Here is a 57671-nt window from a genome sequence, read left to right as displayed (position 1 = left end):
GCGTCAGCGCCGCATCCCGCTTGTGCTCCGATGAGGTGAACGCAACGACTTGCGCCCCCATCGCATGCGCGAGCTTGATCCCCATGTGCCCGAGACCGCCGATTCCGACGACACCGACTTTCATCCCCGGTCCGACCCGCCAATGCCGCAGCGGTGAATACGTCGTGATCCCGGCACAGAGCAAGGGAGCGACCGCGGCAAGCTGTGCGCGCGGGTGACGGATGCTCAGCACGAAGTCCTGATCGACGACGATGCGCTGGGAATAACCGCCGAGGGTGTGTCCGGGCGCATCTTTGCAGGGACTGTTATACGTGGCGACGAATCCGCGCTCGCAGTACTGTTCGAGCCCCTGCGCACAGGATGCGCAGACCCTGCAGCTATCGACCATGCAGCCGACACCGACGACATCGCCGATCTTGAAGCGTTCGACCTCGGAACCGACGGCGCTCACCTGTCCCACGATCTCGTGGCCGGGCACGCAGGGATAACGCGTACCCGGCCACTCCGAACGCACGGTATGCAGGTCGGAATGACAGACGCCGCAATACGCGATCTCGATCTGGACATCCCGCACACCCGGCACGCGGCGCTCGATGTGCATCGGTTGAAGCGGCCGGTCGGCGGCGTAGGCACCATAGGCGGCAACGCGCATCGTCACTCCTTGTCTCTGTGATGTGGATGTCGGTGCGGCAACGCGCAACTACGCGCAGCCATCAGCCACTAGCGGATACGGCCGATACAGCCAACGCATCGTAACGCAGTCACGTCACGGCAGAGAGTCATCAGTGCCGCTTGCGGGTCGCGCAGACTCACAGAGAAAGCTTCCAGAGAAAGCCTCAGGGTTCATCGTGCGGCGGCTGCTCGCGGCGGCGCGTAAACGGATAGGCGCCGCGCGGCTTTGCATCGGGCTGTCCAGGAATCACCAGTGACAACAGCATCGTCACGCCCAGAATCGCCGCCGTCACCGACAGCGACCACTGCACCGGAATCTTGTAAACATCGATCAAGAGCATCTTCGCACCGATGAACACCAGCACGACGGCCAGGCCATACGGCAGCAGATGGAAGCGCTCGTGCATACCGGCGAGCAGGAAATACATCGCACGCAAGCCCAGGATCGCAAACACGTTGGACGTCAGCACGATGAATGGATCGGTCGTGATCGCAAAAATGGCCGGAATCGAATCCACGGCGAACACCACATCGACGATGCCGATCAGCAGCAGCACCACCAGCAGCGGCGTCGCCACGCGCACGCCATCGATGACCGTGAACAGGCGCTCACCGTCATAGTGGGGTGCGATACGGAAATGACGACGTATCCACTTCAGCGCAGGATTGGATTCGAGGTCCGGCTCCTGGCCCGCCGCCCACCACATCTTCACGCCGGTGAAGACAAGAAAAGCCCCGAACAGATACAAAATCCAGTGGAAGGTCGCAATCAGCCAGGCGCCGAGAAGAATCAACACGGCGCGCAGCACCAGGGCGCCGAGAATACCGATCATGAGCGCACGCTTTTGGTATTCCGGTGGCGTCGCGAAATAGGTGAACACCATCAGAAAGACGAAAATGTTGTCGACCGCGAGCGCTTTTTCGACGAGATAGCCGGTGATGAACTCCAGCGCCTTGTCGTGGGCAAGCCGGCGGGCATCCGGATCGTCGCCGAGTCCCCCCAGCTCCCACCACAGAAACGCGACGAAGACAAAGCTCACGAGAATCCAGATCACCGTCCAGATCCCCGCCTCGCGCATTGACACGCGATGCGCACCCTGACGGTTGAGCACGAAAAAATCGACCGCCAGCGCGACGACGACGAAAACCGCGAACAGCGACCACAACAGCGGCGTACCGATGGAGATCATGGACAAAACCTCGGATGAAGAACGAACGCAGTCAAAACCCGCCCGGTCTTGCCACCCGCGTGTTGGGCGCGGTCCGCGATGCCGGGGCTAGCAGCAGCCCGTGCTGACGGCATGGCGGAAGCGTGAAAGCCGCTTCGGCTACTCCCCGTGAGAGTCGCGCGATTAAAGCAGCGGGCACGGTGACCGTCAACGGCGGCCAACGCGCGAAACATTAGAGCCCTTCGGGCAGCAGCAGCTCGTACGTGATGCCGAGCCCAGGACCGTAACCACCGCCGGGTAACGGACCACCGCGATCGCTGGTGAAATACATGCGCCGGCCATCGGGCGAGAACGCAATGCCGGCGACCTCCGACTGATCCTGTCCGGTGATCTGCAGCAGCGGCTTGAGCGTGCCGTCCGGCAGAATCACGACCACCTGCATGTCGCCTCCATCCTCGGCGACGAGCACGTCCCCCTGCGGAGTCACCGTGATGTTGTCGACACCCGAGAGGATCGGATTGTCGCTGGTTGCAAAGTCGTAGACGACCTCGATCGTCTCCCGATGCGTGTCGTAAACCCAGATGCGGTTATCGCCCTTGGTCGAGAAATACACGTACCCGTTGAAGTTCCAGAGTCCCTCGCCACCGTCGAACGGTGTGCTCTCTGGATCACGGTTACGATCCTGCGGTTGGTCCGGGGCGAGCGCATCGATCCAGGCCACCGGCTGCGGTTCGTGCAGTGCGCCCTCGACACCATCCCCGAGTATCTTGAGCACCTGCAGCCTGCCGTCTTGCAGCGCCGGCCGTGCGGCACCCCGCGGCCAGTCGGACTCGGAAGCCACCCAGCGGAAGAAACGGCCATCGGGCCAGTCTTCGGTCATGTAAATGGTGCGGCGCTCGACATCGATCGCCGTGGCCTCGTGCGAGAAAAAGCCCAGCGTCGGGCGCGCAACGGCCGGCGTGCGCCCGGTCGGATCGCATTCCCACACCTGCCCCTCGGGCACTTCCTCACAAGACAGCCAGGTGTTCCACGGCGTCACGCAGCCCGCGCAATTGAAAGTCGTGCCGGAGAGAATCCGGTAGGCATCGATCACCGTCCCGTCGGCCGCGAACTCGAGCACACTCGCGCCACCGAGCCCCGGCGCGAAACGATCGAGTACATCGCCAAAGGGTGCGAGTTGCGGATACAGGGTGCCGAGATTGCCAAAGCCTGGAATCTCGCTGTTGGAGATGTAATACCAGCCGCCATCGGCCTTGGGCATCACACCGCCACCATCCGGAAAGATATGCCAGAGATAGCTGCCGCCAGGGACCGGGGGCTGATTGGCGATGGCGACGATACGCGTCGAAAATCCCGGCGGCACGCGAATGCCGAGGGCATCCGGCTCGCCCAGCGGGCCGATGTCGGCAAACCGTCCGCGGGGCACAGCGATCCGCGGACGACGGCTATCCCCGCAGGCGCTGAGCAAAGGCCCGGATGCACCAATGGCGCCCGCGCTCCAGAACAGCATGCGCAAAAACTCGCGGCGGGAAGAATTGCTACGTCCGCGTGGCAACAAGAGCTGCATGGTCGTTCCTCGAAATCACCGGCCGCAGCGGCTGCTGCATCTGCGGAAAAGATTATGTACGGACCGTGACCGCTGCGTGAACCGCGCCGGCAAGGTCATGCCGTCGAAGGCACGCGCCTTGATCAGTCGAGGATGTCGAAGCGCAAGCCAGCGTGCGCGGTCAGGCGCTCGACCAGGCGATCACCCATCGCGGTCGCCGGTGTCCAGAAGCCGCCGGCCAGCGCGGATTTGGGCACATCCAGCGCCAGGCAGACGGCTGCCTCACCGAGCATCTTCGCAGTGGATCCATACCCTGGATCGCGGTCGCCGGTGAGCTTGAGTCGCAGCTTGCGGCCGTCCGCAGTCGTGCCGAACAGGCGGATGTCATAAAACCCGCGTGCCTGTTCCTCCGGACTCGGCCCCTCGCCTGGCTTGGGCACGACGAATCGCGACAGCAACCAACGCGTCGGTGGCAGGGCCACTGCGGTGATGAATCCCCCCAGCGCAAGGCCAATGCCGGCAGCCGCGGCAGCACCAAGCGGGCCAGGTCCGGTCATCATCGCCTCGTCATAGACGAAATCGCGGCCATAGGCATCACCGGAGAGCGCGTTGGTGCGATGCACGATCCGGGTATTGATCGCGGCCATGATGAATGGCCCGATCCAGCTCCCGGCGTCGGCGTCGTACTCGGCAAACTTCACGTCCGGCTGGCGCGGCCGTCCGGCGCCGAGATCCGGGCACAGCGCGTAGGGATTACCCATCAGCTTGCGCACCGCCGGATCAGCGGCTGCCTCGCGCACGGCGTTCATGAGACTCGCCACCGTCCCGCCGGAGAATCCCCCGCGCGCCGCCTTGATGCGCAGCTTCACCCGTGCGCACGGTGCGCCGTAACGACGCCGCGCCTCGCGCTGGAGAACATGCACACCGAGATCGGATGGCACGGAATCGAATCCGCAGCAGTGCACGATGCGGGCACCGCTGCGCCGGGCCTCATCCTGGTGGGCTGCGATCATGCGCGCGATCCATTGCACCTCGCCGGTCAGATCACAGTAATCGGTGCCGGTCTCGGCGCAGACCTTCACCAGCGGTGAGCCGTACAAGGCATACGGCCCGACCGTCGAAACCACGGCGCGGGTCTGGGCACACAACACCCGCAGGGCTGTTTCATCGGCGGCGTCGGCAACGATCAGAGGCAGGGTTTCGGCACCACTGCCGAGTGTGCGGCGCACGGATTCGAGTTTGTCGCGCGAACGGCCGGCGAGTGCCCAGCGCAATGTCCCACCCGCACCATGCCGTTCGAGTAAGTAGCGAACGAGGATTTGCCCGACGAAACTCGTCGCTCCGAAAACGACAAGGTGGTAGTGCGGTTCGTTCATGACACGGCTCCCATTGCGTTTGCTTGGGGTACGATTGTGGACCAAGGTGGTATCTGTCTGCGCGCAGCAGCGCCGTCGAAAATCACGGGTTCCGATCGACTCGGCGAGGGCCGCCGGTGGCTGCCACCCACCGATGCTGCGCCCTACCCCAACGCGCGCTCAAGCACCGGTGATGTCGTCGAAAAAGCGTTTTGCCCTGCGCAGCCAGGAACTCGTCTCGGGATGATGGCTGCTGCCCTCTTCATCGAGGGTCGATCCAAACTGACGCAACAGCTCTTTCTGGGTCTTGGTGAGTTTCACCGGGGTCTCCACCATCACGGTGCAATACAAATCACCGGCGTGGGCCGTGCGCAGCGAGCGCACACCGCGACCGCGCAACCGGAATTGCCGCCCGCTCTGCGTCCCCTCTGGAATGTCGATCTCGACAGGGCCTTCGAGGGTCGGCACCTTCAGCGTGCCGCCGAGCGCCGCCGTGACGATGGAAATCGGCACGGTGCAATACAGGTCGTTGCCATCCCGGTCGAACACCTCGTGCGGTTTGACGTTGATCTGCACATAAAGATCGCCGTTGGGCCCACCCAGCTCGCCGGGCTCGCCCTCGCCGGTCAAGCGGATGCGATCCCCGGTATCGACGCCGGGCGGGATTTTCACTTCCAGGGTCTTTTCACGGCGCACCTTGCCGGCGCCGCGGCAGGTTCTGCATGCATCGGTGACGGCACTACCGCGCCCCCGGCAATGCGGACAGGTCTGTTGCAGCACGAAGAATCCCTGCTGCATGCGCACCTGGCCGGTACCACGGCAGGTCGGGCAGACGGGCGGCTTTTTGCCGTCGGCGGTGCCGTGACCGTGACAGTCGGCGCATGTCTCCCAGCTCGGGATGCGGATCAACTCCGTGGTGCCGAACACCGCCTGTTCCAGGGTCAGCTCCATCAGGTAACGAAGATCGGCTCCGCGCCGCGGCCCGCCGCGGCGGCCACCGCCAAAAATGTCCGCGAACACGTCGCCGAAAATGTCGGCAAAACCACCTGGTCCGCCGAAATCGGCCCCACCTGCGCCACGCTGCAGGCCCTCGTGACCGTATTTGTCGTAGATCGCACGGCGCTGCGGATCGGTGAGCACCTCGTAGGCCTCGTTGGCCTCCTTGAATTTCTCTTCCGCCGCTTTGTCACCCGGATTGCGGTCCGGGTGGAATTTCATCGCCAGGCGGCGGTAAGCCTTTTTCAGCTCTTCTTCTCCCGCGTCTCTGGAGACACCGAGAACTTCGTAGTAATCGCGCTTCATGGGTGTGAGGTGCGCATGGCAAACCGTGGGGCACCGACCAGAATCATGACCGCTCCCTGATTCCGCTCGTCTTGATGATTCGAGAAAAACCAAAGGGTGAGGCGCGGCCTCAGGCCCTGCGCCTCACCCTGATCGCGTACGGCCTTATTTTTTGTCTTTGACTTCCGTGAATTCGGCATCGACGACATCGTCGCCCTTGGCCGCACCGGTGCCACCGGCATTGCCGCCGGGCTGGGCCGCTCCCTCGGCACCTTTCTTGGCATAGACCCGCTCCATCAGCTTGGCGGAAAGCTGCGCCAGCGCCTCGGTCTTGGCCTCGATGGTCGCCTTGTCGTTACCCTTGAGCACCTCGCGCGCCGCAGCGAGCGCATCTTCGATGCTCTTTCTTTCGTCCGCCTGAACCTCGTCGCCGAGATCCTTGAGCGACTTTTCGACCGCGTGGATCATCTGGTCGGCCTGATTGCGTGCGGCAACCAGCTCGTTGAACCTGCGGTCTTCCTCGGCGTGCATCTCCGCGTCCTTGATCATTCTCTGGATCTCCTCTTCCGAGAGACCCGAGTTGGCGGTGATGCGGATCGATTGCTCCTTGCCGGTGGCCTTGTCCTTGGCAGTCACGTGCAGGATGCCGTTGGCGTCGATATCGAACGTGACCTCGATCTGCGGCACGCCGCGCGGTGCCGGCGCGATGCCGGTCAGATCGAAGCGGCCGAGCAGCTTGTTGGCTGAAGCAATCTCGCGTTCGCCCTGATAGACCTGGATCGTCACTGCCGTCTGGTTGTCCTCGGCGGTCGTGAAAATCTCGGATTTCTTGGTCGGGATCGTGGTGTTCTTCTCGATCAGCTTGGTCATCTTGCCGCCGAGCGTCTCGATCCCCAGTGACAGCGGCGTCACGTCGAGCAGCAGCACGTCCTTGCGCTCACCGGAGAGCACGGCACCCTGGATCGCGGCACCGACGGCGACCGCTTCGTCCGGGTTGACGTCTTTGCGCGGTTCCTTGCCAAAGAACTTCTTGACCGCCTCCTGTACCTTGGGCATGCGCGTCTGACCGCCGACGAGAATCACCTCGTCGATGTCGGAAGGCTTGAGGCCAGCATCCTTGAGCGCGATGCGGCAAGGCTCCATCGATTTCTCGATGAGATCCTCGACCAAGGATTCGAGCTTGGCCCGGGTCAGCTTCATGTTCAGATGCTTGGGCCCGGACGCATCGGCAGTGATGTACGGCAGGTTGATATCGGTCTGCGTCGTGCTCGACAGCTCGATCTTGGCTTTCTCGGCCGCTTCCTTCAGGCGCTGGAGAGCAAGCGGATCCTTGTGCAGATCGATGCCCTGCTCTTTCTGGAATTCCGCGGCGATGTATTCAATGATGCGCTGATCGAAGTCCTCGCCCCCCAAGAAGGTATCGCCGTTGGTCGCGAGCACTTCGAACTGCTTCTCGCCGTCGACGTCGGCGATTTCGATAATGGAAATATCGAAGGTGCCACCGCCGAGGTCATAGACCGCGACTTTGCGGTCCTTCTTGCCACCCTTGTCGAGACCAAAAGCGAGCGCAGCCGCAGTCGGCTCGTTGATGATGCGCTTGACCTCGAGCCCGGCGATGCGCCCGGCATCCTTGGTGGCCTGGCGCTGGCTGTCGTTGAAATACGCGGGCACCGTGATCACGGCCTCGGTGACCGGATGGCCGAGATAGTCCTCGGCGGTCTTCTTCATCTTGCGCAGCACTTCGGCGGAAATCTGCTGCGGAGCGAGCTTTTTACCCTTGACTTCGACCCACGCGTCGCCGTTGTCGGCGCGGACGATCTTGAAGGGTGAATGCTTGATCGCCTTCTGGACCTCCGGATCTTCGAAGCGACGGCCGATCAGACGCTTGACGGCAAACAGCGTGTTGTGCGGATTGGTGACCGCCTGGCGTTTGGCGGCGCGGCCGACGATCGGCTGCGGTTCGTCGGTATAGGCGACAACTGAAGGTGTCGTGCGCTCGCCTTCTGCGTTTTCGATGACCTTGACGGTGCTGCCTTCCATGATGGCGACGCAGCTGTTCGTCGTGCCGAGGTCGATGCCGATGATCTTGGACATGGGATGCTCCAGGAATTGTTCAGTACTCGGGGTTTACTGGCGGCAGGGCCGGTCTTTTCAAGAGGTGGATGCCGGCGCGCGTGCGACCACGACCATGGCCGGCCGCAACAGCCGTTCATGCAGTGTGTAGCCCTTCTGCATCACGCTGAGGACGTGGTTGGCGGCGACGTCGGCGGATTCGACCATCGTCATCGCCTGATGGAATTCCGGATTGAAGGGCTGACCGGTGGGATCGAGCTGCTTGACCCCGTGTTTCTCGAGCACGCTCATCAACTGCCGGTATGTGAGCTGCATGCCCTCGAGCAGCGCCTGGGCGGCACCCTCGGCGTTCGTGGCCGCCTTGATCCCGAGTTCCAGGCTGTCGCAGACGCCGAGCAGCTCGCCGATCAGTTTTTCGTTGGCGAACTTCAGGCTGGTCTGCGTGTCTCGCTCGAGACGACGGCGCGTGTTCTCCAGTTCGGCGAGCGCGCGCAACTGCGCTTCTTTTGCGGCCTGCGCCTGTGCCTCGGCCTGCGCCAGACGGTCTTTCAAGATTTCGATCTCACGGTCGGGAGTGACGACGGCAGCCGCGTCGGCGGCCGGCGTCGGAGCCTGCTCCGGATGTTCACTCATGATGTCGGTCGTTCGAGTCGGTGGATGGTCGCCGGAATTACCGGCCTTGCGAAGGGGCGCCATGATAAGCGCGCGGGCGCCGGCGCGTATCGCGCACTGTGTGTGGGGATTCAACCGTCCACTTTCAAGCCGGCGGACAGAGCGCGCGCGGTCTCCTGGACCAAGGGGATGATGCGGGAGTACGCCATCCGCGTCGGCCCAATCACGCCGAGGACACCGGCGACGCGCCCGCCGACATAGTACGGCGCGGTGATCACGCTGCACTCGTCGAGCACGCGGTAACCGGACTCATCGCCGATGAAGATCTGCAAGCCGTCGGCCTGCAGGCACTGATCGAACAGATCGAGCAGATCGCGTTTGCGGTCGAGCGCATCGAACAGGCTGCGCAGCCGGTTGAGATCGGCCAGTTCCTGAAAATTCAGGAGGTTGGGACTGCCGGCGACGACATAGTCCGCCTTCTCGGCGCCGCGCAGCGCCTGCTCGGCCATCAGCGCCGCCTCACGCAGGACGGCGTTGAGCCGCATCTGTGTCTCCCCCGCATCCTGCGCCAGCGCCTGGCGCAGACTGATCAGGTCTTGCCCGGCGAAATGTTCGTTGAGCACGCTGGCATAGCGTTCCAGCTCGTCGACACCATAGGGCCGGTCGGTGTGCAGAATCCGGTTCTGCACCTCGTGCTGGTTGACGACCAGGATCGCGAGCACCCGGTTTTCCGACAGCGGCAGGAATTCGATGCGGCGCAGGATCGCAAAATTGCGGCGCGGCACGGTGACGACGCCCGCCATATGCGTCAGCCGCGACAACAGATCCGAGGCGGCCTGGACCAGATCGGTCGTGTTGCGGTCCCCGGGCAGCAGGCTTTCGGCGATCTGCTCCTGTTCCTGCGGCGTGAGCGGCTCCGGCGAAAGCAGGCTGTCGACGAAATAGCGGTACCCGCGCGTGGTCGGCACGCGGCCTGCCGAGGTATGCGGCGAGGCCACGAAACCCATCTCGTCGAGATCGGCCATGACGTTGCGGATCGTCGCCGGCGACAGCCCGAGGTGGGCCATGCGCGACAGCGTGCGCGAGCCGACCGGCTGGCCGTCGCGGATATAGCGCTCGACGAGTAGCTTGAGCAGTTCTGCGGCGCGTGCATCGAGGACCTGGGACATATGGAGAAAATGAAGCACTTGAACGCGGTTTTCAATAGCCGCGGGACCCGCACCGGCGGCCTTTCCATGCTACCTTTCGCCGGCTTCCTCCCGGGATCTGGCACCTGCCTTGGCCGATTTGCCCATGTCTGAGTTCCGAACCATCGGCCTGATCGGCCGCCACGGCGACGTGCGCATCGCGCCGACACTGCTGCAGCTCTGCCAGGACCTGCTCGACCTGGGCCGGACCGTGCTGGTCGAAATCGATGCCACCGGGCTGACCGATTGCCCCTCCGCCGTCGAGCGCGCCAGCCGCGACGAGATGGCCCGCCGCTGCGACCTGGTCATCGTCGTCGGCGGCGACGGCACGCTGCTATCGGCGGCGCGCGCCGTAGCCCCGGCAGGCGTTCCGGTTCTCGGTGTCAACCAGGGACGTCTGGGCTTCATGGTCGATGTCGCGCCAGTGGAAATGCGCGAAACCCTTGCCGCCGTCTTCGCTGGCCGGTATGTCCGCGAGCAACGCCTGCTGCTCGAGGCGTGCGTGCACCGCGCCGGCGGCATCGCCGGCCCCTTTCTCGCGGTCAATGACGTCGTCATCCGCAACCAGGCGGCGATCCGCATGCTCGAATTCGAAACCTGGCTGGACGGCGAGTTCATCTCGCAACACCGTGCCGATGGCTTCATCGTCTCCTCGCCGACCGGTTCGACCGCCTATGCCCTGTCCGGTGGCGGCCCGGTCCTGCATCCGGCGCTGGAAGCCATCGCCCTGGTTCCGATCTGCCCGCATACCTTATCCGACCGTCCCATCGTCGTCGGCGCGCACCAGACCGTGCGCGTCGTGCTGCACGGCAACCCCACGACGCTGGCGATGTGCACCTGCGACGGTCAGCACAGCGAGTCGCTCGCCGCCGGCGAAACCCTGGAAATCCGCCGCTCGGCCGTGCGCCTGCATTTGATCCACCCTATTAACTATAGTTATTTCAATATCTTGAGAAACAAACTTCACTGGGGCCGAGGACCTCAGCTGAAAACCGACGCCGACTGAAAGAACCAGCCCCGCGCGATGCTCAAGGCACTGACGATCCACAATCTCGCCGTGATCGATACGCTGGACCTGGAGTGGGGGCCCGGTTTTTCCGTGCTCACCGGGGAAACCGGGGCTGGCAAATCGATCCTGATCGATGCCATCGGCCTGGCGATTGGCACACGCGCCGACACGGGCCTGATCCGCAATGGTGCCGAACGCGCCGAAGTGAGCGCCGAATTCGAAATCGACCCCGGCTCGCCGGCGGCGGCCTGGCTGCGCGACAACGCGCTCACCGATACGGATCAGCCGACCACCCTGCTCATCCGCCGCATCATCGCCCATGGCGGGCGCGGTCGCGCATTCATCAACGGCACGCCGGTGGCCACCACACAGCTACGGGAACTGGGGGAACACCTGATCGAAATCTTCGGGCAGGCCGAGAGCCAGACCTTGCTGCGCGCCGATATCCAGCGCGAGCTGCTCGATGCTTACGGCGGACATACTGCGGCGCTCGATGCCGTCGCGCAGGCAGCGGCCACCGTCGCACAGACGGCGCGCGACATCGACGACCTACGCCATGCGGCCGGGCGTGATCCGGCGCAGCTCGAATTTCTGCGCTTCCAGCTACACGAACTCGATGCACTCAAGCTCGGCGAGGGCGAGCTTGAGCAAATCGAGGCCGATCACCGCCGCCTGTCCAGCGCCGGACGCCTGCTCGCCGACGGCGGTCAGGCCCAGGAACGCCTGTATGGCGGCGACAACAGCCTGTACGACCAGCTCAGCGCCATCCAGGGACTCCTCGAAAACCTGCAAACCCTGCATCCAGCCTTCGGCCCGGTGATCGAGACGCTGGCCAGCGCCCAGGCCCAGATCCAGGATGCGGCCGACACGATCCGCCAGATCCTCGACCGCCTCGACCTCGATCCGCAGCGTCTCGCCGAGGTGGAGGCGCGCCTGCAGGCGATCCACGATCTGGCCCGCAAACACCGCATCCGCGCGGACGCCCTGCCGGCGCACCACGCCGCACTGCGTGCGCAGCTCGATACCCTCGAACATGCCTCTGAACGCTTGTCCGAACTTCAACGCGCGCATGCCGCGGCACTGCGGCAATACCGGCAGGCGACCGAGATGCTCAGCACGGCGCGGCGCCAGGCAGCGCAGCGTTTCGGCGAGGAGGTCACGGCGGTCGTACGCACGCTCGGCATGCCCCATGCGCTGCTCAGCGTCGCGATCGATACCGACCCCCAGGGCCCGGCACGCGCGCACGGCAATGACGAGGTCCGCTTCGACTTCACCGCGAATCCGGGACAGCCGGCACGGTCGCTGGCCAAGGTGGCTTCCGGTGGCGAGCTGTCGCGCATCTCGCTGGCGATCGCCGTCGTTGGCTTACGGCGGCGCGGCGCACCGACGATGATCTTCGACGAAATCGATGCCGGCATCAGCGGCGCCGTTGCCGAGATCGTCGGTCAGCGCCTGCGTGCCCTCGGCGCCGAGCGCCAGGTGTTGTGCGTGACCCACCTGGCCCAGGTCGCGGCGCAGGGGCACCGTCACTACGGCATCCGCAAGCGCGTCCGCAATGGGCAGACCTTCACGCAGGTCGAACCCCTCACCGAGCCGCAGCGCATCGAAGAACTCGCACGCATGCAAGGCGGCGCCGAGCTCTCGGACGCCGCGCTCGAACATGCCCGCGATCTGTTACAGCGCGCCGGCACCGTTTGACCCCAGCCGCGCCGGTGACTCCGGATCACCTCGGACCCGGAGGAAAGGGCGCGGTGGGGCTCTCGCTCAAGGATTATGGTTATTGCGCTTGGGCTTGACGTATAGGACCAGGCTATGGTCGGTGACGACATAGCCGTGTTTGTCGGCGATCTGCCGCTGCAGCTGCTCGATTTCCTCGCTGACGAACTCGATGACCTTGCCGCTCTCGACATCGACCATATGGTCGTGATGGTGGCCACGCTCGAGCTCGAACACCGCTGAGCCGCCTTCGAAATGATGGCGGCGCACCAGACCGGCGGCCTCGAACTGGGTCAGCACACGATAAACGGTGGCAAGCCCCACATCCTCGTTGAGCTCGATCAACCGGCGATAAATCTCTTCTGCCGACATGTGCCGGCGCTCGCTGGTTTCCAGCAGCTCGAGGATCTTGAGTCTCGGCAGCGTGACTTTCAGACCGGCATTGCGAAGATCGGAGGTTTCCACGGCGACGTCCAGCAAAATGGTTTCGGCTATTATCCTCGCTCTTTCCGATCGGGCAAACCCATGCGTCTTCTCCTCGTCCTCGCGTGCGCGGGCCTGCTCACCGCCTGCCAGCTCGTATACAAACTGCCGACCCGCCAGGGCAACGTCATCGAGCAAAAACAGCTCGATCAACTCAAGCTCGGCATGACGCGCGAGCAGGTGACTTATCTGCTCGGCACTCCGCTCGCGGCAAGCCCTTTTCGCACCGACCGCTGGGATTACGTCGGTTACTACAAGTCGCCACGCGGCAAGGTGTCCAAGCGCATCGTCACCCTTTACTTCGAGCAAGACAAGCTGGCGCGGATGGAAGGCGTCGAAGACACCAGTGCCTCGGCGGGCATCGAAAATCCCGACGTCAAGACCGTGATCCGTGAAGAACGCAAAGAAGCCGCCGAGAGCGAACGCGAGGCGAGCGAGCGCGATTCGGGTGTGATCATCACGCCCCAGTAAGTCCGCCTACGGCAGCACCAAGCGTGCGCCTTTCGCGATCGGTTCTGGCTCAATACAAATCCGTCTAGCGGCGAAACGCGCGCGGCTCGATTCCGTACTTGCGCAGCTTGGCGCGCAGCGTACTCGCATGCAGTCCGAGCAGATGCGCGGCACCGCGTGGACCATCGATGCGTCCGCGGGTTGCGTGCAATGCGCGCCGCAGGTGTGCGGCGATGACCTCGTCGAGCGCAGCGATGCGGTCTTCAGCCGGGGCAACGGCAGAAGCTGGCGCGCCGGCATCGTGACCGGCATGGCCGCCCCCCAGCGCAGCCTCGAGCTCGAGCCGCCGTCCCTCGCCGAGAATCACTGCTCGCTCCAGCACCGCACCGAGTTCGCGCACATTGCCCGGCCAGCGGTAGGCCCGCAGGCGCTCGATATCCTGCTCATGCAGGGGCGGCACCGGCACGCCGAGCCGCCGGGCGGCGCGCTGTACGAAATGACGGGCGAGATCCGGAATATCCTCCAAACGCTCGCGCAAGGGCGGCAGAATCACCGGAAATACCGCCAGGCGATACCACAGATCCTCGCGGAAGCGACCCTGCTGCACCATCGCCGGCAAGTCGCGATGCGTCGCGGCGATCACGCGCACGTCCACCGGGATGTCCCGCTCCCCACCGACACGCTGCACCACATGGTCTTGCAGCACACGCAGCAGGCGAACCTGCACGGCGGGCGCCAGCTCGCCGATTTCATCGAGAAACAGGGTGCCGCCGTCGGCGCGCTCGAACCAGCCACGGCGCAAGCCCGCGGCTCCGGTGAAGCTGCCTTTCTCGTGACCGAACAATTCGGAGTCGATCAGCTCCGGCGGCACGGCACCGCAGTTGACCCGGATGAAGGAAGCCTGATGCCGCCGCGAACGTTCGTGGATCGTGCGGGCGATGACCTCCTTTCCCGAGCCGGTCTCGCCCAGAATCAACACCGTCGCGTCACTGCGCGCGACCTGTTCGACACGCGCCATGACGTGGCGTAATCCCCGTTCGGCGCCGATGACCGGCTCGGACAGACTGCTGCGCCCCAGACGCGCCAGCAGCATCTGGCGATCGGCCTCGGCCGCGTCGCGCTGGCGCTCGACCTCGTGCAGACGCGCCAGCAGCATCTGCGTTTCATCCGCGAAATCCGTCATATATGACGCCCATCAAATATCGATGAATTATTCGTCATATTTGGCGAATTTTCATGCGCATATCGATGTGCGATTAAGATATTAATTTTAAAATCAATATTTTATAGAATATTTCTCGACTGGCACGAATTCTGATTCTTCCTGGGGCAGACCGCCTCGCGGTCGCCTGATCCCGAATCCTCCAGAAACAAGGAAGAACAAAATGAAAGTGCCATTCGCCAGCATCCCCGGCCTCGCAGTGCTGGGGGTTGCGATGCTTGCGCAAGCCCAAGCAGCTGCGGATACCCCGGATAGCCTCGAAGAGCGCCTGCGCATTCTCGAGCGCAAACTGGAACTCGCCGAAGAACAAGCCGCAAACAACGCCCGGGAGGCCCCCGCGATCAAAATCAACGAGAAAGGCGTCGGCATCCAGTCGGCCCAGGGCGACTACGAATTCAAGTTCCGCGGCCTGTTGCAGGCCGACGGCCGCTGGTTCATCGACGACAGGGCGCCGCGCACCCACGATGGCTTTTTGCTGCGCCGCGTCGAGCCGACTTTTGAACTGACGCTGGGCAAGGCCCTGTTCTTCCGCATCCAGCCAAACTTCGCGCCGGACAACGCGACGGTCTCCGACGTCTACGGCGAGCTGCGCCTGTCGCCGGTTTTCTACGTCCGCGCCGGCAAGTTCAAGGCGCCGGTCGTGCTCGAAAATCTGCAGGCCAGCGCCGCCACGGTCTTCAACGAGCGCGGCCTGCCCAACGAGCTCGGCCCGAATCGCGACTACGGCGTGCAGTTCGGCGGCGCGGTGCTGTCGAATACGCTCAGCTACGCCATCGGCGTCTTCAACGGCGCGCCGGACGGCCGCGATGCCACGCAGCAGCCGGAAACCGACAACCGCAAGGAAGTCGCGGCACGTCTGTTCGCCGAGCCCTTCAAGAATAGCCCGGGCTTCTTCCAGGGGCTCGGCTTCGGCGTCGGCGCCTCGCATGGCGAAAAGCAAGGCAGCGCGGCGGCCAATGCAGTGAAGTACCGCACGCCGGGCCAGAACACGTTCTTCAGCTATCTGACAACGGTCGGCTATGACGGCGACGAGACGCGCGTCAGCCCGCAGGCCTATTACGACCGCAACGGCCTCGGCCTGCTCACCGAGTACATCGTGGCCAAGCAAAAGGTCGCGGTCGGCAGCAATCACGAGAAACTCGACAACACGGCATGGCAAGTGGTCGGCAACTACTTGCTGACCAGCGAGGACGCCAGCTATGCCGGCCTCACCAAGCCAAAGCGTCCGATCACCCAGGGCGGCGCCGGCGCCTGGGAACTGGTCGCACGCTACGGCGAGCTCGACGTCGACAACGACGCGTTCCCGCTCTACGCGGACCCGACCCAATCGGCCAGCAAGGCAAGAACCTGGGCCACCGGCGTCAACTGGTATCCGCTTGGCAACCTGAAGATTGCCCTGACGTATTCGCAGACCGGCTTCGATGGCGGCGCCGCGAGCGGCGCCGACCGCGAGGACGAGAAGCTGCTGTTCTCCCGCTTCCAGATCGCATTCTGACGCGAACGCATCATCGAGGAACTCATCATGCTCAAGAAAACCTTGCTCCTGACGCTGACCGCGGCGATTGCGCTGCCGCTGTCCGCGCACGCCGCTTCGTACAGCCTGCTCAACGTCTCGTACGATCCGACGCGCGAGCTGTACAAGGCCATCAACACGAGTTTCGCCGCCGACTACAAGGCAAAAACCGGCGACACGGTGACGATCCAGCAGTCGCACGGCGGCTCGGGCAAGCAGGCCCGCGCCGTCATCGACGGCCTCGACGCCGATGTGGTGACGCTGGCGCTGGCCGCCGACATCGACGCCATCGCCGCGAATGCCAAACTCCTGCCGGCCAACTGGCAGTCGCGCCTGCCGAACAACTCGTCGCCCTACACCTCGACGATCGTCTTCCTGGTGCGCAAGGGCAATCCCAAGCAAATCAAGGATTGGGATGACCTGGTCAAACCCGGCGTCCGTGTGGTCACGCCAAACCCGAAGACCTCGGGCGGCGCGCGCTGGAACTACCTCGCGGCCTATGCGTACGCGCTGAAGAAGAACGGCGGCGACGATACCAAGGCGCGCGAGTACATCGAGGCGCTGTTCAAGAATGTGCCCGTGCTCGACACCGGTGCCCGCGGCGCGACCACGACCTTCGTGCAGCGCGGTATCGGCGATGTGTTGCTTGCCTGGGAGAATGAGGCATTTCTCGCGCTCGAGGAGTTCGGCGCCGACAAGTTCGAGATCGTCGCGCCGTCGATCTCGATCCTCGCCGAACCGCCGGTCGCCATCGTCGACAAGAACGTCGACAAGAAAGGCACGCGCAAGCTGGCCGAGGCGTACCTCAAGTATCTGTACACGCCAGAGGCGCAGGAGATCATCGCCCAGAACCACTACCGTCCGGTCGATCCGGTAGTGGCCGCAAAGCACGCCGGCGACTTCCCCAAGATTCCGCTGGTGACGATCGCCGACTTCGGCGGCTGGGCCAAGGCGCAGCAGACGCATTTCTCGGACGGCGGCGTGTTCGATCAGATCTACAGCCAGCGTTGAAGGCACCCCGATGAGCCCAACCGTCTTTGCACAGGGGCACACCCCCCGCATCGCCCGCACGTCGGCCCGCAGGTCGGTGATCCCCGGCTTCGGCCTGACGCTCGGCTACACCTTGCTGTATCTGAGCCTGATCGTGCTGATCCCGCTCGCCGGCGTGTTTTACAAATCGGCGGGTCTTGGTCTTGAGGGTATATGGGCGATCATCAGCACGCCGCGCGTACTCGCGGCACTGAAACTGTCCTTCGGTGCGGCATTGATCGGGGCCACGATCAACGCCGTGTTCGGCACCCTCATCGCCTGGGTGTTCGTGCGCTACACGTTCCCGGGCAAGCGCTTCTTCGATGCGATCATCGACCTGCCGTTTGCACTACCGACAGCCGTGGCCGGTATCGCCCTCACCGCGTTGTACGCCGGTAACGGCTGGATCGGTCAGTACCTCGAACCTCTGGGGATTAAGGTCGCCTACACACCGCTGGGCGTGATCGTCGCCTGCACGTTCATCGGCCTGCCCTTCGTCGTGCGCACCGTACAGCCCGTACTGCAGGACGCCGAACAGGAACTGGAAGAAGCAGCCGCCTCGCTCGGCGCCAACCGCTGGCAAACGATCACCCGCGTGATCCTGCCGACGGTGCTGCCCGCGGTGCTGACCGGTTATGCCCTGGCCTTCGCCCGTGCGGTCGGTGAATACGGCTCGGTGATCTTCATCGCCGGCAATCTGCCGATGGTTTCGGAAATCGCGCCGCTTTTGATCATCATCAAGCTCGAGGAATTCGACTACGCCGGTGCCACCGCGGTCGCGACGGCCATGCTGATCCTGTCGTTTTTCCTGCTGCTGGTGATCAATGCCTTGCAGGCCTGGGCACGCCGGCGCCATGGGGGTAAACCATGAACACCGTGTCCGATGGGCTACCGCAAAGCCCGCCGCCCTCACCGCCAGGAATCCAGCACCACCCAGCACCGCTGATCGAGCGCAACAGTGCCATCACCGAACCCGCCTGGGTGCGCTGGAGCCTCATCCTCGTCGCCCTGCTGTTCCTGCTCGGTTTTTTGCTGCTGCCGCTCGTCACGGTGTTCGTCGAGGCCCTGCGCAACGGCTGGTCGGCCTACCTCGCGGCACTGACCGAACCAGACGCCCTGGCCGCGATCCGGCTGACGCTGCTGACAGCCGCGATCGCCGTGACGGCGAACCTGATCTTCGGCCTTGCCGCCGCATGGGCCATCGCCAAATTCGAGTTCCGCGGCAAGTCGTTATTGATCACGCTGATCGATTTGCCGTTCTCGGTATCGCCAGTGGTTGCCGGCCTGATCTACATCCTGATCTTCGGCGCGCACGGGTGGGCCGGCCCATGGCTGATGGATCACGGCATCAAGGTCGCATTCGCGGTGCCGGGCATCGTGCTGGCGACGATCTTCGTCACCTTCCCGTTCATTGCGCGCGAGCTGATCCCGCTGATGCAGGAACAAGGTACCGAGTATGAACAGGCGGCCCTGTCGCTCGGCGCTTCGGGCTGGCAGACCTTCTGGCACGTGACCCTGCCCAACATCCGCTGGGGCCTGCTCTACGGCGTGCTGTTATGCAATGCGCGCGCGATGGGCGAATTCGGCGCAGTCAGCGTGATCTCCGGCCACATCCGCGGCCAGACCAACACCATGCCGCTGCACGTCGAGATCCTCTACAACGAGTACCAGTTCTCGGCCGCCTTCGCCGTGGCCTCGTTGCTGGCACTGCTCGCACTGCTGACGCTGGGTGTCAAAGCCTGGCTCGAATGGCGGCATGCCGATCAGCTCGCCGCTACCCGCCGTCACTGAACCGCCATAAGCCCGTTTTCACGACGCCGACCCATCATCGTCAGGACAAATTCATGGATATCCGTATTCGCAACGTCCACAAACATTTTGGGCCGTTCATCGCACTCGGAGGCATCGATCTGGACATCGCCTCTGGCGAGCTGATCGCCCTGCTCGGTCCCTCCGGGTCCGGCAAGACCACGTTGCTGCGCGTAATCGCCGGACTGGAGTTTCCCGATCACGGCCAGATTTTGTTCGGTGGCGTGGACATGGCCAGGCATCCGGTGCGGGAACGGCGCATCGGTTTCGTATTCCAGCACTATGCGCTGTTCAAGCACATGACCGTGTTCGAGAACATCGCCTTCGGGCTGCGGATCCGGCCGCGCAATCAACGCCCGTCGACATCGGCGATCCGCGCACGGGTACTGGAGTTGCTGGATCTGGTGCAGTTGTCCGGACTCGAACAGCGTTTCCCCTCGCAACTGTCCGGCGGCCAGCGTCAGCGCGTCGCGCTGGCCCGTGCCCTGGCGATCGACCCGCGCGTCCTGCTGCTCGACGAGCCTTTCGGCGCCCTCGACGCCAAGGTGCGCAAGGACTTGCGCCAATGGCTGCGCGATCTACACCACAAAACCGGCGTCACGACAATCTTTGTCACCCACGACCAAGAGGAAGCCCTGGAGCTCGCCGACCGCATCGTCATCATGAATGGCGGCGCGATCGAGCAAGTCGGCCCTGTCGATCAGGTCTACGAGCACCCGCGCACACCCTTCGTCTTCGACTTCCTCGGCGGAACCAATGTGATCGCTGCAGAGCTGCGCGGACGCAGACTCTGGATCGGAGACCGTGACATCGCCGTTTTGCACGACAGCATTCATCCATCCGGACCGGTCGATGTTTACGTGCGCCCCGGCGATTTACGGCTGGCCGATGACACGGCGCCGGGCATTCAGGTAGAAATCCAGACCGTCCACCGCGCAGGCCCGATCGTCCGCATCACCGCGCGGACCGAAGCCACCGGGCAGCCTTTGAGCATCGAACTGCCCCATCTGCATCACGATGTCCCCTGCTTTACCGTCGGTGCGCGGCTGCGCCTGCGGCTCATGCAGTTCAGTGTCTACCCTCGCAGCCTGCACATCCCCGAGCGCACGCTCCCGACTCCGATCCTGATCGGACGCGAACGCACGCGCGTACATCCGTACTGAACACGCCAACGCGCTGCCGCCGCCTCCGGCGAAGACATACCGCTTGCAGTACATGGCCAAGAAAGCAGCTTGGCGATGAAGCGTTCGGGTCGGATACCGTGACTTACTGGTCACTGGCTCCAGTCGCGCCAGTGCTGAAACAGCGGCACGAGTGGACGGTTTTGGCGCGACTGATGGCGAGTATGAGGGAGTGGCTGGTTCGAGGCCGAGCTGTAGGACATAGGACAGCCCACCCTCTCCACGGAGTATCCCGCGGTCGCCTCGTACGCACCGGGGAGTTCGGCGGACGTGCTGCGGGTGATCGCCAACCACGACAAGACGCCGTCGCACGTCGTCACGGTATTCCTCGATCGAAGGAAGACCCTCCCATGAAGCTGAAAGTGGGCCAGCAATCCGATGCGTTGTATCTGACCCTGAACGAAGCGCCTGCGAACCGTTCGGAGGAAGTTTCGCCCGGCATCCTCGTGGACTACGACGATCAGGACCGCGTCGTCGGCGCCGAGCTGCTGTATCTGTCGAAACGTGCGCCTTAGACCGACATCCGGCGGCTGCTGTCGAATTGCGCGGATGCCCCCGCGACAAAAGAACAACGGTGGACAACAGTTTGCCGTAAGTTCTTGTTTATGAATCGATCCCCGGCATTAGCGGACAAGGGGCCGGGTGGCTGGTGGTGATGGGTGGAATCGAACCACCGACCTCAGCATTATGAGTGCCGCGCTCTAACCGTCTGAGCTACATCACCATCGGATGCCCCGTTGCGGGGCCGCGCATTCTAGGAAAATGCCGCAAGGCAGGCAAATCTGCCGGGCCAGTTGGCCCGGTCATCCCTGCTGCAAGGCCGGCGACAAGGAGCTGGATCAGCCGCCGCAAGGCGGCGCAAGCGCTCTACATCGCCAACGGCGGCAGACGAACGTTCGGCATAAAGGCCGTGAACGGTTCAAGCGCGGATACAGCCCGGCCGATACAGGCACGTGTCCTTCTGCGCCCCGCCCATGCCAGTGTCCAACCTTGGCCGCATCCTCGACTGGCTCGGCGCATGGCAGCCTTATCCGCTGGCGATGCTGCTCTACGTGGACGTGCGCCACATGCGCAGCATCAATCGCCTCGCCACCTTGGGCGAAGGCGACGAGGTCATCCGGCAGGTCCTGCATGTGATGCAAGAATGGGCCGGGGATGGCGGTCTGGCCGAGCGCGTCTGGAGCAACGAATTCGTCGCGGCCAAGGTGGTCGATCACGGCCAGACCGCGGTCGAGGAAGCCGCAAGACTGCGCGACCGCCTCGCCGGGATCCGCTATGCGTCGATGCTGGGCGACAATCACATCGCCGTATCGATGGGGCTCGTCGCCGTCCAGCCGGGCTTGCGCTGGGATAATCAGATCGCCAATGCCGCCGAGGCCTGCGAGACGGCCAAGCAGCGCGGGCTCAACCAGATCGTCACATTCAACCCCCACTGCGGCACCAACACGGCCACGCTGATCAACGCCAGCCACGTGCTCAATTTTCGCCATTTGATGGGCGCAGGCCGACTATTGCTCGATCCGCAGCCGATCATGGACATTCGCGGCACACGCCCCCGGCTGGCCAAGGCCGAATTCCTGCTGCGCATGGATCAGGATGGCCGACACGTTCCGCTGCCATCCGGGACGATCGAGACCCTCGAGCATTTCGGCTTGTCGTCCGAGCTGGACACCTTCTCCGCCGAGACGGTGATCGGCTGGATCGCGGATCATCCAGAGGCGCTCGCCAGGCTCGATGGCGTCACGCTCAATCTGTCGGCCCAGTCCCTGGTGGATGGCCGCTTCATGAACCGGCTCTACCACGAGGTGCGCGGTCTGCACCTGCCGCCCGGCAAGCTGGGCTTTGAAATCACGGAGACGGCCGCCATCGAGCACCTCGAACTCGCCGCCGACATCATCGAGGACTTCCGCGCCATCGGCTGCCCGTTCAGCCTCGACGATTTCGGCTCCGGATTGTGTTCCTTTGGTTACCTGCATTCGCTCGCCGTCGATACGGTCAAGATCGATGGGCGTTTCATCCGCGACATCGCGCACAACCCGGTATCCCAGGAGATCGTGCGCGCGATCCACCAGGTCGCACGCGCCACCGGCAAGCGCACCATCGCCGAGTTCGTCGACGAGCCACGCAAGCTGGCGATGCTGCAGTGTCTGGGCATCGACTATGCCCAAGGCTGGCTGTTCTACCCGGCGCTGCCGACCGAACGACTGCTGGCGCTGCTGGAGGAAGAAGAGACAAGCCTGGCCGGCGGATAGCATCGATCCAGACCGTTGGCAGCAGCGCCACGGCTGTTGGCGCCAAAGCCAATACGCACCCGTATGTTTGCATCGCAACATACGCTACAGTATGGCCCCGCTTTGAACCCTTTTCCTGCATCCATCTGGAGATTCCCATGCCCCAGTACACCCCGCCGCTGCGCGACATGCATTTCGTCCTGCATGAGCTGCTGGATGCGACCACTGCCCTCAAGCAGCTGCCGCGGTATGCCGACTTCGATGCCGAAACCCTCAACCAGATTCTCGAAGAAGCCGGCAAGTTCGCGAAAGAAGTGATATTTCCACTGAATCAGTCGGGCGATGCAGAGGGCTGTACCCGGCATGCCGACGGCAGCGTCAGCACCCCCAAGGGTTTCAAGGAGGCCTACCGCCAGTTCTGCGAGGCGGGCTGGCCTGCGCTGGCCTGTGAGCCGGATTACGGCGGCCAGGGTCTGCCCGAGCTGGTCCGCAGCGTGCAGTACGAGATGCTCAATTCGGCCAACCAGTCCTGGACCATGTATCCGGGCCTGACCCACGGCGCCTACGCGGCACTGGTAGCGCACGGCACGCCCGAGCAGAAGCAGACCTATCTACCCAAGCTGATCTCCGGCGAATGGACCGGCACGATGTGCCTGACCGAACCCCACTGCGGGACGGATCTGGGCATCCTGCGCACCAAGGCCGAGCCGCTCGCCGACGGCTCTTATGCCATCACCGGCACCAAGATCTTCATCTCCTCGGGCGAGCATGATCTGGCCGAGAACATCGTGCACCTGGTGCTTGCCCGACTGCCCGACGCGCCGGCCGGCACCAAGGGCATTTCGCTGTTCATCGTGCCCAAGTTCCTGCCGCGTGCGGATGGCACGCTGGGCGAGCGCAACGGCGTGGTATGCGGCGCGATCGAACACAAGATGGGCATCCACGGCAATGCCACCTGCGTGATGAATTTCGACCGCGCGCGCGGCTGGATGGTCGGCGAGCCGAACAAGGGCCTGAACGCGATGTTCGTGATGATGAACGGTGCGCGCCTGGGCGTGGGCATGCAGTCGCTGGGACTGGCCGAGGTCGCGTACCAGAATTCCTTGGCCTATGCCAAAGAGCGCCATCAGATGCGCTCACTGTCGGGACCCAAGGCCAAGGACAAACCCGCCGATCCGATCATCGTGCACCCCGATGTGCGACGCATGCTGTTGACCCAGAAGGCCTATACCGAGGCTGCGCGCGCATTCTGCTACTGGGTGGCGCTGATGATCGATCAGGAGCACCACCACCCCGACGAAAACGTCCGCAAAGACTGCGCCGATCTGGTTGCGCTGCTGACGCCGGTGGTCAAGGCGTTCATCACCGACAACACCTTCGAGAGCACCAATCTCGGCCTGCAAGTGTTCGGCGGCCACGGTTTCATCAAGGAATGGGGCATGGAGCAGTACGTGCGCGATGCCCGCATCAACATGATTTACGAGGGCACCAACACGATCCAGTCACTGGACCTGATCGGCCGCAAAGTGCTCTCAGACGGCGGCGCCAGGCTGATGAAGTTCGGCAAGCTGGTCCAGGCTTTCATCGCCGAGAACAACGGCCGCGAGGACATGAAGGAATTCATCGAACCGCTGATGGACCTGGGCAACAAGGTCACCCAGCTCACCGGCGAAATCGGTGCCAAGGCGATGAAGAATCCGGAGGAAATCGGCGCTGCCGCGGTTCCCTACCTGCGCGTCGTCGGCCATCTGGTGTATGCGTGGCTGTGGGCGCGGATGGCGCGCATCGCACTCGACAAGCCCAGCGATGGCTTCTATCAGGCCAAGCTCGCGACGGCACGGTTCTACTTCGCCAAGCTGCTGCCGGAAACGGCCATGCTGATCCGCCAGGCCCGCGCGGGCAGCGCACCGTTGATGGCGCTCGACGCCGCGCTGTTCTGAGCCCACGCGAACCCGCGACCGAAGGGCCGGACGATTCCGGCCCTTTGTCATTACAGATGCGGTTATGCTTGGACGATCCCGATCCGATCCCGACAATGCCGGTACCTGCTCCGATTTGGCGCCGCCTCGCCGCAGCGGTATATGACGGCCTGCTCCTGCTGGGCATCTGGATGGCCGCGCTGATGTTCGACACCATCGTGCGTGACCTGCTCGACGTCGAACGCAGCTGGCCGGCCTTGCGTGCGTATTTGTTCCTGATCGGACTTGCGTTCTTCGGCTGGTTCTGGACCCACGGTGGCCAGACGCTGGGCATGCGCGCGTGGCGGTTGCAGCTGCGGCGTGCGGATGGCTCGCCGCCGCGCTGGCTCGACGCCGCGCTGCGATATGCGCTGATGCTGGTCTGCTGGAGCGTGGTGCTGACGCCGGCACTCCTGCGCCTGCCCGTGCTGGCACGTCTTCCCCATGCCCAGGCCATCACGTTCGTTGCTCTGAGCATCAGCGCCCTGAGCCTGCTCTGGATGCGCCTGGATGCGCGCCGCCGCGGGCCGCAAGACCGCCTCAGCGGCACGGAGGTCGTGGTGCTCCCGGCGAGCTGAACCAGGCGCACCGTCAGCGGGTATGCCGCAGCCGCACCACCGCCAGAGCGGCCATCAGCAGGGTCGGCAAACCCGCGGCCAGCGCCGGTGACCAGCCATAGAGCTGCCCCAGGCTCGCGGTCACCTCATTGACCACATAGAACACCAGGCCGATGAGAATGCCGATCAGCAGGCGCTGACCAGCGCCGCCGCCGCGCTGTGAACCGAGCACGAAGGGCACTGCGAACAGCATCATCGCCATCACGGTCAGCGGCGCCACCAGTTTGCGCCACAACGACAGGCGGTAATTGCGCGCATCAAGACCGTTGTCGCGCATGTATGCGATCAGGCGCAGCAAGCCCGGCGTGGTGAGACTGTTGGCATTGAGCACGAACAGACGGAGCACCTCGGGTGACAGCGAACCAGCCCATTCCATCGTATCGATGCGCTCGGCCTGGATGTGGGTGTCGCCGAAACGGGTCACGCGGACCCCGTGCAGCTGCCAGCGGCCATCGCCATAGGTCGCCGATTCCACGTTCATCACCTGGGTGAGCGCGAGCTCCGGACTCAAGGTGTAAATGTCGACGTCAGCGATCTCGTTCTCGGACCGCAGCGCGCGGATGTGCACGATGTGCGGCCCATCGCGCAACCAGACCGGTCTGGCAGTGACGCTGCCGCCCACCGCATAGCGCGCCTCGGTCTTGTACGCGCGCGCCGCGAGCGTTGCGGCCGGCGCCAGCCAGTCGCCGAGCACCAGCGCGAGGATGCCGAGCAGCGCACCGGCCGCGAGCGTCGCCCGCCCCAGATGCAACAGCGTGACGCCGGAAGCGCGCATGGCGTTGATCTCGTTCTGCGCGGCGAGCGCACCGAGCCCCATCAGCGTCCCCAACAGCGCAATGATCGGCATCAGCGCATACAGACCGGAGGGGACCATCATCAGCGTGTACCACAGCAGCTGCAGCATGCCAAAGCCCCCCTGCCCGACTTCATCGATCTCGGCGACGAAACTGATGAAGGTGTAGATCGCCACCAGGGCAAATCCGGTGAGCGCGGTAAACCCGAGAATCGTGCGCACCAGGTAACGGCTGAGCAGGCTCATGGGCGCAGCCTTGGCCAGAGGTTGAGGCGGCGGGCGACGAGCCACAGCGCCCAGGCCAGGATTGCCGCATGCACCCACCACAGGCCCAGCGCCGACGGCACCATGCCCTTGGCGATCCAGGCCTGTCCCAAGCCCAGTAGCTGCGAATACAGCAGGTAAGCCAGAACCCCGATCGCGACCTTGCCATAGCGGCCCTCGCGTGGCGCCACATGCGCGAGCGGAACTGCGAGCAGCGTCAGAATCAGAACGGAAATCGGCGCCGACAGCCGCCAGGCGAATTCGGCATGGTCACGAAGATCTTCGGATGCGAGCAGCTGCGCCGTCGGCAGCAAGCGCCGCTTTGCGCTGACATACAAAAACTCCGGCGGTGACACGCGCGTCGTGAATGCATCGAACTGCATGACATCGAAATCCGCCGCACCGGGCTCGCCGTGATAGCGGTATCCCTTGCGCAAAACCACCGTGCGTTCGCCGCTGACCGGATCGGTCGATTGCGTTCCGGAGCGTGCGGTCAAAAAACCGACCCCTTCTTTTTCGACCACCTGTGCAATCACAGCGCCGAGCTCGCTGCCGTCGGCGCTCATGCGTTCGGTATAAAACACCGCGCGGCCGTTCATCACCGATTTGAAGCGCCCCTCCTCGAAAGGGTTGAACTGGATCAGGCGGGCGGCGTTTTTCACGAGATAGTCCGCCGTGCGCCCGGCCCACGGGCCGATCTGGAACGACAAAGCGGCTGTGAGCAGCGCGAGCGCAACCCCGAGCAGAAAGAACGGGCGGTACAGTGCACCCAAGCCGACGCCGCACCCCATCATGGCCGCCACTTCGTTGTCGCGGTAAAGCCGGCCGAGCGACAGCATGATCGCCAGCATCAGCGATACCGGAATCAGGATCACCAGATACTGCAGACTCGACAGCGCCACGACCTTGAACAACAGCTCGCGCGGCAGCTCGCCGGCGGCCGCCTGGGCCAGGAACCGGGCAAAGCGTGTCGACAGCATGATCGCCAGCAGCACGACAGTGACCGCGAGCCAGGAAGTGCCGGCCTCGCGCAGCAGATAGCGGTCCAGAATCGACAGTCTCATGGCGCGGGCGTGGCGTTCATGTACTGATTATGCCTGCTTGTCGCGGAGCCCTCTGCGCGGCCCGCAGGTCTGCCCGATACAATAGGCCATCGCCAATGCGGCGGGACGGCGCATCGGTCCCGGTTATTGGATGCTCCAAGACCCCATCCGGATGTCGATGCAGCCCATGCCGGGCCGTGATTCCGACTTTCCGGACGCTTCCAGAGACGCTGAAACATGGACTATTCCGTCAAAAGCGGCAGCCCCGAAAAACAGCGGGTCGGCTGCGTCATCGTCGGCATCTATGACCGACGCAGCCCGTCGCCGGCGGCCGCGGTGCTCGATACCGCGAGCGGCGGTGCCATTTCCGCCGTGCTGCGCCGCGGCGACATGGACGGCAAGCTCGCAACGACGCTGGTGCTGCACAATATTCCCGGTGTGCTCGCCGATCGGGTGATGCTGGTCGGCCTGGGCCGCGAGCGCAGCTTCGACGAGAGTGCGTTCCGCAAAACCGTCGCGGCGTCCTCGCAGGCCTTGCGTGCCACCGGCGCGATCGACGCGGTTTCTTACCTCACCCACCTGCCGGTCAAAGGCCGCGATTTCCGCTGGAACGTGACCCAGGCGGTGCTCGCCGCGGAAAACGTCTTTTACCGTTTCGATGAATGCCGCGGCGCCAAGGCGCGCGAGGAGTTGCCGGTCTACAAACTCGAACGCTACGTATTCGACGTACCGCGCCGCGCCGATCTTCCGGCCGGCGAGCGTGGGCTGACCGAGGCTCTGGCGATCGCCAAGGGTGTTGCCTTGACGAAGAATCTCGGCAATCTGCCGGGCAACATCTGTACCCCGACTTATCTCGCCGAACAGGCCAAGGCGCTCGCCACCCGCTACCCGATCAAGACCCGGATTCTCGAGCAGGCCGACATGGAAAAACTCGGCATGGGCGCCCTGCTCTCGGTCGCCAAGGGTTCCCGCCAGCCGCCCAAGCTGATCGTCATGGAGTATCTGCACGGGCGGAAAGATCAAAAACCCATTGCACTGGTCGGCAAGGGGCTGACCTTCGACGCCGGCGGCATCTCGATCAAGCCCGCGGCCGGAATGGACGAGATGAAATTCGACATGTGCGGCGGCGGTGCCGTGCTCGGCACGATGACCGCGGCTGCCGAGCTCAAGCTGCCGATCAACCTCGTCGGCATCGTTCCGGCCGCGGAAAATCTGCCGGATGGTCAGGCCAACAAGCCGGGTGACATCGTCACCAGCATGGCGGGTATCACGATCGAAGTCCTCAACACGGATGCGGAAGGGCGATTGATCCTCTGCGACGCCCTCACCTACGCCGAAAAAACCTACGCGCCCGAGGTGTGCATCGATATGGCCACCTTGACCGGCGCCTGCGTCGTCGCCCTCGGCGGCGTCGCCAGCGGCCTGATGACCAACACCCCGTCCCTGGGGCGGGCGCTGCTCGCCGCCGGCGAGGAGATCGGCGACCGCGCCTGGGAACTGCCGCTGTGGCCGGAATATGAGGAGAACATCAAAAGCGAATTCGCCGACATCGCCAACATCGCCACCCAGAACAGCCGTGACGCCGGCGCAATCATCGGTGCCGCCTTCCTGCACCGCTTCACCCGCAAGATGAAGTGGGCCCACCTCGACATCGCAGGCACGGCGTGGACCGGCAAGAAGGCATCGGGCCGGCCGGTGCCGATGCTGGTGCAGTACCTGCTGAACGTCGTCGCCCAGAACGAGCAGGATTGAGAATTGCCGGCGATGCCCGCACAATCCCGCCGACTGCAAAAAAATACTGGCTTGCAACGGCGGACCGGGGTCCGCCGGGCCGCGTTCGAACGGGGGGACACGAATGGACGTACCGATGCTTGCCGCCTGGCAGCGCAGGCAGGCGCCCATCCGCCGCTTTGACATCGTCCTCGGAACCGGCGTAGTGCTCGCAGCCTACGTCATCCTCGACGCCGGCTGGCGCGATGCGCTCAAAGCCGCGCTCGTGTTCATGCTGGGCGTCTTTCCCCTGCGCCACTTGCTGCAGGGACGCAGCCAGCGCATCGCCTATGGCGTCTGGGCAAGCCTGTTTGCACTCGACATTGGCATCAAATCCTTCCTCATCGAGTTTTACGAAACCAAACCCGATGCGGTCTTGATCATCGAGGCGATCGGTAACACCACCCGCGCCGAGACCGTCGAATTCATCCGGCAGTATGGGCCGATGCTGCTGCAATATGCGCTCGCCGCTGCGCTGGTGCTGGGCCTGCTGCTGCTACTCGCGCCGGACACCCCCCCGTCCTGCGCACGCAAACCCCGCTGGGCGGTTGCCATACTGGTGCTGTTCCTGGGCCTGCACGCCAACCCGACCTTCTCGCGCGCCAATCCGGCCGTGTTCTGGCCCGCGCAGATCCCGCAGTACTGGGAATTTGCAGAGCAAGTGGAGTCTTTGGCTGACAAGCGCCTCATCGCCGAGCAGAAACTGTCGCTGTGGGCGCCGACCTATGTCGGTCCCGATGAGCACACCGTCGTCGTCGTCGTCGGCAAGAGCACCAATCGCTGGAACTGGCAACTGTATGGCTATCCGCGACCGACGACGCCGCAGCTCATGCACGCAGCCCGCGATGCGCTGGTGTTCCGCGATGTCATTTCCGCGACATCAGGCACGGTGGCGTCCTTCCGCCTGATGCTGACTCCGGCGGAAATCGACAAGCCGCTCGACGACGAAGCCGAGCCCAGCGTCGTCTTGCTCGCCAAGGCAGCGGGTTACAAGACGTTCTGGATCTCCAACCAGCACGACCGTTTCATCAACCCGCGATACGCCGAGGAAGCGGATGTCGTCCACCTCGTCAATGTCGGCGGGCGCCGCGGCGACCGCAAGCTCGACGAGGGTCTGCTGCCGTATTACGCTGCGGCGCTGCGCGACCCGACACCGCGCAAGATGATCTTCGTCCATCTGCTCGGCGCCCACCCGCATTACGAACTGCGCTATCCGGACACATTCCGCTATTTCTCAGACGGCAACGATCCCGTCATGACCCTGATGCGGCAGCAAAACCGCTCCCCCTGGGTCCGCCTGCAGCGCAACCTCTACGACAACGCCATGCGCTACCAGGATCATGTCATCGCCCGTCTGCTGCAGGACTTCAAGGCGCAAATCGGCGCAGGATCCGGCGCGTTTTTGTTCACTGCCGACCACGCGCAGGAGGTCGGCCATACGCGCGATTTCGCCGGACACTCGCTCAGCGAAGCCGGCTTCACCGTCCCCCTGCTGATCTGGCTGTCGCCGCCGCTCCCCGCGGCAGTATCCTCGGCACTCGAACACCGCCCGTTTCAAACCGATGTGCTCGACTGGACGCTGCTCGAGCTCGCCCATATTCGCACCGCTTTCGATCAGCCGCACTTGAGCCTGGTCAGTGCCCACTTCGTCCCGCAGACCCGGCTGATCGGCGGCAAGCCATACGCCCCATCCTCGCGTAACCGTCATTAATGACGGTCTTGCCGACATGACCCGCATCGATTTCTACATCCTGCCGGAGATGGCCGGCCCAGCAGACAGCGCGGTGCTGACCGCATGCCGGCTGTGCGACAAGGCAACCGCCGCCGGCAAGCAGGTCTATGTCCATGCCGATGCGGCGACGGCGGAAGACATCGATGGCGCATTGTGGAGCTTCCGGCAGGGCAGCTTCATCGCCCACGAGCTTTATCATGGGCAGGCACTCGCAGAACCGCTGCCTGCGGTGCTGATCGGTGTCGTCGAACCGCCGGACAGCCACCACGACATCCTCGTCAACCTCGGCCGCGAGGTTCCGGATTACTTCAGCCGTTTCGAACGTGTGCTCGAAATCGTCGCCGGGGATGCCGCCCAGCGGGCCGCCGCGCGCGAGCGCTACAGGTTCTACCGCGACCGCGGCTATCCTTTGAACAGCTACGAGCAGAACGCCGCCGGGGCCTGGGTACAGCGCGCACGCTGATCGCCAGCCCAATGCACACGCATCGAATCGGTGCCGCCGTACGAGCGCGTCCGGCCGCTCCGTTACAATTCCGCCTCGATTCATCGGCCGACACCCCGGCGCTTTTGCATGGGCCGTCTGCCGGCCCCGACCCCACGATGACGATGGACAAGACGTTCGACCCCAAGCGTATCGAAGCTCACTGGTGCGAAGTCTGGGAAAAAAACGGCTACTACACGCCAGAGACGGTCGCCAAGCTGCGCGGCGTCGATCGCGCCAGCCTGACGCCCTACTGCATCATGATTCCGCCCCCCAACGTCACGGGCACGCTGCACATGGGGCATGCCTTCCAGCACGCCGTGATGGACGCGCTGACGCGCTATCACCGCATGCGGGGATTCGATACGCTGTGGCTGCCCGGCACCGACCACGCCGGCATCGCCACCCAGATGGTCGTCGAGCGCCAGCTCGCCGCGCAGGGGATCAAGCGCACCGACCTCGGCCGCGAAAAATTCCTGGAAAAAGTCTGGGAATGGAAGGAATACTCCGGCAATACGATCACCATGCAGATGCGGCGCATGGGCAATTCCGTCGACTGGACGCGCGAGCGTTTCACGATGGACGAGCAGCTCAGCCGCGCCGTCACCGAGGAGTTCGTGCGGCTGTATGAACAAGGCCTGATCTATCGCGGCAAACGCCTGGTCAACTGGGATCCGGTGCTGCTGACCGCGATCTCGGATCTGGAAGTCGAAAGCCGCGAGGAAAAAGGCAAGCTCTGGTATTTCCGGTATCCGCTCGCAGACGGATCCGGACACCTGACGGTAGCGACCACCCGTCCGGAAACGATGCTCGGCGACACGGCCGTCGCCGTCCATCCGGAAGATGCGCGTTACCGTCACCTGATCGGCAAGGCCGTGCGGCTGCCGCTGTGTGATCGCGAGATCCCGATCATCGGCGATGACTACGTCGATCGCGAGTTTGGCACCGGCGTGGTCAAGATCACGCCCGCACACGATTTCAACGACTATGCGGTCGCAGCGCGCCACGGCCTGCCGCTGATCAACGTGTTCACGCCGACGGCACACATCAACGATGCCGCCCCGCCGGCCTATCGCGGCCTCGACCGCTTCGATGCCCGCACGCGCGTAGTCGAGGATATGACCCGGCTCGGGCTGGTCGAGAAAATCGAGGAGCACACGCTCAAGGTTCCACGCGGCGACCGCACCGGCGTCGTCATCGAACCCTATCTGACCGATCAGTGGTTCGTGAACATGAAAGGCCTGGCCAAGCAGGCGCTCGATGCCGCGCACAGCGGCCGCATGCGCTTCGTGCCGGAGAACTGGATCAACACCTATCGCCAGTGGCTGGACAACATCCAGGACTGGTGCATCTCGCGCAACCTGTGGTGGGGCCACCGCATCCCGGCGTGGTACGACGAAGCCGGGAACGTGTACGTCGGTCGCAGCGAGGCCGAGGTCCGCACCAATCCCAAATACGCAGGTCAGCTCAGACCCGATACGCCGCTGCGCCAGGACGAGGACACCTTCGATACCTGGTTCTCATCGGCGCTCTGGCCATTCTCGACCCTGGGTTGGCCCGAGCAGACCGAAGACCTGAAACGCTGGTACCCCACCAGCGTGCTGGTCACCGGCTTCGACATCATCTTCTTCTGGGTCGCCCGCATGGCGATGATGGGTCTGCACTTCATGGGCGAGGTGCCGTTCCGCGAGGTCTATATCACCGGCCTGGTGCGCGACGCCGAGGGCAACAAGATGTCCAAGTCCAAGGGCAACATCCTCGACCCGCTGGATTTGGTCGACGGCATCGGCCTCGAAGATCTCGTCGCCAAGCGCACCACCGGCCTGATGCAGCCGCAAATGGCGGCCAAAATCGAACAGGCCACGCGCCGGCAGTTCCCGAACGGCATCGAGCCGGTAGGCGTGGATGCGCTGCGCTTTACCTTCCTCGCGCTCGCGTCCACCGGCCGCGACATCCGCTTCGATGCATCGCGTGCCGCCGGCTACCGCAATTTCTGCAACAAGATCTGGAATGCGGCGCGCTTCGTACTGATGAACACCGAAGGCCAGGATTGCGGTCGGGACGCCGCGCTGCCCTGCGAGCTGTCGGTGGCCGATCGCTGGATCGTCTCGCGTCTGCAGAAGGTCGAAGCCGAAGTGGCCGAACACTTCAAGACCTACCGCTTCGACCTGCTCGCGCAAACCCTGTACCAGTTCGTCTGGAACGAGTTCTGCGATTGGTATCTGGAACTGAGCAAACCGGCGCTGCAGCACGGCAGCGCAGCAGCGCAGCGCGGCACACGCCGCACCCTGGTGCGCGTGCTCGAAACGACGCTGCGCCTGCTGCATCCGCTGATGCCGTTCATCACCGAGGAAATCTGGCAGCGGGTCGCACCGCTCGCCGGCAAGGCCGGGCCCAGCATCATGCTGCAGCCGTATCCGCAACCCGAGCCGGACCGGATCGACGAGGCCGCCGAAGCCGATATCGACTGGCTCAAGCGCTTCATCCTCGCCGTGCGCCAGATCCGCGGCGAGATGGATATCGCCCCCGGCAAAACGCTGCCATTGCTGCTGCAGGACGCCGACGCCAGCGATCGCGAACGCGTGGCGCGGCTGTTGCCGAGCATCCAGTTTCTGGCGCGCGTCGAGGCCCCGCGTGTGCTCGCCGCGGGTGAGGCCGCACCACAATCGGCTACCGCGCTGGTCGGCACCATGCGCCTGCTCGTGCCGATGGCGGGCCTGATCGACAAGCAAGCGGAACTGGCACGCCTGTCCAAGCAGATCGCCAAGCTTGAAAGCGAGCTCGCCAAGACCACGGCGCGCGTGGAGAATCCCAACTTCGCCAAGGCGCCGGAACACGTGCAGCAGCAAACCCGTGAACTGGCCGCCAAGCAGCGTCAGGATCTCGACGCGCTGCGCGCCCAGCACGCGCGCATCGCGGCGCTGTAAATCGCCGCGATCGGCGCTGATCGGCCGGGCTTACGGCGTGCGCGCACGCACGATACGCAGGTCGGGCTTGGCCTGACTCCCGCGGGGCGCGACCGGACGTGCGGCCGCTCCCCGCTCGATGCGCTCGACGCAGTCGTTGAGCGTCTGGCTGATCAGGGTCTGGTTGCGGATCATCTCGATGCGCGGCCAGGTCGCGCGCTCGCCTTCGAGCATGAAGCGCTTGACCGATTCCATCGACGGATTGGCGGTGACGTTGGCGTAACGCCACAGGCTCACTTCCGGAAGGATGTTGATGTTGCCGCGGTATTCCTGATCGAGAATCGACGACGCCGCATCGAGGGTGCGGCGCAGTCCACCGTCCGGGAGATTGTGCCGCACCCAGTCGACGATGCCCTTGGACTGATGAAGCACGCTCGACAGCGCATAGTGACGGGTGGAGTCGAGCACGCCCCCTTTGCCTGGCTCGCGCCGCGAAATGAACGGTAATACGTGCGGGTTGGTCTGACTGACGATGAAATGGTTGACGTTGTGGAGCCGGCGCATGCGCAGGATCGGTAGATCCGACTTCAGCGAACCATCGTTCCAGCGCAGCAGCGGCATGTAGGGCACACGCTGGCCACGCTCGTCCTGGGTCATCAGCATCACCGGCGGGAACAGAATCGGCACCGCACAGGATGCGAGCACTGCCTCGTGCAGATACAGATAAGGGAAAGTCAGGTAGTTCAACAGACGCGGCGGCTGGTTCACGCCTGCCGGTGAGACGGTGATGTTGATGACCCGCCCGGAACGTTGATACGCCTGCTCGAAAGTCAGATCGCGCACGTTCGCGGCGATGGCCTTGCGCAGCTGGTTCTGATCCATCACCGAGCGGTTGCGCAGCATCTCGCGCCACGGCAGGATGCGCCAGAAGTGGTAATACGCCGCCTCGGGATCGAGCAGTTCTTCGACTTCGTCGGGCGCGCGCGTGCCGACCGTCGCACAAACCACCGAACCGGCGCTCGATCCGGACATGATCGGCGGCACCAGTCCTTCACGATAAAGCGCCTTGACGACACCGACGTGGAACAAACCCAGCGTCGCGCCGCCCGACAACATCAGCGCCGAGCGGCCATAGCTTTGCGCCAGCTCCCGAAAGAACTTTGGCTTGTCCGCCTCCGGAAACTCGGGGGATTGCAGGTCGACGAGAAACTCCAGTGCCGATGCGATCTCGTTGACGTAGTCGTGGATCAGATGCTTGGTGCCGACGCGTGCGTATTCGTACAGCCGCGGATTGCCGATGTTGCCGAGATTCCAGTGCAAGCCTTGCCGCAGGTGATGCACCAGCTTGGCGATCTGCCCCTCCTCGCGGTATTGCCGCACCTGGCGCAAGCGCGCGCGGATCAGTCGCCAGTCGTAGTCGTCGGACGTATCGTCCGCACGCCAGTCGTCGCGACCTTCGATCCGGTCCAAGGCCTCGGCCGCCTCGCGCCAGGACGCATAATCCGTGGCGAAACGCATCGCGTTGAGCAGATTCCGCTTTTTACGGTCCACCACAGCCTCATCGATCGTTGTTGGGACACGGCGTATGGTGGAACGCCAGGGGTGGGCTGGCAACCCGGCAGTAATATTTTCCCATTGCACCGATCGCGGCATTCGCTGCCGTTCGTCTGCTCATTCAATACACTGCCCGGGTTTACCGACGTCGGAGCATGACATGGGCTCGCCGCTACAGCAGGCGCTGCACAAACTGGACACGATCATCCTCGGCAAACACACCCAGTTGCGTCTGGCGATGGCCTGTCTGCTCGCGCGCGGGCATTTGTTGATCGAGGACATTCCCGGCGTCGGCAAGACGACGATGGCGCTGGCGCTCGGTCGCGTGCTCGGCCTCGAGTTCCAGCGCATCCAGTTCACCTCCGATCTGCTGCCGGCCGATATCCTCGGGGTATCCGTCTACGAATCGCGCGAGGGCGGCTTTCGCTTCCATCCGGGGCCGATTTTTGCGCAGCTCATCCTCGCCGATGAGGTCAATCGCGCGAGTCCGAAGACACAATCGGCTCTGCTCGAGGCCATGGAGGAACGTCAGGTCACGGTCGAGGGCGCCACACGCAAACTGCCGGAGCCGTTCTTCGTGATCGCGACCCAGAACCCGGCGCAGCAGATCGGCACATTCCCGCTACCGGAATCGCAACTCGACCGCTTTTTGATGCGCATCGCCCTGGGATACCCCGACCCGCAGGCCGAACGCGCGCTGCTGCAGGAACGCGAGCGCCGGGATCTGCTGCAGGAAATCGCACCAGCGATGACTGCCGCCGAGCTGATCACCCTGCAGCAAAGCGTGAAACAAGTACGCACTTCGCCGGCGTTGATCGATTACCTGCTCGCGCTAATCCAGCACACCCGCGAACTGCCCGGACTGCGTCAGGGGCTATCGCCGCGTGCCGGGCTTGCGTTGCGCCGCGCCGCGCAGGCCTGGGCGCTGATCGACGGGCGCAGCGGCGTGATTCCGGAAGACGTGCAGGCCGTCTTCGCCGCCGTGGTCGGTCACCGTCTCGTCGCCGCCCCCGAGCGCGCCGGCAGCACCCCGACCGCCGAGGAAATCCTTGCGCAGGTCGCGGTTCCGTGACCGCGCCGCTTTCGAACGGACGGCCCCGACGATGCGCGTATGGCTGATCACCACGGTTCTGCTCAAGCCGCTGCACTTCGTCCAGAACCGCATCGATGCCTGGGTGATGGCCCGTGTCCGCCGTCAGTCAGGACCGATCACCGTGGCGCGTGGACGCGTCTACATTCTGCCAACCCGCTTCGGCTATGCCTTCGCGCTGATGCTGCTGGCCATGCTGCTGGGCGCGATGAACTACTCGAACAGCATGGCTTTTCTGCTGACCTTCCTGCTCGCGGGCCTGGGGTTGGTGTGTATGCATCACACGCATGCGAATCTCGTCAACATCCAGTTGCGTGCCGGCTCTTGTGCGCCGGTCTTCGCCGGCGACATCGCGCATTTCGAAGTGCGCATCGACAACCCGTCCGCACACCCGCGCTATGCGCTGGCCCTGAGCTGGCCCAAGGCCGAGAAGCAAGCGATTACCGCCGATGTGCCGGCACGGGGCTCGATCACGCTGGTCCTGTCGCTGCCGACACAGCATCGCGGCTGGCTGCCGGCAGGCGTGTTCAGCGTCTCCACCGAATATCCGCTGGGGTTGTTCCACGCCTGGACCTGGGCGGAACTGGACATGCGCTGCCTGGTGTTTCCGCGCCCAGCACCCGGCGGGATCGTGCCTCCCGCGACCGTGGGCACGAATGGGCTGGCCAGCGGCGAACGCAGCGGGCAGGACGAATTCGCCGGCCTGCGCAGCTACCGCCGCGGTGATGCACCACGTTCCATCCACTGGAAAAGCTTCCCCAAACTGACGCATCCGGTGGTCAAACAGTTCGCCGAAACCCTGGAGCAGGAGCTGTGGCTGGACTGGGTGGCATTGCCCTGGCTCGACACGGAGGCACGTCTGTCACAACTGACGCGCTGGGTTCTCGACGCCGAGGCCGCACAGCGCAGTTACGGCCTGCGCCTCCCCGGCCGGGTGATCGCTCCCGGCCGCGGCGATGCGCACCGCATCGAGTGTCTGCGCGCACTGGCGCTCTACGAAGACGCACAGCCGTGAACGAGTACCTGCCGCTGGCCACCCTGCTACGCTTGCTCGCCGTGCTGACACTGACGCTGGCGCCGCATGTCGGACACCTGCCGCCGTGGGTGTCGGCACTGATCGCGGGATTGATCGTCTGGCGTGGTCTCACCGCATACCGGCAGTGGCGCATGCCGGGCACGATGGTCAAGATCGCCCTCGCGCTGCTCGCGTTCGTCGGCGTCCTCGTCCACTTCGATGGCCGTCTCGGCGGCCAGAACGCCGGAACGACGCTGCTGTGTGTGATGACGGCCCTCAAGCTGCTGGAGTTCAAAGGCCGCCGCGACGTGATGGTGCTGATCTTCCTGATGTACTTCATGCTGCTCACCCACTTCCTGTTCTCGCAGGAAATGTGGACGGTGGCCTATCTGTTCGTGTGCGTCCTTGCGGTCACCGCCGTCCTCATCGAATGCCAGCATCGCGGCGCGCTGTCACCGCGCATCACCCTGCGCAAAGGCGGAATCATGGTGCTGCAGGCACTGCCGCTGATGGTGCTGCTGTTCGTCCTGTTCCCGCGCATTCCCGGACCTCTGTGGGGATTGCCCGAGGACAGCGCCGCGGCGCGTAGTGGCCTGCCCGACCAGATGGCGCCCGGCGACATCTCGCGCCTGATCGAATCCGATGAGGTCGCCTTCCGCGTCGAATTCCACGGCCCGGTTCCGCCGCCGTCGGCGCGCTACTGGCGCGGACCGGTTTTCGATCACTTCGACGGCCGCGCCTGGCGGGACAGCGTTCCGACCTTCGCATCAGGTCTCTCATCGCGGCTCGAACTGCTCGGTGAACCGGTGTCCTATGCGATCATGCTGGAGTCGCAGCGCGGCCGCTGGCTGTTCGCGTTGGACATGCCGGCGGCGCGATCCCTGCCCGACGATGCGTTCATCGGCCGCGAGGGCCAGCTACTCGCACGCAAACCCGTGACCGAGCGCCGCCGCTACGAGCTGACCTCGTACATGCAATACCGCCTGGCGCCGGAGCTGGACGAGCATGCCCGCAAGCGCTACCTGCGCCTGCCGCCCGACTTCAATCCCCGCACGCGCACACTCGCCGCCACGCTGCGCACGCATTACACCGACGATGAGGCGCTGGTCACCGCTGTACTGCGCATGTTTCACGAACAACCCTTCGTCTATACCTTGCGGCCGCCGCCACTGGGACGGCACAGCGTCGATGAATTCCTGTTCGATACCCGCCGTGGATTTTGCGAGCACTACGCCGGGGCTTTCAGTTTCCTGATGCGCGCCGCCGGCATTCCGGCGCGGGTCGTCACCGGCTATCAGGGCGGCCAGCACAATGTCTTCGGCGATTACTACGTCGTGCGTCAGTCCGACGCCCACGCGTGGGCGGAAGTGTGGATCGAGAACCGCGGCTGGGTGCGCGTCGATCCGACGGCCGCGGTATCGCCACAGCGCATCGAGCAGAGCATCGAAGCTGCGCTCGATGCAGCGGAAGGTCTGCCCGGTCACCTCGCCGCCCGCACGCGCCTGCGCTTTTATCTGGAAGCCCGCTGGGAATGGCTCAACGGACGCTGGAACGCGCTCGTGCTCTCTTACGGACCGGAACTGCAGCAGCGTTTTCTCGAACGTCTGGGACTCGATGACCTGCGCGATACGATCCTCGCGCTCACCGTACTCGGCACCTCGATCCTCGCCTTCATGGGCGTGCTGACACTGCGCCAGTTCGCACCAGAACCGGTGCGCGATGCCGCCTTGCGCGAATGGCAGCGGCTGACACGCCGGCTCGCCCGCGCCGGTCTGCCGCAACGCCCCGGAGAAGGCCCCCGCGACTATGCCGCACGCGTAGCCGCCGTCCATCCGGAATGGGCGCAGGCCATTCACCACATTACGCAGCTCTACGTGCGCATGCGCTACCTAGACGATCCCGACCCCGCCGGACAAAACGCCCTGGTCGACGCGGTGCGGGCGTTCAAACCGCGCTCGGCCCGGCGGCGTTCGTGGATACGTTCATAGCTGCGCGCGGATCATCCACAGGTCGGGGAACAACGATCGAAACAGCGTCCCGCGCAGATAGTCGACACCGCTGGATCCTCCAGTGCCCGGTTTGGCACCGATCGTGCGCTCGACCATCTTTACGTGCCGGTAACGCCATTCCTGCAAACCCTCGTCGAGATCCACGAACCGCTCGCAAATTTGCATCTCGAGACCGTCACGGCGGTAGAGTTCGACGAGCAAGGTCTGCACCTCCGGCGAACCGGCATACGCCTCGGTCACGTCACGCATGAGGATGGCGCGCGGAATCGGCCATCCATGTCTAGCCAGGTAGTGCAGGAAGTGATCGTAAAGCGTCGGCGCGGACCAGGCCTGCTCGAGCAACGCACGCCCGGCGGAAGCCTGCGGATAACCGTCGAGCACGGCACGCCGTTTATGACCGAGCCGGAATTCCAAGGCGCGGAATTGCGCCGACTGAAAACCGCTCGCAGCCTCAAGTCGCGCGCGAAAGGCATTGAAAGACAGCGGTGTCATCGTTTCCAGCACATCGACTTGTGCGACCAGCGTTTTGAGAATCGTGAGCAGGCGTTTGAACGTCGCCAGAGCCGCACCGGTGTCGTCAGCATCGAATGAGCGCGTCAACGCGCCAAGTTCGTGCAGTATCTGCTTGAACCACAGCTCGTAGATCTGGTGGATAATGATGAACAACATCTCGTCGTGCTCCGGGCCGTCGGAGCGTGGGGATTGCAAGCCCAGCAGTTCATCGATCCGCAGATAAGAACTGTAGGTGAGCGGCTTGTTCGACATGGCGGCCCAGACGTTAGGGGAACATTTGGATTATGCGGGACCAGATCGCAATCGGCGCTGCCGTGCCGCGCCGCCGGCACCTCGTATTCCACTGGATCGGCCGTATCGTGCTCGCCGTCACGGGCTGGCGCCTCGACGTGCGCCTGCCCGACGTCCCGAAAATGGTCCTGATCGCCGCGCCACACACATCAAACTGGGATTTCGTGTTCGGCATGGCGGCCGTCCTCAAGCTGCAGATCGCGCTGCACTGGTATGCCAAGCACACCCTGTTCAAGACCGCTCTCGGACCGTTGTTTCGCTGGCTCGGGGGGCTACCTGTGGACCGCAGCGCGCCCGGCGGCATCGTGCGCCAGACGGCATCCGCCTTCGCCGAACGCACGCAACTGATCATCGCCCTGGCTCCCGAGGGCACACGTGCACGCCGGAAGGAGTGGAAACGCGGGTTCTACCACATGGCCACGATGGCGCAGGTGCCGATCGTCGTCGCTTACATCGACTACGGCCGTAAGCTGATCGGCACCGGACCGGTGTTCATGCCCAGCGGCAACTGGGCGCAGGACATGAAGCCCGTGTTCGAGTTCTACCGCAGCATACGGGCGAAGCACCCACAGCTGTTCGCGGTCGAAAACCTGTAGCGCGAACGCCGCTCACACACCCCGCAGTGGATCGCGCACGCGCGCCAGCAGGACTGCACCGGCGATGAAAAACACGAGCAGCGACAGAATCGCATCACGCGCACTGCCACTGAGCTGGGCGGTGATGCCGACGACGGTGGGGCCGAGCACGGCGGCGAATTTACCGATCATGTTGTAGAACCCAAAGAATTCTCCTGCCCTCTCGGATGGAATCAGCCGTGCGTAATAAGAACGCGACAACGACTGCACACCGCCCTGCACGCAGCCGATCGCTGCCGCCATCAGATAGAACTGCGTCAGGGTCTGCAGATGGTAGGCACCGATGGTGACGGCCGTATAGACGGCAAGCGCGACGAAGATGGCGCGCCGTGTACCCCAACGCTCGCCGAGTCGGCCGAACACCAGCGCCGCCGGGAACCCGATGAACTGCACGAGCAGCAATGCGCCGATGAGATGATCGGACGCAAACCCGAGTTTCATGCCGAAATCGACGGCCATCACGATGATCGTGTCGACGCCGTCGATGTAGAGCCAGTACGCAAGCAGGAACATCCAGACCGGGCGCAGACCACGCAGCGCGCGCAGGGTCGCGAACAGCTCGAGCCAGCCGCTGGCACCGCCGCGCGGGGGCGTTTCGGGAACGTAACGGAACAACGGCAGGGCAAAGACGAGCCACCAGATCGCCACGCTGACGAAGGCTACACGCGTGGCCAGTGCTGCATCGGCCAGACCAAACCACTGCGGCTTGAGCGCCATCGCGACATTGATGGCGAACAACAAGCCGCCACCGAGATAGCCGAGACCATAACCGAGCGCGGACACCCGATCCATTTCGCGCGGATGCGCGACGCTGACGAGCAGTGCGTCGTACAAGGAAATACCGCCGAAGAAGCCGATCCGCGCGGCGATCGACAGCGCGATCGCCCACCCCCACTGACCTTTGCCGACCAGATACAGGGCCGCGGTCGAAACCACCCCCATCAGCGTGAGCACCGCCAGAAAGCGTTTCTTGGCTCCGTGCCGGTCCGCGATCGCCCCCAGCCACGGCGAAAGCAGCATGACGACGAGACTCGCGGTCGTTGCCGTCAATCCCTGGTACAAGGTCTGGGTCTGCGGCGGTACGCCGGCTGCCCAGTACTGGTTGAAGAAGATCGGGAAAAAACCCGCGAGCACGGTCGTGGCGAAGGCCGAGTTGCCCCAGTCGTACAGCGCCCAGGACAGTTGCGCGCGGGTCACAGATCCAGCCCCAGCACCAGGGCATCCTCGCGCCCATCGTGCGCCGGATAGTAAGCCCGCCGCTCACCGAGCTGGTTAAATCCGAAACGCGCGTAGAGCTTTTGCGCCGCGGCATTGGATTTGCGGACTTCGAGCAACAGCAGCGTGACACCCGATGCCCGCGCGACCATGATCAGATGGCGCAGCAGGAACTGCGCGAGCCCACGCCGCCGCTGTTGCGGCGCAACGCAGATATTGAGAATGTGTGCCTCGCCGGCGGCCATGCTCATCAGCGCATACGCGAGCACGGCACCGGTGGGATCGACGACGACCCAGGCGCTGTATCCGACGTGCAGGCAGTCGCGGAATATGCCTTCCGTCCACGGAAACGCATAGGATTCCCGCTCGATGCGCAACACTTCGCCAAGATGCGCGGGCTGCATCGGCTGCAGGCGCCACAACGCGTGGGGCTGTGCGCTCATGACACGGTCGCCATATAGCGGTGGATCTGCTTGAGATCCTCCCAGCTCTTGGCCTTCTCCCGCGGACTGCGCAGCAGATAGGCCGGATGGTAGGTCACGAACACCGGTGTCTGCTGCGGACCGTAGCGATACATCGGCCCGCGCAAACGGGACAGCGGTAAATCGGTGCCGAGCAGACGTTGTGCGGCGACACGCCCGAGCGCGACGATCAATCGGGGCTTGACCAGCTCGATCTGGCGGTCGAGATAGGGGCGGCAGGCCTCGACTTCATCGGCTTCCGGATCGCGGTTGCCGGGCGGCCGGCATTTGACGACATTGGCGATGAACACGTTCTCGTGACGTGAACGCCCGATGCTCCTGAGCATCTCGTCGAGCAACTTGCCGGCGCGGCCGACGAAAGGCTCCCCCTGTGCATCCTCGTCCGCGCCGGGACCCTCACCGACAATCATCAGCGGCGCATTCTCGGGACCGACGCCGAATACCGTCTGCGTGCGCGTCGCGCACAGCTTGCAGGCCTGACAGTCCCTGACCATGGCGCGCAGGCCGGCCCAATCGGCCGGCACCTCGCGTACGACCGGCGCCGGCGCGGCGGACGCCATCACTGCCCGTACATGCGCCGCCGCAGTGACGGCCGCGGCTTCGCCCCGCTCCGCCACGGCCGGCGACGGGGACTCTGCACGCAGACGCCAGGTGTCGAGCCCCAGGGCCTTGAGATACCGCTTGCGCCGGACCGGTTCCATACGCCCATTGTAGGGCCGACTGCCACCCCGTCGGCAGATGCAGCCCGCTGCATGCTTTTTAAGGTCCGGCGCTCTCGAACTGCGGATGCGCGCGCAACACCGATGCGGCGCTGAGCCGGTTCACGGCGTTGACATAGGCCTTGGCCGAGGCGATGACGATGTCGGTATCGGCACCTTGTCCGTTGACGGTACGCCCTTCCCTGGCCAGGCGCACGGTCACCTCACCTTGCGCATCGGTCCCGGTGGTGATGTTGTTTACCGAGAACAGCAGGAGCTTGGCACCAGTCTTCACGATATTTTCGATTGCAGCGAACACGGCATCGACCGGACCGTCACCCTGAGCCTGCGCCTCACACCGCTGGCCGTCGACCAACAGCGCCACGCGCGCGACCGGCCGCACGCCGGTCTTGCTCATCGCCTCCAGTTCCAGTAGCTGCACCCGCTCGTGTGCCTGGGCGTGCTGGGTTTCACTGACCAGCGCCTGCAGATCCTCGTCGAAGATCTCGTGCTTTTTGTCCGCCAGATCCTTGAAGCGTGCAAACGCCTCGGCCAGTTCGGCGTCGGACTTGAACGTATAGCCCAGTTCCTCCAGGCGCGCGCGGAATGCAGCCCGCCCGGAGTGTTTGCCCAGCACCAGCCGGTTCGCGCTCCAGCCGACGTCTTCGGCGCGCATGATCTCGTAGGTCTGGCGGTGCTTGAGCACGCCGTCCTGATGGATGCCCGATTCATGGGCAAACGCATTGGCGCCGACGATGGCCTTGTTCGGCTGCACCGGAAAACCGGTGATGCCGGATACCAGTCGCGAGGTCGGCACGATTTGTGTCGTGTCGATGCGCGTATCAAAAGGGAAGACGTCTGCGCGCGTGCGGATCGCCATGACGATTTCTTCGAGTGCGGCATTGCCGGCGCGCTCGCCCAGACCGTTGATTGTGCACTCGATCTGGCGCGCACCGTTGAGCGCGGCCGCCAGCGAATTGGCGACCGCCAGCCCCAGGTCGTTGTGGCAGTGCACCGAAAACACAGCCTTGTGCGCGTTGGGAATGCGCTCGATCAGCGAACGGATCAGCTCACCGAACATGTGCGGCAAGGTGTACCCGACGGTGTCGGGGATATTGATCGTGCGTGCACCGGCGTCGATCGCCGCTTCGATGATGCGGCACAGGAAGTCCGGCTCCGAACGTCCGGCGTCCTCGCAGGAAAACTCGACGTCATCGGTGAACGTGCGGGCGAGCTTGACCGCACCCACGGCTGCCTGCACGACCTGATCGGGGTGCATGCGCAGCTTCTTCTCCATGTGGATGGGGCTGGTCGCGATGAAGGTGTGGATGCGCTTGCGCGGTGCCGGCGCGATGGCCTCCGCCGCCTTGGTGATGTCCGCAGCGTTGGCGCGCGCCAGCGAGCAGACGACGCTCTCGGTGATGCACTGTGCCACGGCGCGCACCGCGGCAAAGTCACCGTTGCTCGCCGCCGCAAAGCCGGCCTCGATGACATCGACCTTCATGCGCTCCAGCGCCTTGGCGATACGCACTTTCTCGTCCTGCGTCATCGACGCGCCGGGGCTCTGCTCGCCGTCGCGCAAGGTGGTGTCGAAAATGATCAAAGTGTCTTTCATGGCGTTGCTCGGATCGGGAGCATCACCCGCTCGGGATCGGCAGGTGAGGCTCCTGGGTCAGGAGAGATCGGGGTTGGGGGCTTGCACGGTATTCGGCCCCGTGCACGGCGCGCTCGTGGGATTCTGCCTTACGGCAGAAGGAGCAGACCAGAAAGAAGCGCGAGCGCCAGCGGGCGGAAGACATCCGCCGCAGGGACAAAAAGCTGGCCAATGGATACGCGCATGGCGTCAACTATAGACGATGGTGCTGACGACTGCCAATGCCGCCTACGCCGCTTCCGGTATCCGCCGGTACCGGCGCCAGAGCATGATCGTCGGCCCTGACAGCGTATAGCCAAGAAAACCGAAGAACAGAACGTTGGGTGGGTTGATCAGGATCAGGGCGAACAGGCTGATGAACAGCACCATGTAAATGAACGGTCTGCGGCGCGACAGCTTGAACTGCTTGAAGCTGTTGTAGCGGATGTTGCTGACCATCAACAGCGCACAGCCGACGGTCAGAATCGATGCCGGGATCAGCACGGCTTTGCCATCCAGCCCCCAGCTATACGCGGCCCAGACGAAGAAGGCCACCGTTGCGGCAGCCGATGGACTCGGCAGACCGAAGAAATCCTTGTTGCTGCCGGCGATCGCCGTCAGCACGTTGAAGCGGGCCAGGCGCAGCGCCGCACAGGCGGCGAACAGAAAGGCCATCGCCCAGCCGAGTTTGCCGCCGAGCCACCGGTATTCGGAGAAATGATGCAGGCTGAACGCATAGACGACGATTGCCGAGGCGACGCCAAAAGCGACCATGTCGCAGAGCGAGTCGTATTCCTTGCCGAAATCGCTCTGCGTATGGGTCAGCCGGGCGATGCGGCCATCGAGGCCGTCGGCGACCATCGCGGCGAGAATGCCGGCGGCCGCCGCCTCGAAATGCCCACCCATCGCCGCGACGATGGCGTAAAAGCCACCGAACAAGGTTCCCGTCGTAAACAGATTGGGGAGTAGATAGATACCCTTGCGGCGGGGCTTTACAACGGAGCTGACAGGCGGATCCTGCATGCCGACAGTTTTAAAGTTGCAGGCGTGAAGTTGCAAGCAGTGGCGGATCCGCGACGGGCCCGGCCCGCCACCCGAAAAGCAAGCGGGCTCACCTCGATCGGACCGATTAGTTCCGGCTCTTGTCGACGAGCTTGTTCTTTGCGATCCACGGCATCATCGCACGCAGCCTGGCGCCGACCTGCTCGATCGGATGCGCGGCGTTGAGGCGGCGCATCGCCGTCATCACCGGATAGCCGAGCTTGCCTTCGGCGATGAAATCCTTGGCGTACTTGCCGGTCTGGATGTCGAGCAGCGCCTGCTTCATCGCCTTGCGCGATTCGGCGTTGATGATCTTCGGTCCGGTCACGTACTCGCCATATTCGGCGTTGTTGGAGATCGAGTAGTTCATCGTCGCGATGCCGCCCTCGTACATCAGATCGACGATCAGCTTGAGCTCGTGCAGGCACTCGAAATAGGCCATCTCGGGCGCATAACCGGCCTCGACGAGCGTTTCGAAACCCGCCTTGACCAGCTCGACCGCTCCGCCGCAGAGCACGGCCTGTTCGCCGAACAGATCGGTTTCGCATTCATCCTTGAACGTCGTCTCGATGATGCCGGATCGGCCGCCGCCGATGGCCGACGCATACGACAGCGCGATCTCCTTGGCCTTGCCGCTCGCGTTCTGGAATACGGCGATGAGATCGGGAATACCACCGCCCTTGACATATTCGCTGCGCACCGTGTGTCCGGGCGCCTTGGGCGCGATCATGATCACGTCGAGGTCGGCGCGCGGCACGATCTGGTTGTAGTGGATCGCAAAGCCGTGCGCGAACGCCAGGGCCGCACCTTTTTTCAGGTTCGGCTCCAGATCGTTTTTATACAGCTCGGCCTGGAATTCGTCGGGCGTGAGCACCATCACCACATCGGCGGCGGCGACGGCATCCTTGACGCTCTTGACCTTGAGCCCGGCAGCCTCGGCCTTGGCGATACCGACCGAACCCGGCCGCAGCGCCACGGTGACATCGACGCCGCTGTCCTTGAGGTTCAGGGCGTGAGCATGGCCCTGCGAGCCGTAGCCGACGATCGCGACCTTCTTGGACTGAATGATCGACAGGTCGGCGTCCTTGTCGTAATAGATGGTGATTGACATTTTCGCTCCGCGGATTGGGTTCAACAGGCCTTGCGGCCACTTGGCAATCAGGCTGGCACGGCGAGGATGTGATGGCCCCGCTCCATCGCGGCAACGCCCGAGCGTACCAGTTCGAGGACCTTGGCCATGCGGCTGATCTCGGCCACAAAGGCATCGATCTCGGGGCCGGTGCCGGCGAGCTGGATCATGCGCGTGTTCTCGGATTCATCGAGAATCGCGGCACGGTGTTTGCGCACGCATTCGATGACATTGCGCGCGCTCTGGGCATCGACCTCGACCTTGAGAATCAAGAGCTCGCACTCGAAATGATCGGTGCCGGACAGGTCCATGATCTCGACGACATCGACGAGCTTGCGTGCCTGCTTGATGATCTGGTCGATGACCGCATCCGAGCCATTGGTCACCAGCGTCAGGCGCGAAACGGTGGGATCATGGGTCGGCGCCACCGACAGCGAATCGATGTTATACCCGCGCGACGAGAACATTCCGGCCACCCGGGCCAGCGCGCCGGCTTCGTTCTGCAGCAGGATGGAAATGATGTGACGCATGCGGCGGAATGGCGACAGGGGCGCGCAACATAGCTTTGCCGCACTGCAAAATCAAGCTAACATCACGGTCTTTTCGATCGCACGTCCGGAGTCCTCGTCCCGATGAACGCCGCTGCTTCCGCCACCCGTCATCCCCTCGCCGGCAAAACCATGAGCGGGGCGGAGATCGTCGTCCAGATTCTGGCCGACGAGGGTGTCGATGTCGTCTTCGGGTATTCCGGCGGCGCCATCCTGCCCACCTACGACGCGATCTTTCGTTTCAACGCCGAACACCACGAGAAAATGCCGCTGATCGTGCCGGCCAACGAGCAGGCCGCAGGCTTCATGGCCGCCGGCTATGCACGGGCCTCCGGCAAGGTCGGTGTCTGTCTGGTGACGAGCGGCCCCGGTGCGACCAACACGGTCACACCAGTGCGCGATTGCATGGCTGATTCCATCCCGATGGTGGTGATCTGCGGCCAGGTTCCGACCTCCGCCGTCGGCACGGATGCCTTTCAGGAAGCGCCGATCAGCTCGATCATGGGTGCCGCGGCCAAGCACGTGTTCCTGGTCACCGACCCGCGAAAACTCGAGGCGACCGTGCGCACGGCCTTCGAGATTGCCCGCACCGGCCGCCCCGGCCCGGTCGTCATCGACATCCCCAAGGATGTGCAGAACTGGACCGGCCCGTTCGTCGGTGAGGGCGTGCTGTCCATCCCCGGCTACCGTGCGCGTCTGAAAGCCGTGCAGAACAACCGCATCGGCACCGATGCGGCAGCGCGTTTCTACGACATGCTGCGCCAGGCCCGACGGCCACTGATCTATGCCGGCGGCGGCGTCATCCACGGCAATGCCTCGGCGGCACTGCGTGAGTTTTCGCGGACGTTCGGGATTCCGGTGACGACGACATTGATGGGCATCGGCTGCTATGACACCACCGATCCCTTGTGTCTGAAGATGCTCGGCATGCACGGCACGGCCTACGCCAACTACGCCACCGACGACTGCGATTTTCTGATCGCCGTCGGCGCGCGCTTCGACGACCGTGTCGCCGGCGTGCCGGCCAAGTTTGCACGCAGCGCCAAATGGATCGCGCACCTGGACATCGACCCGTCGGAGATCAACAAGGTCAAGCGCGTGCACTGGCACCACGTCGGCGAACTGGCGCCGGCGCTCTGCGCGCTGCAGGAATACGCGCTGGCGCAGGGATTCAAGCCCGATTACGCCGAATGGCATGCGCACATCGCCCAGCTCAAGAAAACGTACGCGATGAACTACGAACGCGGCGGCACGCTGATCCAGCCGCACGCGGTGATCGAGGAAATCAACAAGTGGACCCAGGGTGAGGCCATCGTTGCCACGGGCGTTGGCCAACACCAGATGTGGGCCGCGCAATATTTCGACTTCAAGCATCCGCGCCTGTGGCTCACTTCCGGATCGATGGGCACGATGGGCTTCGGTCTGCCGGCGGCGATCGGCGCCCAGTTCGCGCACCCGGATAAGATCGTCATCGACATCGATGGCGACGCCTCGATCCGCATGAACCTCGGCGAGCTGGAGACGGTGACCACCTACAACCTGCCGGTGAAGATCGTCGTGCTCAACAACTTCGGTGACGGCATGGTCAAACAGTGGCAGCGCCTGTTCTTCGACAGCCGCTATGCCGGCTCCGACAAGAGCCTGCACCGTAAGGACTTCGTCAAGGCCGCCGAGGCCGACGGCTATCAGTTCGCGCGCCGGGTCGACAAGCGCGAGGATCTTGCGCGGGTGATCCGGGAATTCATCGAATTCAAGGGCCCGGCCTTCCTCGAGGTGATCATCGATCCGATGGCCTCGGTCTATCCGATGGTCGGCCCCGGGATGTCTTACGACCAGATGATCACCGGCGAGTGGATTCCCTCGCGCAACGCGGTGCAACCACAAAAAATCGACGTCAAATCGACGGAGATGTTCTAAATCCCGCAGCAACCCCGCAATAACTGATAAGGTGCATGGACCTCTCCCCGGAGACGGTCCATGGCCTACGCGACTCAGCAGATCCGCAACCTAGCGCTGCTCGGCCACACCGGCAGTGGCAAGACCCGTCTGATCAAGGCCCTGCTCGCGCATGCCGGTGCGGCGGTTGACCCCAACGGCGGTCATACGCTGGATGCCCAGCTCTGGCACTGCGAGCAGGCCGGCCATCGCCTGCATTTTCTCGATACACCGGGCGATCCGGAACTCATCGGCCGCACGCTGGCGGTACTGCCAGCGGTCGAGTCCGCACTGGTGCTCGTCCATGCGCGCTCCGGTATCGAGCTGGCCACACGCCGGTTGATGGAAGCGGCGCAAAACCGCGGCCTGTGCCGCGTCGTCGTCGTCAGTCATCTCGACGGCGGCGGCGATCTGCCCGCCCTGCTCGACCAGCTACGCGAGAATTTTGGCGCCGAATGCCTGCCCATCAATCTGCCGGCCGATGGCGGCACGCGCGTGCAGGACTGTTTCTTTGCCCGCAGCGGCCCGCCGACCGACTTTGGCAGCATCGAGACGGCACATCGCGCCATCATCGAGCAGGTCATCGAGGTCGATGAAGTCCTGCTCGAACGCTATCTGGCGGCAGACGAGCCGGTCGCCCCCGAGCAGTTGCACGATGCATTCGAACGCGCCTTGCGCGAAGGCCACCTGATCCCGGTCTGTTTCACCAGCGCGGTCACCGGTGCCGGCATCCCCGAGCTGATGGATCTGATCGTGCGCCTGCTACCCAATCCCTGCGAAGGCAACCCTCCCCCATTCGTCAAAGGTGAGGGCGACGACGTCGAACCGGTCAGCGTGATCCCCGATCCGCAGCGCCACGTGCTCGCCCACGTCTTCAAGATCGGCATCGATCCCTACGCCGGCCGCGTGGCACTGGTGCGCCTGCACCAAGGACGGCTGCGTACCGGCCAGCATCTGTACGTCGGCGACGCACGCAAGACTTTCAAGCTCGCGCATCTGCATGACGTCCAGGGGACGACCTTGAGTGAGAAACATACCGCGCTGCCTGGCGATCTGTGCGCGATCAGCAAGGTCGACGAACTGCACTATGACGCCGTGATCCACGACTCCCACGACGAGGATCATCACCACCTGCGCGAACCGCCGCTGCCTCCTCCGATGCTGGGGCTTGCGCTCGCACCCGAGCGCCCTGGTGACGAGCAGAAACTGGCCGAGGCCCTGCACAAGCTCGTCGCCGAAGATCCGAGTCTGCAGATCAGGCAGCAAGCGACCCTCAACGAAACCGTGCTCTACGGACACGGCGAGCTGCATCTGCGCATCGCACTGGAGCGGCTCACCGCGACGTTCAACGTGCGTGTTCGCACGCATCCGCCCAGCGTACCGTTCCGCGAGACGATTACACGGGCCGCCGAGGGGCATCACCGGCACAAGAAACAAAGCGGTGGCGCCGGTCAGTTCGGTGAGGTGTATCTGCGCATCGAGCCGCTGGCGCGTGGCGCCGGCTTCGAATTCATCGATGCCGTCACCGGTGGCGCGATTCCGGGGCAATTCATCCCGTCGGTGGAGAAAGGCGTCCGTCAGGTACTCGACACCGGCGCGATCGCCGGCTTCCCGCTGCAGGACGTCCGCGTGACCGTGTACGACGGCAAGACCCATCCGGTGGATGGCAAGGACATCGCCTTCCAGATCGCCGGGCGCAAGGCTTTCCTCGACGCCATCGGCCGGGCCGGCGCCATCGTCCTCGAACCGGTGATGAATCTCGCCATCGAAGGTCCGGCTACGAGCGTCGGTGGCATCACCGGCGAAATCGCCGCGATGCGCGGCCGCATCGTGCAGCAGCAGGCACTTCCCGGACAACGCATGCGGATCGAGGCCCAGGCGCCCCTTGCTGAACTCTCCGGCCTGTTGCACCGGATCAAATCCCAGACCGCCGGCGCCGGCAGCTACACGATGAGCTTCAGCCACTATGAACAAGCGCCGCCCAGACTGCAGCAAGAACTGATGCAGCGCTACGCGCAGCGGCGCAAAGACGAGCCGGAATGAACACAAAACCGATGCCATCCGGGCTTGAACCTACGCCGAACGACGCAAGCCAGCGGCCGCGATCCGGCTAGAATCGCCCGATCCCAATCGTCACCGAGCCCTTCCATGAGCACGCAACACATCCTCTGCGACGTCGCCGATGGCGTGATGACCATCCGCCTCAACCGGCCCGAGAAAAAGAATGCGCTGAACCAGGCCATGTACACGGCGATGGCCGATGCCCTGCGCAACGCCGACCAGGACAGCACCGTGCGCGCGATCCTGCTCACCGGCACCGACGATTGTTTCTGCAGCGGCAACGACATCCAGGATTTCCTCGAAATGCCGCCGGCCGGCGAGGATGCCCCGGTGCTGCGCTTCATGCGCGCGCTCGCCGAGGCGCGCAAACCGGTCGTGGCTGCGGTCAATGGTCCGGCAGTCGGCGTCGGCACGACGCTGCTGTTTCATGTCGATCTCGCCTATGCCGGCGAAAGCGCGCGTTTCCACATGCCGTTCGTGAACATCGGCATCTGCCCGGAATTCGCGTCCAGCTATCTGCTCCCACAGATGATCGGCCACGCCCATGCTGCCGAGCTGGTGATGCTGGCCGAACCGTTCAGCGCTGCACGCGCGCTCGAATGCAAGCTCATCAACGCCGTGTTGCCGGATGCGCAGGTTTACGCACACGCGCGCGCCAAGGCAGTGAAACTCGCCCAGCAGCCCCCCAATGCGCTGCGCACGACCAAGATGCTGCTCAAACGCTGGAATGCGCCGCGCGTCGCCGAGGCGATCATGTTCGAAGCCCAGCACTTCATGCCGATGCTCGGCGGGCCGGAGGCGCGGGAAGCGCTGACTGCATTCATGCAAAAGCGCAAACCGGACTTTTCCAAATTCGCCTAGCCATGGCCGCGGCTTGACGCCGCCCCGGGCCACACGCAGCATCGCGGCATACCCGATCCACCCCGTCGTCGATGCCCACCCCCACCGGCAAACGCGAACGCAACAAGGCCGCCAACCGAACGGCGATCCTCGAGGCCGCGCGGCGCTGCTTCCTCGAGCTCGGCTACGAGGCGGTGACGATCCGCGACGTCATCCGCCTCTCCGGCCTTGCTGCCGGAACGTTCTATAACTACTTCCCCGACAAGGCATCGCTGTTTCGTGCGCTCGTCGAGGTGCGCCTGTCCAAGCTGCAGGACCGCATCCACGCCGCCCGCGAGCGCGCCACCGACATCGATTCGTTCTTTTACCAGTCATACCTGGCCGCGTTACAGGAAGTGCGTGCCGACCCGGATTTCTTCGAGCTGATGTTCCGCAACGAACCGGTCGTGCGGTCCTTCTACAACGACAATTTCTTCGGCCTGATCATGGCTTCGCTCAAGCACGACTTGCAGGATGCGATCACGCGCGGGCTGGTACCGGACCTCGACGTCGATGCGCTGACCGCGATCTCCTTCGGCGCAGGTTATGAACTCGCGCGCCTGATCGCGCAGCAGCCGCAGCGCGACATTGAACAGACCGCGCGCTTCGTGACACGCCTGTTCCTCGAAGGCCTGCCCGCGCTCACCGAAAAACCCAAGCTGATCCGCCTGGGGTCACGCCTGCTCGGCGGCGCCGCGCGCTAAAACGCCTGCGGGCCGATCAGAACAGCTCCACGGCGCCCGGCTGCATCGTCTCCTGCGCAACCGGTTTGTGGGGGGCTGCGCGCCAGCTCTCCCGTGGCTTGTCCCGTGCGGGGACGTGCGCTGATCCGGCAATGCCGGCAGCTTCGGCATTGATCGATTCGATGCGCTCGGCATGGCGCAGCGCCGTACCCAATGCCTGGGTCGAGATGTCCTCGAACTGCAGGCAGCGCACGGCACGGCCCACCGCATCGGCGATGCGCTCACGCGCTGCAGAAACTTCCCGGATGCCGGTGGCAAGACCGCTGTTGATGGTCTCGACCTGAACCAGCAGACGGTTCGCCTCGTCGCGGGCGCCGACACTCAGGCTGAGATCGCGCGAGGCCATTTCACCGACCGTTTCACGCACCGCGGCGACGGCTTCCTTGGAACTGGAAACCAGCTTGCGAATCTGCTCGTTGAAATTCGTCGAGCGCTCGGAGAGGTTGCGCACTTCCTCGGCGACGACGGCAAAGCCGCGTCCGGCCTCGCCTGCGCGCGCGGCCTCGATCGCGGCATTGAGCGCGAGCAGATTGGTCTGATCGGCGATCGACTTGACGTCGCCGAGCAGCTCGAAGATCGCATCGAGCTGTTTGACCATGTCGTCGATCTGGCGCACGCTCTCCGCGCTCTGCCGGCTGACCTGTGCCAGCGATTCGACGAGGCCGTTCATCAACTGGACCGCCGTTTCGGTGAACCGGCGCACGTCCATCCCGTGGCCGTTACCGGTCTGACTGAGGATACGGGAAACCGCGGCCTGCTGGACCTCGGACTGACGCGTCATCTCTTCGAAGGCCGCACCGAGCTGACGCACTGACTCGGCGATGAGATTACGCACACGCTGGATTTCGCGCTCGACACCTTCGACCTCGGCGGCCAGGCCACAGCGCCACTCACCGAGCTTGCGCTGGTTCTGATCCTGCTCCTGCTCGAGGCGGGCCTGCGCATCGCCCATCGTTCGCAGCAGCCGGAACTGCCAGCCGGCCAGTCCAGCCCAGGCCACCACGGCAGCGGCTCCGCTCAGCCACACCATGCCATGGCTGACATCGAATGGCAGAGAGGCGAGATGCAGTACCGTGAACGCTACGGGCACGGCCCATGGTCTGAAGTGCATGCCTTGCATGATCTGCTCCACGATCCTCGATCGGATCCTCGTCAAAACCGCTTATCGGCCATTGCCGCCGACCCTTGAGCACCGACGTGCTGACTGGCGCGCGATGCCGGTTGACCGGCCCAGGCCAGGAGTTGGTCGGCGATGCGGTGCAGCGGCAGCACGACCTCGGCTGCGCCCATGCGCACGGCGGCGCCCGGCATGCCCCAGACCACGCTACTGGCCTCATCCTGTGCACAGGTATGCGCACCCAGTTGGCGCAGGGTAAGCAAACCACGGGCGCCGTCCTCCCCCATACCGGTCAGCAAAGCGGCGACGGCATTGGTACCGACGTTCTCGGCCACCGACTGAAACATCACATCCACACTCGGACGATGCCGGTTTTCTGGCGGCGCATCCGACAGCCGGCAGACGTAACGCGCGCCGCTGCGGGTCACCCGCAGATGCCGATCCCCTGGCGCAATGTAGACATGGCCGGGCACGATCTGCTGGCCATCCTGTGCCTCGCAGACCGACATCGCCGACGCACGATCCATACGCGCGGCAAAAGGGCCGCTGAACATCGCTGGAATGTGCTGCGTGATCACGATCGCCGGTGCATCCGGCGGCATCGCCATCAGCACCTCCTTGATCGCCTCGGTGCCGCCGGTGGACGCGCCGATCGCGATGATTTTCTCGGTCGTGTTGAAGTGGCGCACCGTAGCGGCGCCAGCATCTGAGCGCGGCCGCGGAGCCGCCAGTCCGAGAGAACCCCGCGGACGCGCATTGGCCACTGCTTTGACTTTGTCGCGCAGCAATTCCGCGTAGGCCTGCAGACCGGCGCGCACGTCCAGTGCCGGCTTGGTGATGAAATCGACGGCACCGAGTTCGAGAGCCTGCAGCGTCACGTCTGCGCCGTGAGCGGTCAACGAGGACACCATCAGCACTGGCATCGGATGCAACCGCATCAGGTTTTCGAGGAAGGTCAAACCATCCATGCGTGGCATCTCGACGTCCAGCGTCAATACGTCCGGATGCAATTGTTTGATCTTGTCGCGTGCGATCAGCGGATCTGCTGCGGCGCCCACGACTTCCAGAGCCGGATCGGCCGACAGGATCTCGGTCAGCACGCTGCGCACGAGCGCGGAATCATCGACGATCAGCACCTTGATGCGTCTGGCATTCATTCGAAGATCTCCACCTCGCCCGCCAGCGACGCACGCCGCAGGTCGCGGCCATAGGCCTGCTCTGCAGTGAGATCTGCCACCGTCGCTGCGACGGGCAGATGGCGCACACGCACGCGCCCGCTTTTGACGTGATAGGCAACCTTGCGCGCATCCTCGCCACCCAGATCGTGTGCCGCAACGACGATGCCTTCGCGCGCGAGGTAATCGAGCACGAACTCGGCGTTGCGGTTGCCGACGGTGATGCCGGTCATGCTGCGGATGACATTGCCGCCGCCGAACACCTTGGCTTCGAGGCGATGCCGCTGCCCACCACGCTTTAGCAACTCGTTGATGAGCACCTCCATCGCGTAGGCACCGTAACGTGCGTTGGTGCCGCCGGTGCCGCGTTCGTCGTCCGGCAGCATGAAGTGGTTCATGCCACCGACGCCGGCGAGCGGGTCGCGGATACAGGCCGCGACACAGGAACCGAGCAGCGTCAACAGCGTGACATCAGCGGCGCTGACCTCGTACTCGCCCGGCAGCACCTTGATGACCTCACAACCGAGCTGCCGGTCGAAATAGCGCGGGGCGATGCCCTGCCTTACCCGTGCATCCCAGGCGTGACGCAAGGCCGCGGTCATATCGGCTGTTCCGCCTCGACCGCCTGCGTAGGCCGGCGGTAAGTCGTGCGCCCGATCGGAACGAGGAGATCCTCGACATGGAGCAGGCTCTCGGAATGGCCAGTGAACAGCAAGCCTCCCGGCGCGAGCAAGGGCACCAGCCGCCGCATCAGCCGCACCTGTGTCGGCTTGTCGAAATAGATCATCACATTGCGGCAGAAAATCGCTGCAAACGGTCCGCGCAGCGGCCAGCGCGGGTCGAGCAGATTGAGCTGGCGAAAGGTCACCATGCGCCGAAGTGATTCATGTACGCGACACTGTCCGGCATGCACACCGATGCCACGCAGGAAAAAGCGCTTTACCCGTTCGGGCGCGAGATTGGCGATCCGCTCGAGTGGATAGACGCCACGCTCGGCGGTCATGAGCACCTGCGTGTCGATATCGGTGGCCAGGATCGAGACGGACGAAGCCGCCGGCCCTAGTGCCTCGATCGCGGTCATCGCCATCGTGTAAGGCTCCTCGCCGGTGGATGCTGCACACGACCACAGCGCGATGCGTTGGCCGCGCGCCATCGTGCGCAAATGTTCACGCAAGGTATCGAAGTGATGGCTTTCACGAAAAAACGCGGTCAGATTCGTCGTCAGCGCGTTGGTGAACGCCTCCCACTCGGGACTCTGGGGCGTGCGTTCCAGCGCATCGAGATAATCGCGGAACGCGCGGTGGCCAGTCACACGCAAACGCCGCGACAGCCGGCTATAGACGAGATCGCGCTTGCCCGCGGCGAGCGCGATCCCGGCACGCTGCAGAATCAGCGCACGGACACGTTCGAAATCACGTTCGTCATAGGCGAATTCGCGTTCGATCACCATCTCGCCCATCGGCGATCTCTCCGCGCTCAGAACTCGGTCCACTGCTCCGCCGCCTCGGCACTGCGCTTGGTGGCGCGGGCAATGGCCGAAGACCGAGGCTTGCCAGTCGCGGCCTGGGCAACGGTCAAGGGCTTGCTCGTATCGCGCGGGGGCCTGGATCCCACGGCCGTGGGGGCAGCTGTGGCAGCCGTCTGTTCATCACCGCCGAGTCGGAAAATACTCACCGATGCTGCAAGCCCCGCAGCCTGCTCCTCGAGGGCGCGTGCCGCCGCCGAGGCTTCTTCGACCAGCGCCGCGTTCTGCTGCGTGACCTCGTCCATCGACGTGATCGCCTGGTTCACCTGCTCGATGCCCTG

Annotated in this window: 49 protein-coding genes, 1 tRNA gene and 1 pseudogene (1 of these 51 only partly in view); 24 read left to right on the top strand and 27 right to left on the bottom strand. The window is 64.1% G+C overall.

Features of this window, described 5'->3' with window-relative positions:
- The 8 genes from BMZ48_RS05720 to hrcA form a co-directional block, all read right to left on the bottom strand.
- Positions 1–652, bottom strand: the 5' portion of a protein-coding gene (locus BMZ48_RS05720) for an NAD(P)-dependent alcohol dehydrogenase (protein WP_091532811.1). Its footprint begins 401 nt before the window's first position; the window shows 652 of its 1053 coding nt (coding positions 1–652); its start codon is at positions 650–652; the stop codon falls past the left edge of the window.
- Between the two features lie 184 nt (positions 653–836).
- Positions 837–1862, bottom strand: coding sequence for a TerC family protein (locus tag BMZ48_RS05715; RefSeq protein ID WP_091532808.1), 1026 nt, complete (start codon positions 1860–1862; stop codon positions 837–839).
- Positions 1863–2073: 211 nt separating this feature from the next.
- Positions 2074–3408: an alkaline phosphatase PhoX gene (locus tag BMZ48_RS05710; protein WP_091532806.1), complete on the bottom strand. Its 1335-nt coding sequence runs from the start codon at positions 3406–3408 to the stop codon at positions 2074–2076.
- Between the two features lie 122 nt (positions 3409–3530).
- Positions 3531–4763: a saccharopine dehydrogenase family protein gene (locus BMZ48_RS05705; RefSeq protein WP_091532804.1), complete on the bottom strand. Its 1233-nt coding sequence runs from the start codon at positions 4761–4763 to the stop codon at positions 3531–3533.
- 159 nt (positions 4764–4922) lie between these two features.
- Positions 4923–6044, bottom strand: coding sequence for a molecular chaperone DnaJ (dnaJ, locus tag BMZ48_RS05700; RefSeq protein ID WP_091532802.1), 1122 nt, complete (start codon positions 6042–6044; stop codon positions 4923–4925).
- A 144-nt stretch (positions 6045–6188) separates the two neighbouring features.
- The gene (dnaK, locus tag BMZ48_RS05695; protein WP_091532800.1) at positions 6189–8117 is read right to left on the bottom strand and encodes a molecular chaperone DnaK; all 1929 of its coding nucleotides are present in this window, start codon (positions 8115–8117) and stop codon (positions 6189–6191) included.
- Between the two features lie 57 nt (positions 8118–8174).
- Positions 8175–8729 (bottom strand): nucleotide exchange factor GrpE, encoded by a 555-nt coding sequence (gene grpE, locus BMZ48_RS05690; protein WP_091532798.1) that lies wholly within the window; start codon positions 8727–8729, stop codon positions 8175–8177.
- Between the two features lie 110 nt (positions 8730–8839).
- A complete protein-coding gene (gene hrcA / locus BMZ48_RS05685; RefSeq protein ID WP_091532796.1) occupies positions 8840–9877 on the bottom strand; it encodes a heat-inducible transcriptional repressor HrcA in 1038 nt (345 codons plus the stop codon).
- 124 nt (positions 9878–10001) lie between these two features.
- On the opposite strand from hrcA, the gene BMZ48_RS05680 reads away from it, so the two are divergent.
- The gene (locus BMZ48_RS05680) at positions 10002–10901 is read left to right on the top strand and encodes an NAD(+) kinase (protein WP_091532794.1); all 900 of its coding nucleotides are present in this window, start codon (positions 10002–10004) and stop codon (positions 10899–10901) included.
- A gap of 18 nt (positions 10902–10919) precedes the next feature.
- Entirely contained in the window at positions 10920–12602 is a 1683-nt protein-coding gene (gene recN, locus BMZ48_RS05675) for a DNA repair protein RecN (RefSeq protein WP_091532792.1), read from the top strand.
- 66 nt (positions 12603–12668) lie between these two features.
- Here the strand turns inward: recN and fur are convergent, their stop codons facing one another.
- Positions 12669–13085, bottom strand: a complete 417-nt coding sequence (gene fur / locus BMZ48_RS05670; protein ID WP_091532999.1) for a ferric iron uptake transcriptional regulator — start codon at positions 13083–13085, stop codon at positions 12669–12671.
- Positions 13086–13145: 60 nt separating this feature from the next.
- Between fur and BMZ48_RS05665 the strand changes: the two genes are divergently transcribed.
- Entirely contained in the window at positions 13146–13574 is a 429-nt protein-coding gene (locus tag BMZ48_RS05665; protein WP_091532790.1) for an outer membrane protein assembly factor BamE, read from the top strand.
- 64 nt (positions 13575–13638) lie between these two features.
- Here BMZ48_RS05665 and BMZ48_RS05660 read toward each other — a convergent pair whose 3' ends face one another.
- Positions 13639–14736: a sigma-54 interaction domain-containing protein gene (locus tag BMZ48_RS05660; protein ID WP_091532788.1), complete on the bottom strand. Its 1098-nt coding sequence runs from the start codon at positions 14734–14736 to the stop codon at positions 13639–13641.
- 202 nt (positions 14737–14938) lie between these two features.
- Between BMZ48_RS05660 and BMZ48_RS05655 the strand changes: the two genes are divergently transcribed.
- The 6 genes from BMZ48_RS05655 (at position 14939) to BMZ48_RS05630 (ending at position 20822) form a co-directional block, all read left to right on the top strand.
- Positions 14939–16270: an OprO/OprP family phosphate-selective porin gene (locus BMZ48_RS05655; protein ID WP_091532786.1), complete on the top strand. Its 1332-nt coding sequence runs from the start codon at positions 14939–14941 to the stop codon at positions 16268–16270.
- 27 nt (positions 16271–16297) lie between these two features.
- Positions 16298–17299: a sulfate ABC transporter substrate-binding protein gene (locus BMZ48_RS05650; RefSeq protein WP_091532784.1), complete on the top strand. Its 1002-nt coding sequence runs from the start codon at positions 16298–16300 to the stop codon at positions 17297–17299.
- A gap of 10 nt (positions 17300–17309) precedes the next feature.
- A complete protein-coding gene (gene cysT, locus BMZ48_RS05645; RefSeq protein WP_200769533.1) occupies positions 17310–18188 on the top strand; it encodes a sulfate ABC transporter permease subunit CysT in 879 nt (292 codons plus the stop codon).
- A complete protein-coding gene (gene cysW / locus BMZ48_RS05640) occupies positions 18185–19108 on the top strand; it encodes a sulfate ABC transporter permease subunit CysW (protein WP_091532780.1) in 924 nt (307 codons plus the stop codon). Before cysT ends, cysW begins: the two co-directional genes overlap by 4 nt.
- A gap of 53 nt (positions 19109–19161) precedes the next feature.
- Complete coding sequence (locus BMZ48_RS05635) at positions 19162–20289, top strand: sulfate/molybdate ABC transporter ATP-binding protein (protein WP_091532778.1); 1128 nt, start codon at positions 19162–19164, stop codon at positions 20287–20289.
- Positions 20290–20657: 368 nt separating this feature from the next.
- A complete protein-coding gene (locus tag BMZ48_RS05630) occupies positions 20658–20822 on the top strand; it encodes a DUF2283 domain-containing protein (RefSeq protein WP_091532776.1) in 165 nt (54 codons plus the stop codon).
- A gap of 132 nt (positions 20823–20954) precedes the next feature.
- On the opposite strand, the gene BMZ48_RS05625 is transcribed toward BMZ48_RS05630, so the two are convergent.
- Positions 20955–21031: transfer RNA gene (locus tag BMZ48_RS05625), tRNA-Met, on the bottom strand.
- A gap of 250 nt (positions 21032–21281) precedes the next feature.
- Here BMZ48_RS05625 and BMZ48_RS05620 point away from each other — a divergent pair.
- The 3 genes from BMZ48_RS05620 (at position 21282) to BMZ48_RS05610 (ending at position 25074) form a co-directional block, all read left to right on the top strand.
- Positions 21282–22559: an EAL domain-containing protein gene (locus tag BMZ48_RS05620; protein WP_091532774.1), complete on the top strand. Its 1278-nt coding sequence runs from the start codon at positions 21282–21284 to the stop codon at positions 22557–22559.
- A 137-nt stretch (positions 22560–22696) separates the two neighbouring features.
- Positions 22697–24478: an acyl-CoA dehydrogenase C-terminal domain-containing protein gene (locus BMZ48_RS05615; protein WP_091532772.1), complete on the top strand. Its 1782-nt coding sequence runs from the start codon at positions 22697–22699 to the stop codon at positions 24476–24478.
- A 95-nt stretch (positions 24479–24573) separates the two neighbouring features.
- Positions 24574–25074, top strand: a complete 501-nt coding sequence (locus BMZ48_RS05610; RefSeq protein WP_159431097.1) for an RDD family protein — start codon at positions 24574–24576, stop codon at positions 25072–25074.
- A gap of 13 nt (positions 25075–25087) precedes the next feature.
- Here the strand turns inward: BMZ48_RS05610 and lptG are convergent, their stop codons facing one another.
- The gene (lptG, locus tag BMZ48_RS05605; protein ID WP_091532768.1) at positions 25088–26152 is read right to left on the bottom strand and encodes an LPS export ABC transporter permease LptG; all 1065 of its coding nucleotides are present in this window, start codon (positions 26150–26152) and stop codon (positions 25088–25090) included.
- Positions 26149–27234, bottom strand: coding sequence for an LPS export ABC transporter permease LptF (gene lptF / locus BMZ48_RS05600; protein WP_091532766.1), 1086 nt, complete (start codon positions 27232–27234; stop codon positions 26149–26151). The genes lptG and lptF overlap by 4 nt, the downstream gene beginning before the upstream one ends.
- Positions 27235–27450: 216 nt before the next feature.
- Here lptF and BMZ48_RS05595 point away from each other — a divergent pair, with 216 nt between their 5' ends.
- The 4 genes from BMZ48_RS05595 to BMZ48_RS05580 all read left to right on the top strand — a co-directional run bounded on the left by BMZ48_RS05595 (position 27451) and on the right by BMZ48_RS05580 (position 34123).
- Positions 27451–28965, top strand: coding sequence for a leucyl aminopeptidase (locus BMZ48_RS05595; protein ID WP_091532764.1), 1515 nt, complete (start codon positions 27451–27453; stop codon positions 28963–28965).
- A 103-nt stretch (positions 28966–29068) separates the two neighbouring features.
- The gene (locus BMZ48_RS05590; RefSeq protein WP_091532762.1) at positions 29069–30694 is read left to right on the top strand and encodes a phosphoethanolamine transferase; all 1626 of its coding nucleotides are present in this window, start codon (positions 29069–29071) and stop codon (positions 30692–30694) included.
- A gap of 16 nt (positions 30695–30710) precedes the next feature.
- On the top strand, positions 30711–31178 hold the full coding sequence (locus tag BMZ48_RS05585) for a DNA polymerase III subunit chi (RefSeq protein ID WP_091532760.1): 468 nt from the start codon (positions 30711–30713) through the stop codon (positions 31176–31178).
- A 143-nt stretch (positions 31179–31321) separates the two neighbouring features.
- The gene (locus BMZ48_RS05580) at positions 31322–34123 is read left to right on the top strand and encodes a valine--tRNA ligase (protein WP_091532997.1); all 2802 of its coding nucleotides are present in this window, start codon (positions 31322–31324) and stop codon (positions 34121–34123) included.
- Positions 34124–34153: 30 nt separating this feature from the next.
- Here the strand turns inward: BMZ48_RS05580 and BMZ48_RS05575 are convergent, their stop codons facing one another.
- Entirely contained in the window at positions 34154–35653 is a 1500-nt protein-coding gene (locus BMZ48_RS05575; RefSeq protein WP_234981536.1) for a DUF3336 domain-containing protein, read from the bottom strand.
- 163 nt (positions 35654–35816) lie between these two features.
- Here BMZ48_RS05575 and BMZ48_RS05570 point away from each other — a divergent pair, with 163 nt between their 5' ends.
- Genes BMZ48_RS05570 through BMZ48_RS05560 form a run of 3 tightly spaced genes read left to right on the top strand, consistent with a single transcriptional unit; the run spans position 35817 to position 39749 of the window.
- A complete protein-coding gene (locus BMZ48_RS05570; protein WP_091532756.1) occupies positions 35817–36728 on the top strand; it encodes an AAA family ATPase in 912 nt (303 codons plus the stop codon).
- A 31-nt stretch (positions 36729–36759) separates the two neighbouring features.
- Positions 36760–37761, top strand: coding sequence for a DUF58 domain-containing protein (locus BMZ48_RS05565; RefSeq protein ID WP_091532754.1), 1002 nt, complete (start codon positions 36760–36762; stop codon positions 37759–37761).
- On the top strand, positions 37758–39749 hold the full coding sequence (locus BMZ48_RS05560) for a transglutaminase TgpA family protein (protein WP_091532752.1): 1992 nt from the start codon (positions 37758–37760) through the stop codon (positions 39747–39749). The genes BMZ48_RS05565 and BMZ48_RS05560 overlap by 4 nt, the downstream gene beginning before the upstream one ends.
- Here the strand turns inward: BMZ48_RS05560 and BMZ48_RS05555 are convergent.
- Positions 39744–40535, bottom strand: a complete 792-nt coding sequence (locus BMZ48_RS05555) for a tryptophan 2,3-dioxygenase (RefSeq protein WP_091532750.1) — start codon at positions 40533–40535, stop codon at positions 39744–39746. The two genes, BMZ48_RS05560 and BMZ48_RS05555, sit on opposite strands and share 6 nt — an antisense overlap.
- Before the next feature lie 32 nt (positions 40536–40567).
- Between BMZ48_RS05555 and BMZ48_RS05550 the strand changes: the two genes are divergently transcribed.
- Positions 40568–41170, top strand: a complete 603-nt coding sequence (locus tag BMZ48_RS05550) for a 1-acyl-sn-glycerol-3-phosphate acyltransferase (protein WP_091532747.1) — start codon at positions 40568–40570, stop codon at positions 41168–41170.
- 12 nt (positions 41171–41182) lie between these two features.
- On the opposite strand, the gene BMZ48_RS05545 is transcribed toward BMZ48_RS05550, so the two are convergent.
- The 7 genes from BMZ48_RS05545 to ilvN all read right to left on the bottom strand — a co-directional run bounded on the left by BMZ48_RS05545 (position 41183) and on the right by ilvN (position 47937).
- Positions 41183–42406 (bottom strand): MFS transporter, encoded by a 1224-nt coding sequence (locus BMZ48_RS05545; protein WP_091532746.1) that lies wholly within the window; start codon positions 42404–42406, stop codon positions 41183–41185.
- Positions 42403–42867, bottom strand: a complete 465-nt coding sequence (rimI, locus tag BMZ48_RS05540) for a ribosomal protein S18-alanine N-acetyltransferase (RefSeq protein WP_091532744.1) — start codon at positions 42865–42867, stop codon at positions 42403–42405. Before rimI ends, BMZ48_RS05545 begins: the two co-directional genes overlap by 4 nt.
- The gene (locus tag BMZ48_RS05535; RefSeq protein WP_091532742.1) at positions 42864–43607 is read right to left on the bottom strand and encodes a uracil-DNA glycosylase; all 744 of its coding nucleotides are present in this window, start codon (positions 43605–43607) and stop codon (positions 42864–42866) included. The genes rimI and BMZ48_RS05535 overlap by 4 nt, the downstream gene beginning before the upstream one ends.
- A gap of 58 nt (positions 43608–43665) precedes the next feature.
- Positions 43666–45219: a 2-isopropylmalate synthase gene (locus BMZ48_RS05530; RefSeq protein WP_091532740.1), complete on the bottom strand. Its 1554-nt coding sequence runs from the start codon at positions 45217–45219 to the stop codon at positions 43666–43668.
- Between the two features lie 267 nt (positions 45220–45486).
- A complete protein-coding gene (gene pssA / locus BMZ48_RS05525) occupies positions 45487–46260 on the bottom strand; it encodes a CDP-diacylglycerol--serine O-phosphatidyltransferase (protein ID WP_091532738.1) in 774 nt (257 codons plus the stop codon).
- 106 nt (positions 46261–46366) lie between these two features.
- The gene (gene ilvC / locus BMZ48_RS05520; protein ID WP_091532995.1) at positions 46367–47383 is read right to left on the bottom strand and encodes a ketol-acid reductoisomerase; all 1017 of its coding nucleotides are present in this window, start codon (positions 47381–47383) and stop codon (positions 46367–46369) included.
- Between the two features lie 53 nt (positions 47384–47436).
- A complete protein-coding gene (ilvN, locus tag BMZ48_RS05515; RefSeq protein ID WP_091532736.1) occupies positions 47437–47937 on the bottom strand; it encodes an acetolactate synthase small subunit in 501 nt (166 codons plus the stop codon).
- Between the two features lie 102 nt (positions 47938–48039).
- Here ilvN and ilvB point away from each other — a divergent pair, with 102 nt between their 5' ends.
- The 4 genes from ilvB to BMZ48_RS05495 all read left to right on the top strand — a co-directional run bounded on the left by ilvB (position 48040) and on the right by BMZ48_RS05495 (position 53534).
- The gene (gene ilvB, locus BMZ48_RS05510) at positions 48040–49872 is read left to right on the top strand and encodes a biosynthetic-type acetolactate synthase large subunit (protein WP_234981535.1); all 1833 of its coding nucleotides are present in this window, start codon (positions 48040–48042) and stop codon (positions 49870–49872) included.
- 60 nt (positions 49873–49932) lie between these two features.
- Complete coding sequence (gene fusA / locus BMZ48_RS05505; RefSeq protein WP_091532734.1) at positions 49933–51933, top strand: elongation factor G; 2001 nt, start codon at positions 49933–49935, stop codon at positions 51931–51933.
- A gap of 105 nt (positions 51934–52038) precedes the next feature.
- Entirely contained in the window at positions 52039–52812 is a 774-nt protein-coding gene (locus BMZ48_RS05500; RefSeq protein WP_091532732.1) for an enoyl-CoA hydratase, read from the top strand.
- 71 nt (positions 52813–52883) lie between these two features.
- Entirely contained in the window at positions 52884–53534 is a 651-nt protein-coding gene (locus BMZ48_RS05495) for a TetR/AcrR family transcriptional regulator (protein ID WP_091532730.1), read from the top strand.
- 16 nt (positions 53535–53550) lie between these two features.
- Here BMZ48_RS05495 and BMZ48_RS05490 read toward each other — a convergent pair whose 3' ends face one another.
- The 5 genes and pseudogenes from BMZ48_RS05490 to BMZ48_RS13075 all read right to left on the bottom strand — a co-directional run.
- Complete coding sequence (locus BMZ48_RS05490) at positions 53551–54684, bottom strand: methyl-accepting chemotaxis protein (protein ID WP_091532991.1); 1134 nt, start codon at positions 54682–54684, stop codon at positions 53551–53553.
- Positions 54685–54725: 41 nt separating this feature from the next.
- Positions 54726–55847 (bottom strand): protein-glutamate methylesterase/protein-glutamine glutaminase, encoded by a 1122-nt coding sequence (locus BMZ48_RS05485; RefSeq protein WP_091532728.1) that lies wholly within the window; start codon positions 55845–55847, stop codon positions 54726–54728.
- Positions 55844–56467 carry a chemoreceptor glutamine deamidase CheD gene (gene cheD, locus BMZ48_RS05480; RefSeq protein WP_091532725.1) on the bottom strand — a complete coding sequence of 208 codons (624 nt, stop codon included), beginning with the start codon at positions 56465–56467 and terminating at the stop codon, positions 55844–55846. Before cheD ends, BMZ48_RS05485 begins: the two co-directional genes overlap by 4 nt.
- Positions 56464–57324 (bottom strand): CheR family methyltransferase, encoded by an 861-nt coding sequence (locus BMZ48_RS05475; protein ID WP_091532723.1) that lies wholly within the window; start codon positions 57322–57324, stop codon positions 56464–56466. The genes cheD and BMZ48_RS05475 overlap by 4 nt, the downstream gene beginning before the upstream one ends.
- A 17-nt stretch (positions 57325–57341) precedes the next feature.
- Positions 57342–57671 (bottom strand): annotated as a pseudogene (locus tag BMZ48_RS13075) (methyl-accepting chemotaxis protein); the annotation flags it as partial.

This window comes from Fontimonas thermophila, from assembly GCF_900113085.1.
GTDB classification, from domain to species: domain Bacteria; phylum Pseudomonadota; class Gammaproteobacteria; order Nevskiales; family Nevskiaceae; genus Solimonas; species Solimonas thermophila.
This window is presented reverse-complemented; position numbering and strand designations above follow the sequence as displayed.

Coding starts and splice junctions, on each gene's coding strand:
- BMZ48_RS05550 (WP_091532747.1), top strand. CDS start 40,568: ATGCGGGACCAGATCGCAATCGGCGCTGCCGTGCCGCGCCGCCGGCAC.
- BMZ48_RS05590 (WP_091532762.1), top strand. CDS start 29,069: ATGGACGTACCGATGCTTGCCGCCTGGCAGCGCAGGCAGGCGCCCATC.
- lptF (WP_091532766.1), bottom strand. CDS start 27,234: ATGAGACTGTCGATTCTGGACCGCTATCTGCTGCGCGAGGCCGGCACT.
- BMZ48_RS05535 (WP_091532742.1), bottom strand. CDS start 43,607: ATGGAACCGGTCCGGCGCAAGCGGTATCTCAAGGCCCTGGGGCTCGAC.
- cysW (WP_091532780.1), top strand. CDS start 18,185: ATGAACACCGTGTCCGATGGGCTACCGCAAAGCCCGCCGCCCTCACCG.
- BMZ48_RS05650 (WP_091532784.1), top strand. CDS start 16,298: ATGCTCAAGAAAACCTTGCTCCTGACGCTGACCGCGGCGATTGCGCTG.
- BMZ48_RS05655 (WP_091532786.1), top strand. CDS start 14,939: ATGAAAGTGCCATTCGCCAGCATCCCCGGCCTCGCAGTGCTGGGGGTT.
- BMZ48_RS05580 (WP_091532997.1), top strand. CDS start 31,322: ATGGACAAGACGTTCGACCCCAAGCGTATCGAAGCTCACTGGTGCGAA.
- BMZ48_RS05710 (WP_091532806.1), bottom strand. CDS start 3,408: ATGCAGCTCTTGTTGCCACGCGGACGTAGCAATTCTTCCCGCCGCGAG.
- BMZ48_RS05705 (WP_091532804.1), bottom strand. CDS start 4,763: ATGAACGAACCGCACTACCACCTTGTCGTTTTCGGAGCGACGAGTTTC.
- BMZ48_RS05530 (WP_091532740.1), bottom strand. CDS start 45,219: ATGAAAGACACTTTGATCATTTTCGACACCACCTTGCGCGACGGCGAG.
- BMZ48_RS05565 (WP_091532754.1), top strand. CDS start 36,760: ATGCGCGTATGGCTGATCACCACGGTTCTGCTCAAGCCGCTGCACTTC.
- BMZ48_RS05620 (WP_091532774.1), top strand. CDS start 21,282: ATGCCAGTGTCCAACCTTGGCCGCATCCTCGACTGGCTCGGCGCATGG.
- ilvN (WP_091532736.1), bottom strand. CDS start 47,937: ATGCGTCACATCATTTCCATCCTGCTGCAGAACGAAGCCGGCGCGCTG.
- BMZ48_RS05585 (WP_091532760.1), top strand. CDS start 30,711: ATGACCCGCATCGATTTCTACATCCTGCCGGAGATGGCCGGCCCAGCA.
- BMZ48_RS05475 (WP_091532723.1), bottom strand. CDS start 57,324: ATGGGCGAGATGGTGATCGAACGCGAATTCGCCTATGACGAACGTGAT.
- BMZ48_RS05595 (WP_091532764.1), top strand. CDS start 27,451: ATGGACTATTCCGTCAAAAGCGGCAGCCCCGAAAAACAGCGGGTCGGC.
- dnaJ (WP_091532802.1), bottom strand. CDS start 6,044: ATGAAGCGCGATTACTACGAAGTTCTCGGTGTCTCCAGAGACGCGGGA.
- BMZ48_RS05500 (WP_091532732.1), top strand. CDS start 52,039: ATGAGCACGCAACACATCCTCTGCGACGTCGCCGATGGCGTGATGACC.
- hrcA (WP_091532796.1), bottom strand. CDS start 9,877: ATGTCCCAGGTCCTCGATGCACGCGCCGCAGAACTGCTCAAGCTACTC.
- BMZ48_RS05485 (WP_091532728.1), bottom strand. CDS start 55,847: ATGAATGCCAGACGCATCAAGGTGCTGATCGTCGATGATTCCGCGCTC.
- pssA (WP_091532738.1), bottom strand. CDS start 46,260: ATGCAGGATCCGCCTGTCAGCTCCGTTGTAAAGCCCCGCCGCAAGGGT.
- dnaK (WP_091532800.1), bottom strand. CDS start 8,117: ATGTCCAAGATCATCGGCATCGACCTCGGCACGACGAACAGCTGCGTC.
- grpE (WP_091532798.1), bottom strand. CDS start 8,729: ATGAGTGAACATCCGGAGCAGGCTCCGACGCCGGCCGCCGACGCGGCT.
- BMZ48_RS05610 (WP_159431097.1), top strand. CDS start 24,574: ATGCCGGTACCTGCTCCGATTTGGCGCCGCCTCGCCGCAGCGGTATAT.
- fusA (WP_091532734.1), top strand. CDS start 49,933: ATGGCCTACGCGACTCAGCAGATCCGCAACCTAGCGCTGCTCGGCCAC.
- BMZ48_RS05570 (WP_091532756.1), top strand. CDS start 35,817: ATGGGCTCGCCGCTACAGCAGGCGCTGCACAAACTGGACACGATCATC.
- BMZ48_RS05635 (WP_091532778.1), top strand. CDS start 19,162: ATGGATATCCGTATTCGCAACGTCCACAAACATTTTGGGCCGTTCATC.
- lptG (WP_091532768.1), bottom strand. CDS start 26,152: ATGAGCCTGCTCAGCCGTTACCTGGTGCGCACGATTCTCGGGTTTACC.
- BMZ48_RS05490 (WP_091532991.1), bottom strand. CDS start 54,684: ATGCACTTCAGACCATGGGCCGTGCCCGTAGCGTTCACGGTACTGCAT.
- ilvB (WP_234981535.1), top strand. CDS start 48,040: ATGAACGCCGCTGCTTCCGCCACCCGTCATCCCCTCGCCGGCAAAACC.
- BMZ48_RS05495 (WP_091532730.1), top strand. CDS start 52,884: ATGCCCACCCCCACCGGCAAACGCGAACGCAACAAGGCCGCCAACCGA.
- BMZ48_RS05615 (WP_091532772.1), top strand. CDS start 22,697: ATGCCCCAGTACACCCCGCCGCTGCGCGACATGCATTTCGTCCTGCAT.
- BMZ48_RS05660 (WP_091532788.1), bottom strand. CDS start 14,736: ATGACGGATTTCGCGGATGAAACGCAGATGCTGCTGGCGCGTCTGCAC.
- BMZ48_RS05680 (WP_091532794.1), top strand. CDS start 10,002: ATGTCTGAGTTCCGAACCATCGGCCTGATCGGCCGCCACGGCGACGTG.
- rimI (WP_091532744.1), bottom strand. CDS start 42,867: ATGAGCGCACAGCCCCACGCGTTGTGGCGCCTGCAGCCGATGCAGCCC.
- BMZ48_RS05555 (WP_091532750.1), bottom strand. CDS start 40,535: ATGTCGAACAAGCCGCTCACCTACAGTTCTTATCTGCGGATCGATGAA.
- cheD (WP_091532725.1), bottom strand. CDS start 56,467: ATGACCGCGGCCTTGCGTCACGCCTGGGATGCACGGGTAAGGCAGGGC.
- BMZ48_RS05665 (WP_091532790.1), top strand. CDS start 13,146: ATGCGTCTTCTCCTCGTCCTCGCGTGCGCGGGCCTGCTCACCGCCTGC.
- cysT (WP_200769533.1), top strand. CDS start 17,310: ATGAGCCCAACCGTCTTTGCACAGGGGCACACCCCCCGCATCGCCCGC.
- recN (WP_091532792.1), top strand. CDS start 10,920: ATGCTCAAGGCACTGACGATCCACAATCTCGCCGTGATCGATACGCTG.
- BMZ48_RS05715 (WP_091532808.1), bottom strand. CDS start 1,862: ATGATCTCCATCGGTACGCCGCTGTTGTGGTCGCTGTTCGCGGTTTTC.
- BMZ48_RS05630 (WP_091532776.1), top strand. CDS start 20,658: ATGAAGCTGAAAGTGGGCCAGCAATCCGATGCGTTGTATCTGACCCTG.